Genomic DNA, 57,671 nt, shown 5'->3' with positions numbered 1-57,671 from the left:
GTTCGTTGTCGGCCTTTTGACGGTCGACTTGACTTTTTCTTAAGTTGCATGAACCACCCACTGCATGGTTGCCATAACAACTTGGTCAACCAGCGAGTCAACTGCAATAAACTATGCTTGATTTTCATGTCCAATCCTTCTGCAGCGAATAGCGGTCAAATGCAGCGAAATCGATGTAACCACGATTAAAGACGCAGGTAACACCAGGTACATGAACGAGTTCATTCATTTGGGTACGATCATTTTTCTTGGCCACCGTTATCGTAGTCTGATTTATGGACAGGTCTACCACTCCTATCTATTGTAAAGGATTTTTTCATGCTTGAATCCTGATATAAATTAAAAGTTTGTATATTCAGATAAAATTATTGCAACGCAAGTAACTCTCAAGCAAAATGGTATTCTACTAATGTGAACAATGAAGAGAAACAATAAAGAACAATCAGGTGGTGTGAACGTGGATATTCAGATCGAAGCGTTAAATAAAGTCTACAGTGGGGAAAAACAGGCCCTATGTGAAGTGAATTTAAAGATAGGTGTAGGTATGTTTGGATTGCTAGGACCAAACGGAGCAGGAAAGAGCACACTGATGCAAATCTTGGCAACGATTATTCCACCGACAAACGGGAGAGTTCAGATGGGTTCCTTAATACTAGGTAGAGACGATCATCAAATTCGACAGTGCTTAGGGTACCTGCCACAAACTTCACGATTCTTTGATAAATTAACCGGTGAGGAATTTCTTCATTACATCGCCCTTTTAAAAGGAATAAAATCGGCGAAGGACCGCCGTGCGACAGTCTGCAGCCTTTTAGAAAAAGTGAATTTACAGCAACAAGCCAAACAAAGATTAAAAACATACTCTGGGGGAATGAAACAACGAATTGGTATTGCACAAGCTCTTCTTGGCAATCCCCAAATCATTATTGTTGACGAACCTACTGCTGGTCTTGACCCCGAAGAACGTATAAGGTTTCGAGAATTGTTGGAGGATTTAGGTCAAGACCGGACTATCATTTTATCCACTCATATCGTAGCCGATATTGAAGCTAGTTGTCAGTCGCTTGCTATATTGGATCGAGGAAAAATTGTATTTTATGGATCAATAAAAAACCTTCTTTCCAAAGTAGAAGACCAAGTTTGGACAGCAATAATCCCCGAGAGTGACTATCTGTGGAGTAGGAATCGAACTTCTCTCGTTAGCCGCCGGAAAATGGTTTCTGGGGATTTCGAAGTACGAATGATTGCTGAGCGATGTCCGTATCCGGGGGCACAACTTGCTATGCCAAACCTTGAGGATGCCTATTTATACTTTACAAGAGGTGAGGCTGGTGAATGAGTGGCTTGGGCATTTCAAAACGGAATGGAAGCAACTAACACGAGGTGCTTTCTTTTGGATATTATTATTGGTTGGAGGACTCCATGCTTGGCTTGTACATTCAATCAATCAATGGACTACTCATGTCGGCTATTATTTGCAGCAATTTGAATTTATGTACCTGGGTGCTCTCGCCATATTAGCTGTTTTATCAGGTGTTTATGGTGCAAGAAACGATCAAACAGTTGGCGAAGCACAGCTCATGGCAAGCATCCCTTACCATTCCATTAAAAGATGGTCTGCCCAAATCACTGTCTACCTCATTCCGTTTACAATTTTTACATGTATTCCGGTATGCATCTACCTTTGGAAAAGAGCCATGCTATTTCCCGATACCAGTTTATATCCTCTTTGGTTCTTATTATCTTCACTCATTCCGATGTTTTACAGCCTAGCATTAGGATGGATTCTTGGCGGTCTCCTAAAAAAAAGAATAGGATATTTTCTTGGTTTCCTATTATTTTTTCTACACATTTATGGTGGCCTATTGTTGCTTACTCCACTTTTACCCTTGTCTGCTCGTTTGATTCCGAATTTCTTGCTCTTTGATTATCAATCGATGGGCTATTTTAATGACATGTTCGGATTTTCAAGGGAATTTTCCTTTTGGATGCATCGTGGTTTTTATTTGACTGTTGCATGTGCTCTCTTCCTATTTATTGTACAAACGATAGCGAGGAAAAGACGCGAACCAGGGACTCGTGCCCAACAGGCAGCGTTACTGATACTTTGCATTCTTGCAGTTGGTTTCGTGACAGGGCATCTGTTGTTGAAGAAATCTCAAGATTCTAATGGAGCAGTTGTAGAACGTTATATTAACCCTAATCAGAAACAGGAAATGGAGGAGCAGAATGCAAAACCGACCTTGATTTACGACTTGGATATGAAGCCCTTGCTCAGTGGTAATATCCTTGTTCGGGCTCGCATTCAGTTTCCTGAAGAAAATTCAATCGCTTCCTTTGCTTTCAAACTTAATGAGGCTTATAACGTTACTGAAGTTCTAGCAAACGAGAATCCTGTGCCTTTTACCAGAAGTGGAAATGAAATTCGACTGGATTTAAAGAATCAACGTTTCTCTACAATTTTGATTAATTATGAGGGGAATCCGGCTGATTATAAATTAACGAACAACAGCACAATGACTCCAATGCACTTTGCGGATAAGCGGAACGTGAATTTACCAACGAGTCAAGAATGGTTTCCGTTACCTTTATCTGTTAAGGCCATGCCAAAGAGAGTAACCGTCCATTTCCCAGATACGATACATCTATACAGCAACTATCGTACTATCGAGCGGACAAAGACCAATCATGTCCAGACTATAGAATTTGAACCCGTTAATGCTTATGAATCAGGGTTTAATTTATGGGGAGGACCATTAAGGGAAACGATTGTAGAGTCGGAAAAGACGAGTACAAAAGTGATAGCGAATGAATTAGTTGATCCTCAGTATGCCTATGAGATCACCTCACTTTTTCAAGCTGGGAAAAATTTATTATTACAATTGCTCCCTCAACAGAAAATGAACAAGTTGGATACAATCATTCCTGTCGATTGGATTCATACGTCATCGCATGACATAAAGATGACTGGCGAAGGCTTTATTGAAGTTCCATCTTACTTACTGGATGGATTGTATCCAGATAGCGAAGTCACTCAAAAGATCATTACATTCTGGAGCGACACATATGGTTTACTGGATGGACCAATCGACCCTCAAGATAAAAAACGTTTCATCATCGTACTGTCTGCGTATCTCTTAAAACAAGCGAATAAGCCTATGCCAATAGATTCGGGTGAAAAAACGCTTATTAATCAGATTCAATCCAATAATGAACAACAGAATCTGAATTTCCTAAAAACCATGTATACGCAGCTATTGAGTTAAGGTAATTATTGAAGACGAAATTGGAAAAGGAGGAGGAGGTATTCATGGGCCGAATCATGCTGGAAGTGAAGTTATTTTGGTCTTCATTAATAAACGCCTCGATTTTTCTAATTTTTTGCCAAGTTTTCGCCGTTATCATCCTGCAACCTTGGCATTTTGTACCGTTCATTCAACCGATCCATGTTCAACTCATTTATGAATATGTTTTCCCTCTTGTTGTTGTTTTCTTGATGTCGCCGTTATTTACCGCAGAGACCAGCAAGGAAACAAGCGGATGGTTTATGTCACTTCCATACCGCAGCATTGCCTATTTCGTTGCCAGATGGTTGCTCAGTTTATGTATGATCTTTGCACTTTTTTTAGGCAGTATTTTGGTTATTCATGTATGGGTGCTTCCAATCCCCTTTCTGTCGTTTTCATTTCATGTACTTCCTCCAGCATTATGGCTTGGCCATTTAGCCCTTTTAGTCAGTTTGATCGGCAGATCATATGTTGCCGGACTTGGAGCCGCCTTATTTTACTGGGTAACAGAGTCTCTGACCAGTGGAGCAATAACCAACACGTTTTATTTATTTTCAAAATATACTTCTTCGGATCCTGAGTTTGCTTTGAGTCGATATCTATTCATTTTCTGCAGTATTGGAGCTGTTATCTTTGCTCTCTTGCTCTTCTGTCAACGCCATTATTATTCTAGTCGAACATGATGCGTTCGATGCGGCTACCGGCGAGGTGCTGTTCGGGGGCTTCGTGACCGAGGATGTCGGACGCGGGATGACGGAACAGGTTGACCCCGATTATAGAGGAATGCAGGTATGGCCCAGCGAAGATGTAAAAGGCCCGGTATCCTTCGGCTTAATGACGGCCAGGGGCGAGCTTATTGATGCTAAGGCGCCGAGCACCAATATGAACATCAAGTGGGCGGCGAATATGACGACACAGATCATTAGCGGCACCTTCGATTCGCCCGTGGCAATTACCTCGGGCTGATCAAAAATAGAGGAGGTATTTTCAAATGAAAGAAGTATTGCTCTGTTACCCCGAAGGCCGGTTCAAGGCCTTGACGATGAGCTACGACGACGGTCGCATGGCGGACAAACGCTTGATTGAAATTTGGAACAAACACGGTTTGAAAGGCACCTGTCATATCAACTCTGGACTGCTCGGGACGAAGGATCGCATTCCCGCAGAGGAGATCGCCTCGGTCTACGAGGGGCATGAAGTGTCGGCGCATACGGTGCGTCATCCGACGATCGCCCGATGTCCGAACGAGCTGATGGTGCATGAGGTTATCGAGGATCGCAAGGCGCTCGAGCGCCTGACCGGCTATACCGTGCGCGGCATGTCCTATCCGAATGGCTCTTACAACGCGCGGCTAAAGGAGATGCTCCCGGGTCTTGGCATTGAATACGCCAGGGTCGTATCGACGACAGGCGGCTTCGACTTGCCGAGGGACTATCTGGAGTGGCAAGCAACCTGCCATCACAATCAGAAGCTGATGGAGCATGCGGAACGATTCGTCGATCTGCATAAGTCGCAATATCTGTACCTCATGTACGTCTGGGGCCACAGCTATGAATTCGATAACGACAACAACTGGGTGCTGATGGAGCGCTTCAGCGCCTTCGTCGGCGGACGCGACGACATTTGGTACGCAACCAATATTCAGATCGTCGACTATCTCAAAGCGTACGAGCAGTTAAAGTTTTCGGCAAGCCTGGATTTCGTCTACAACGCCTCCGCGCTTGACGTATGGCTCAGCGTGGATAAGGCTATAGTGAAAATCGAAAGCGGTTGTACGGTGAAGCTTTAGCGGCCGAGCTTGCGATGATTGATGCACGCTTCCAACGGATAGAACAAATTACTTCGTCTCGAAACAGGAGAAGCGCTTGTGCAGCCAGCGAACACTCAAGCGAAGCCACTGCGCTGCATCATCGTCGACGAATCGACGAAAGCCGCTGGCAGTGTGCGGCTTGGCGAGGGAGAGGCCGTGAGCCCCCGACTCGAACAGATGACTCTCGAAGGGAATATCATGAGCTTCAAGCGCCGACAATAGGCGGAGCGAATGCACAATTGGCACAAGCTTGTCATTCCTGGTCGAAAACAGGAACACCGGCGGCGTCGCCGAAGTAACCCTTTCGTCCAGACTCGGAATCCTTGTTGCGTAATTTTCGCCGGATTTATCCAGAATAACGGGATATGCAAGAATTAGCGCATCGGGCTTGCAAGCGCCAATTGTACCAAGCGCCGCTGCCAAATGTCCACCTGCAGAGAAGCCGACAACTGCAATCTGGTTCGAAATCAGCTTCCATCGTTCACCGTTATCTCGCAGAAGGGAGAGCGCCTGCTGGGCGTCCTCCAATGGATGCGGCCATGCAGCATGCTCCGCAACCGAGTAGCGCAGCACGAACGCGTTGAAGCCTTCAGCCAGATAAGCAACAGCAATCGGCTCCGCCTCACGATCGGAGCAGCCGTAATAGCCGCCGCCGGGAAAGATGAGGACAGACGGGCGTGCATCGGCATTTGCGAGTTCGTGCGAGCTGTCCAATCCGTAGCGCGTCAATGCAACATTTCGTTGCTCATTTAAGATAATCGTTTCGATAATCATTACGTTTTGAGGCTCCTTCGTCAATAATTTTATGGACAACCGCTTACATCGCAAACCACTTGAAATTCGCCGCCTGCAGGAAAATGTAGCGAATCACCGTTCGGAAGCTCTATCTCGATAGGAATGCCGTGTGGACCTTCCCCATCCAAATGGAATATTCCATCATCCAAATGCCAATCGACCGAAACCAATCCGTGCTTGGTGGCAACCTTGCCTCTCGCCCACCTCAAATTCAACATTTTTGGAGCAATCCGAATAACCGCAAAGCCAGGCGCTCTCGGCTGCACGCCGAGAATTTCGCCGGGATACTCGGACAAGGGCAACGCACTCCAAGCGTGGCAATCACTGCGCGGACTGCCATGAGCAATTTCCGGCAGAGTGGTCAAATTCAATTTCAATAAGGATCTCCAGCGGTCCCATAATAGAATCGAACGCTCATACATACGGATTTTGGCTAACACGCGAAACAACGCGTACGACATAGGCAATGAGACAATGGCTAACGATGCATCCCCGAGCATACGATCAATCAAGCTTTTCGCCGCTTCTCCTTGAACGGCTCCGCAAGCGACTCCCCATATTTGGGCATGCTGGCTAAACTCGTCTATATTCGGTCCATCGGCGAACATTCCTCGTTCTTCGTGCCAGCAATGTCGAATCAATGCGGCATTCACTTGCTTGGCAAGCGTGTCAGCCTCCGAAGCCGCATCTCTCCAACCTGTCGCCTCGAACAATTCAGCCGCTTGCTGCAGGGCAGCCGAATAAAGCTGACTGAGCAAGGTAACCGGGCCGTGTTCACGCGCTTGCGGGGCTCCGCCAGGCCATTGCTCTACCCAATCGAAATAGCTCCAGTACGCGCGCGGCGTTGGCCCGACCAACTTCTCCGGAGTCAGCCGCTGTTCGAACCAATTCAGCAAGCCTGCCATAGTATGACGATAGCGTCGGAGCAATGCCAAATCTCCAAAATGCATATAATGATCATGCAGCATATCAATCCAGAACAAAGAGAAAGAAGGAATGACTTGCGGGTATTCCGACGGATAACGGCACTGCAGCATTCCCGAAGGCAACGCCGAACTGTGGTAGTCATGCAATGCCCGACGAGCCAGCCGATCATCCGCGCTCAACCCGTAGGTAAACAGCATCTGCAAACGAGTGTCCATTGTATATTGAAGCTGCTCGTAGTAAGGGCAATCCTCGTACGTCTCGTGCATACAATTCCGCAATGTTCGAACGGATAACGCCCATAATTGGTTGGCGCCGGTATCCGAGCATTGGAATTCTGCTTGCACGTCCAGCGGATAGCCGGTGTCCCGGAATCGTATACAAACAAGCTCCAATGGCTCGTCATTCGTCTCAATTTCCAATCGGACAAACCGAAAGGTGCGGAACCAGAACGGTTCATACACCTCTTCGACTTGCCTTTTCCTTCCGATGCCTGCGACCCGATAATAGTCGTTATCGCCGACTAGCTTCCCATCGACAGCTTTGTCACGCACTTCTTTTAACCGCTTATCGGGTTGGGATTCCAAGGGTTCATAGCATTCTGAAGCGAGCAAGCGAACTTCGCTGCCTCCTCCAGCCCGCATGTCTATACGCAGATAACCGGTTGATAATTCCCCAGCATCCAGCTCTACCCAAAATTTTGTTCGAGGCACGATCGTCAATGTACCGTTATTGTCCGGATCCAACAAGGAGGAAAGCGAGCTGGCTGAATAGCCTTCTTCGCATCGGGATACAGCAGTGAATCCTTTATCCTTTTCAAAAAGCATCGGAATAGGACGGGCAGTCAGCTGCCAGGGAGTCAATTCTCCGAAGCGATTGCTCGTTGCGCATATTACGACGGCTGGCTTCCAGGAATGATCGTCATAGTCCAGAGATGTCCAGCCGTGCGACATCCTCGTTCCGTCGACCGTTTCGCAGCCGCCCAGCCATTGAATCAATGGGTTAGCCTGCATGCTGTAGCCCGCTTCAAACCTGCACCTCCAGTGTTCATCCGTATCTAAACGTTGTTCGAGCCTGCCCGGTTCCTGCACGGCGCCTTCCAGCAAGAACGCTCCTGTATTGGAGCGGTGGACCGAGATCGGTCCACTCCTCCCAATGCGATGCGGGTTGCTTGCCGCATAATGCAATACCTTGGCCGCAAGCACATTGTCACCGCTGCGCAGCTTTCCGCTAAGATCAATCGATTCGTAATAATGGCTGAACGAATCGCCCTTGCATGGCCCCACGGAGACTGATTCTCCGTTTAAGTACAAACGATAGCGACTGTCTGCCGATACATTCACATGCAGCTTCGCCTCGGCGGGATCCCCGACCCCAAAGGAACGGCGAAACAAAACCATCTCATGCGCTCCTGGGTCGGATGTCCAAGGGTAATCCGATTGCCAGATCCATTGGGCGCGCCAATCTTTGTTTTCCTCCATACAGCCTACTCTCCTTAAACCTCCGAAGCATTATTGCTGTGCTTCGCTTTCGATTTCAATATAGTCCATGTGTATCCACCCGTAATCCCCATAGTCATGCAGCAATTCAATCGTGTTTGAACCGGCATTCAGCGCTATAGTTCCGACGTCAAGCGTCGTCCACGCCCAGTCGGTATTCGAGAACGTTATTTTTTGCTTATCGCCATTAACAACTACACTATTCGGCTTATCGTTCCCAGCAGCGTATCGGATCAACAATTGATAGGTGCCGGCATCCTGTGTATAGACGGAGAATGTGACACTGTCGCCGGCAACATTAAACGAGGAAGCATCCACATATCCGCTGCCGGAATAAGCTGCTGCCGACGAAGCAACAGATACACCGGTTAGTGCCCCATCCTCTGCTTCATAATGTCCGTTCGTCGTTACGCTGATTTCATTGCTTGCATCGGATAGATTGCCTGCTCCGTTCACCGCTTTAACCGTATACGTATAGGTCGTACCGGAAGCAAGCCCTGTGTCCTCGTACGCCAATACATTTCCTTCCACCTGTCCAACCCATTCGTTGTTCCTGTATACGCTATAGCTTACGGTACTGCCATTATCCAAGCCTGCATCCCATGACAAGACCACCGATGAAGCCGTCGTTTCAGTGACCTCCAAATGACTGGGAGTCGGAGGCTTGGGTTGAATCGGCGCTCTGACCAGCACAACATCATCCAGATAGGATGGATTTCCCGTATCCGTCCCTTTCCAGAAAAACACGCTTGTTGTTCCAGGCTTCATATAGCTCGGCGTGGTGAACACAGCCTGCCTCCATGCAAACGCATCTGAATTGAAAAAATTCACAGTATGCTGCTCATTTGTCCCGATCTCATCCGTGTTATACTGGATGCCGAATGAATAGCTTTCTCCTGTGACGGAGTTAAAGCCATTAGCCGACACGATATAAGTGGTATTCGGATCGAGCTCGAAAAATTGTCCGCCCCCTTGACTATTCACTTCGAGTGCGTAGGCGCCGTTATGATAAACAGCGTTTGTGACTGTAGACGCGCCTGAGCCGCCCCAAATTTGCCAGGAGCTTGTTGTCCCGTTTTCAAAACCAGCGTTAAGAGCCAGATTCGCTTCTTTCTTAAGTCTTATATCATCCAGATAAAACTTGCCTGTTCCTGTTCCTTTCCACACAAAAACATTTGCGGTGCCTGCTTTAATGTAAGCTGGCGTGGTAAAGACCACTTGACCGGATGTATAGTCGGTAGACGAGAAATTGACTATGCTCTTTTCCGTCGTTCCGGCATCATCCCTATCGTACTGAATGCCGAACGAGTACGTATCCCCGGCAGTCTCATTTTTACCGAAAGCCGATAACACGTAAGTTGTGTTGGGTTGAAGACTCACGTAGTACCCCCCGCCGCTATGGCTGATCTCCAGAGCATTCGAACCGTTGTGCACATCCGCGGCTGTCGATGTAACGGCTCCCACATCGGTTCCTCCCCAAAACTGCCACTTTGCGGTTGTGCCGCTCTCAAATCCCGGATCGAGCACCAGGTTCGACTCTTTCTTGAGTGTGATATCGTCAAGATAAAATTCATCCGCGCCTGTGCCTTTGAACACAAAGACATTGGCAGAACCAGCTTCTATGTTGTCCGGTGTCGTGAAGATAAACTCCCCTAATGTGTAATCGGTTGAAGTGAAATTAATCGTATGCTTTTCCTGAGTGCCCGCACTGTCAATGGCATACTGAACACCGAAGGAGAACAAATCTCCCGCTGTGGCAGTTTTGCCGTAGGCGGACAAGACGTAAGTTGTATTCGGTTCCAGATCGAGATAATAGCCCCCGCCATTGTAAGCAACCTCCAACGCATAAGATCCGCTGTGCACATCTGCAGTGTTCGAAGTGATTGTTGCCGTATCGGGTCCTCCCCAGAACTGCCAGTTCGCCGCTGTACCGCTTTCAAATCCCGAATTCAAGACAAGATTCACATTCTCTGCGTTCGATTCCAATTGGATGAGCTTAAATGTTTTGTCATTCTCATGGTTTAAATCATCGTTTTTATAATCTACGCTGACTGCAAGCGCGAAATCTTTCGTTTGGGTTATCAAATAGTCCTGCAAGGTAAAGGTATGACTTCCTCCTGCCGGAATGGAGACCGTATCCCCAACATATTTCGCTCGTACGCCATTCACATAAAAGTTTATGGTCGTCCAGTTGTACGGACTTGCCGTATCGCCCTGATTCATCACACTGACATCGATATTCACGCGATCTCCGTAGTTCACTTGACTCTGACTTAGGGAAATCGATACAGGAACCAAATCAAAGCCGGAGATTCCCGGGCTTCCGCCTATCAGTTCAAGCGTTCGTTCGTTATTGCCGCTATCGTCGTCACTGCCGTACGTACTTCCCGCTGAATCGATTTCAGCCGTAACCGTCAGATTGGAAGACGGGGCTTCAATGCCATCAGATACAATAGAAGCTGCTCCAAACCTCGGGATAGTTCCGCTAAATTCACCCGATGCAACGATCTGACCTCCCAATAGAAAATTCACTTTAACCGTTCCGTTAATTTCGAAATCACCCGTGTTCAATAAGGTTGCAGCAAACCGAATTTCATCTCCCTGGGCTACCCTGGCTTCATCCGGCACGACTTCCGTAATGGACAAATCATTTTTATCGAAGTCCGGAACTTGTCCATGCGCGTAGTCCCATACCTTGTCCCCGAACCATGTCAGGTTTGTTGGCTTGTCGCCGTTTATTTTGTCGACGCCATAACCCCCGCCGTCATCCGTCGCGGTGAGATGTCCGTCTCCATTAACCCAGCACCATGTCAACCAACCGATTCCTTTGTTTGCGCTTACAAGTATAGCGGCTTTGACGGCAGAATAAAGCTTGTTCGTCGTCGCGTTGCTGCTGAATTCTCCAATTATAATGGCAAGACCTTTCGCATGCACCTGGTCGATATAATCCCCGAATCTCTCAACTGTGCCGTTCCAGTACCCATACATATGCACGCTGAAGATGACATTCGTATTGCCCTGAATGATACCTTGACCATAGGTCAGGATGCTGCTCCCCGCTTCTGTCACGTTGGCTGTTCCGCCAGAATTGTCTTGCCCCGAGTAGCCGCCGTCAACCACGATGACGTTATCCGGAGCCTCCGTCCTTATTGCGGATATTAAATCCCTTGCAATAGATTCATATTGCGAACTGGGAGCTCCGCCCGGTTCATTGTACAGATTGAACCAGACATAAGGATTGTCATGATACTCCGCGGCAATATCCACCCACCAATCCTCCAACTCCGTCAAGGTAGCCGCGTTCGGATCACTCGGATTATCGGACGGTATTCCGTTCGTAAAATCGTGAATCTCTAACATCACAACAATATGCCGACTCGTAAATTCGTCAATGATCTGATCCAGGTCATTATTCGTCGTAAACGCAGGTAAGCCTGGCAAAGGCTTCAAGTAGTTATTAACCCGAACCATATTGAAATTCCAGACATCATCTATCAAATCCGCGTCTTGTGTATCTTCCCTTGACCAAACCCAATTCATGCCGTTAATATTCGTTCCTCTGGCGATATATTCATTGCCGTCAGGATCATAAATCTTCGTGCCGATAACCTGAAACTGTCCGTTAGGTGTGACGTCTGCCGCCTCCACCGTCCAGGATGACGGAATAACGGCACTCATCGCCATTGCCGTCATGATCATCATGCATAATAGCTTCATGCCCTTTTGAATCTTCATCTTTAGCCCCTCCCGGAATATGTCCAGCAAGATGTTTTGCTGGACATGATACGTTGCCAAATCGTTCGATGTCGCCTTAGCTCTTTTACTCTTTCACACTGCCGAGAACGATGCCTTTAATGAAAAAACGTTGAAGAAATGGATAAACTAGCAGAATCGGAAGCGTACCGATGAAGATTTGCGCAGCCTTGGCAGTCCGATCCGATACCTCTTGCAAGCTCGCCAAATCATTCGCATCAACCTCCGTCAGTTGACTCTGAACCACGATGGTCTGCAGATAGGTCGACAATGGATAATGCTCCGTCCTGTTCATGTAGATCAGCCCGTCAAACCAGGAATTCCAGTTAAATACGATCGTAAACAATGTCACGGTCGCCAGCACCGGCAGAGATAGAGGAACGATGATGCGCCAACAGATTGTAAAGTGGCCTGCCCCATCCATCATCGCTGATTCTTCCAATTCCTTGGGCAATCCGCGAAAAAAATTCAGCATCAATACGATATTGAAAATATTCGATCCCGTTCCCCATGTCGGGAAGATAAGCGCCCAAATCGAATCCAATAAGCCGGTATTGCGCACAGTCATATACAATGGAATAAGTCCGCCGCTGAACAGCATGGTGAATACGAAAAACCAGGCAAGCACTGTCCGCATACGAAATGCTCTAACTTCCTTGGACAAGGGATACGCGACCATAATAATCAAAATCAGATTGAGCGTAACGCCAACAACGACGCGCTGTAAGGTGACGCCCATCGAGGTTAGAAATTGCGGCTTGCTTAAGACGAAGTTATAGGATGAGAATGTCATATCTACCGGCCAGAAGCTGACCATGCCTGTTGTGGCTGCACTGCTTGAGCTGAAGGATAAGGCCAGGACGTGAACGAGCGGCAACAAACATAAAATCGACAAAAGCGTTAAAAAAGTGTAGTTAAAGGAAACGAATAACTTCCGACTGGTTGACATCTTATACACGATTATTCGTCCCTCTCTTTAAAAAATTCGGTAATTGGCAAGGCGATATGCCAGTAAATACGATACGGAAATAAAGCAAAATGAAATGACGGATTTAAACAATCCGACCGCGGTGGAAACCGAGTATTGCGCCTCCACCAAGCCAATTCGATATATCATCGTATCAATGATATCTCCGCTCTCATAGACAACAGGGCTGTATAGATTGAACACTTGATCAAAGCCGGCATTCAAGATTTGCCCCAAGCTAAGCGTCGTCATCAGAACAATAATCGGCGTCAAGCCCGGCAGCGTCACAAACAAGGTCTGTTTCCACCGATTGGCTCCGTCTATTACCGCAGCCTCGTACAAGGAAGGATTAATATTGGTTAACGCGGCCAGATAGACAATCGTGCTAAATCCAAATTCCTTCCATTCATTCGATATGACAAGGGTGTAAGGAAACCAATCGTTGTTGCCAAGGAAATAAATAGGTTCTCCGCCGAACTGCTTGATGATCTGATTGATCAGACCTTGCGATGGCGACATCATATCTATCAAGATCCCGCCGAGAATAACCCATGACATAAAATGCGGCAAATAAACAAGCGTTTGGATCCCGCGCTTAAACCCGTTTTTGCCAACTTCGTTCAATAACAATGCAATGAAAATCGGCACAATCAATCCAACAATCATCTTCATAGCCGAGATGAACACAGTGTTCCAGACAACCTGTCCGATATTCGGCATGACAGCAATATACCTGAAATTGTCCAACCCGACCCACTCCGAGCCGAACCATCCCCGAGCAGGCATAAAATCCTGGAAAGCCATCGCAATGCCGGCCATGGGGACATAAGCAAATATCAATACAAGGACAACCCCAGGCAAGATCATCAAGTATAACGGCATTTCACGCTTCCATCTGCCCAGTCTCATTCAGTATTCCTCCAGTTCTTGTTGCAAATGGAAAGGCGGCAATCCGCCTTCCCAACCCTACATACATCATTCAGCCATTATTGAGCTGCGTACCACTCGTTAACTTCCTTCGTTATATCCGACCCGCCCAGTTTATTCCAATTTTCGGTAAAATTATCGAATTCTTCTACAGATGCATCACCCATAATAATCTTTGTGAGAACTTCAAGCGTCATCTTATCCAGACTGGATTGCTTGGACCCCATCGTTTCTGTCGGCGCTCCGAAAAACTCATTATTTTGAAGCAGATTCTGATCCACGAATTGATTCAATACGTTTTGCGAGCTGACTGGGCCAAACACTCTTTCCCATTGCCACTGGCTGTTGTCGCCGTTTCGGAATTTGAGAATACTGTCATAGGTTGCTTTTAGGCCCTCGTCAAGGTTTGACGGATCTCCGTTCTCCAGAGCCGCAGTAATTTTCACTTGAGATTCTTGGTTTCCGCCCAAAGCCGGCCTGATTTGAGCCAAGGCCGGTTTAAACACTTCAATACCGTCCGGTGTTGTTAAGTACTTGGTCGTTTCTTTATTCGGTCCATATATTTTTTCTGCAAAGAAGCTAGCCAATTTTGCCAATGCTTCTGGATGCTCGTAGCCTTTTCGCACGACGGTATATTTAATAATCGGGAATTTAATTTGAGCGTTTGTCAGTTGTCCCTCCATATCCATAATCGGGAAGGCCTTCCAGTCCATCTCCGGATCCTGGGTTTTAGCCGCTTGCAAGGGGGAGATCGGCGCCCACTGCGCTCCGAAAAACATGCCGATTTTATCCGCCAGTTCTCCTTCCTTGTTTGGATCCTTAACGCCGAATTCCGGATCGATCACCCCCATCTTATAGAGCTTTTGCAATTCGACGAGCGCTGTTTTCATAGCCGGTTGAACGGTGCCGAAGACAAGTTGTCCCGTTGTCTGATCCTTCACCCAAATATTCGGATAAGCGTGAAACGCATTGAAAAAGCCTTGAAGACCAGCCCAACCATCCCATAAATTTTTATGAATTGCCATCCCGTACGTATCTTTCTTGCCATTCTCATCCGGATCCTGGGTTGTGAATGCTTCCGCGATAGCCAGCACATCTTCCATCGATTGCGGCTCGGACAAGCCGAGCTTTGTTAACCAATCGGTTCGAATCCACAAGACATGAGCAGTATCAACCGCTCCAGTCGTTTGCGGAATCGCATACAGCTTTCCGTCAAAGGTGGCGGACTGCATCGCGTGTCCTCCGTCCTCGAGCACCATATTTTGGGCGAATTCCGTTGCATTGGTTTCCCATGCTGAAGTAAGATCCGCAAGCTGTCCCGCATCCACCAGTTTTTTCAATTGAGTGGCATTAACGTCGAATACATCAGGCAGATCGCCAGAAGCGATGGCCACATTCAATTTCTCATCATACTGAGAGGATGCAACCGACCAATCATTGGTGAGGTTGATTCCCAATTCTTCCAGATAGCCTTTGGTCCAGACATTGTTGTCCAGATTCTCTCCATCCACATATTTCCACGTGTTATCAACCGATCTTGACGTGGACAGATTGATCGGAGGATCGTACTTGGCCATTGGCTCTGCTGATGCAGTCCCTCCATTGGCATCTGATCCGTTATTGTCGGAAGCGGAGTTGTCCTCCCCCTTGCCGGCAGTTTCAACAGGATTTTGCCCGCCCGTGTTAGTCGAGTTATTGTTGTTGCTTGCACAAGCGGACAAAATCAATAAACTGACTAGACCAAACGTCAATATCGTTATGCTTAATTTTCGCAATTTCATGGTGTTGCCCCCTTCATATGGTTCGGGATCCCTTGGTTCTCATTATAGAAGAGCCCTGTCCTGCCAATCTACTGTACGTCTTTTACATTCTCTATCCTTTGTTTACTAGATGGAGGCAATAAAAATAGTCCGGTGCACCGCTGCACGGGACTATTATCACGCAAAGTGAGTGAACCTATCCTTATTTTTCGATAACGCCGTCCCGATATTCCTGAGGTGTCAAGCCCGTCTGTTTTTTGAAAAAGCGATACAAATAGGGCTCAGATAAAAAACCGAGTGCCGGGGCAATCGCGCTGATCTTGACGTGTTTGTCTCCCAGCATCTCCTTTGCCTTCTTCAAACGGACTTCCACGATATAATCGGATAAACCTTGTCCTGTATATTGCTTGTAATACCGAGATAGATAAGACGGATTATAACCGACTACCTCGCCGAGACGGGTGAGCGACAAATCATCCGCCAAATGCGATTCGACATATCTCTGCAGCACAGAAATCGTTTTTTCCGTTTCATCTCGCTCCCCTTCCCGCTTGATTTCAAAAAGTCGCTCGCCAAACGTTTGAAAGCAGCGACATACCTCTGCCCAATCGCTTAAAGGATTCAATGTCTGCAATCGGGACCATTCCGTTTCAAGTCCACTCTGCCTCTGGACGCCCCATTGATTCATGCAGGACGTGAATAAAGCGCTAAACCGATAATAAGCCTCGAGGCGATAATGACCGATGCCGTCGGAATAATAGGAAATCGTCGACATGAGCAACTGATACTGCCCAAAAAAATCCTCTTTTCTGCCTGCCTCAAGCATCATCCGCAAATCGTCGATTCGATTGACCGCGACACGAACCGTATGCTCGTCCTGACTATTTTTGCGCTTGGCGGCATCCGTCTCCTTCTTTAGAACCAGCAGCCGTTTGTCATCCTCAAGCACTCCCCTGCTCATCTGCAACGTCAACGCTTCGAACTGTTCCGGTACCCCGCTCCATTCCACTCCTTCACTTGCAGCCGCCAGAGAAATGGACAGCTTCAGCAGACGTTCGCAGTTGTCCTGCAATTGTTCCAACGTACCGAGCACGAAACGGGCAGTGCGATCCCATTTCAATTCATCCGACTGAATCAAACAGATCAGATGATGGCGATCATGTACAAAGCAATGACACTTGGCCGATTCTGACAGCAATTCGTTTGCAATATTGCCAACAGCATACATAAGCAAGGAACGATCGGCCGGCCGATAGCTCTGGTTCCATTGCGTCACAGCTCCAATTACCAGCATGACCGGCATCTCTGCATCCAGATCAAGATCCAGTTCACTGAATTGATTGTTAAGATGATCCAGCGAGCCAGCCTCGCCCTGCATGACTTCCCACAGTAGCTCCTTTTGCAGTACAGGAGCAGCCAGACGTAGTTGTTGCTTCGCCTGCGCAATGACTGAATCCACGTCCCATTCCTTTTGAATTTCAGTAACGGCCTTTTCTACAGCCCGAACAATACTCTCGTCGCCATCCGTTTTGAGTAGATAATCCACGCTGTTATTGCGGATGGCTTCTTGAATATAAGTAAAGTCGTCGAATCCGGTCAGAAAAATGATTTTGCAGCGCGGCCACTGCTTTATCATTTCACGTTGAAGCTCCAGACCGTTCATGCCGGGCATTCGAATGTCCAACAATGCAATATCCATCTTGGTTCTATTCATCCAATCCAGTGCTTCTGCAGCGGAGAACGCTCGGTATATTTCAAGCGCCAGTGAAGGGGCGTCCTCCATTAAATGAGCCAACCCCTCCACGATAAGAGGTTCATTATCTACAATCAACAGTCTGTACATCGGTTATTCCTCCTGCTGCTTCAATGGAATGATCAAATCGACCAGCATACCCCCAAGATCAGCGCTTCTGCCCAACTCCACGCCGCCTTCTTCTCCAAATTTCAATTTCAATCTACGATGAACGTTAACCAAACCTGTAACTTCCTCGTTTTGACCCGAATACGACAATTGATTGTTAAGACGCTTAATCGTTTCATCGCTTAAAGCATCTCCGTTGTCCTCGATTCTAATCACCAACAATTCGGAATTGTGTTTATACTGAATGCGGAGATGGCCTTGCCCGACCCTGTCCTCAAGCGAATGCTGATAAGCGTTCTCCAGAATCGGCTGCAGGATTAGCCTTGGAACGTTGATTCCGGAAAATTTTTCGGGTAATTCCTCAAATTCCACCTCGATCTTTGAACCAAAACGCATGGATTGAATATCCGCGTAAATGCGTGAATGCCCTACTTCTTGCGTCAGCTTAACCTCATCCAAAGCCGTTCGCGTCATGAAACGGAAATATTCTCCTAAGTAAGCTGTCATTCGTTTGACGCTCTCCAAGTCGGGAATTTGTGCCATTCGACGAAGAATGAAGAAGCTGTTGTACAAGAAGTGCGGATTAATCTGCGATTGCAATTGCTTTAGTTCGGATTGCTGCGATCGCAGCTGCTGCTCGTAGACCTCCTGAATTAAATGCTGAAGACGGCTGGTCATCTGATTGAACTGACGATACAAGAACTTGAATTCATCCTTTGTATATCCGGTTATTCGAATATCCAATTTGCCTCGCTCCACTTGACGGAATGCCTTGAGCAGTCCCCTTAAGGGACGATGAATAATTCGGTAGATCCAATATGAACAAAATAGAATAACGACAATGGTGAGCAGAACTTGATACAAATACCAGACTCTGTATTTCTCCAGTTGACTCAGGGCTTCCCGTTTCGGCAGACCGATCACGACTGCAGCGTTTAACAATTCGGACCGCTGAAGGGTAACAAAGTAGCTCTCACCGTCAGCATCGCGAATAATTCCTTGACTGCTCTTCATTCCCTGACGCTCCGGTTGCCACATAAATTCGTTTAGATTCCCGGCAAGCTGTTCTCCACCGCTGCTCACAACTTTCCATTTGCCGCCCCCATCCATAAGCATCGCTCCTCCTCCGCTGGAAGGCAATGTCCGTTTTAATTGTTCTTTGATCTTCTCAACTGAAAGCTCGATTTCCATTGCAAATCCAACAGAGTATGGAGGTTGATCCAGATCGGGATAGACCTGGGCCATTACTAGCTTGTCCTGCATAAGGAACAAGGTGTCCCGATTATTCTGTGCCTGAATCATTGCTGTCACTTCGCTTTCATCCATCATTCCATAAACATTATCGGTGGAAATCGTGCGGTTGAGCATGGGGAAATAGACTTTCACTTCTTCAACATAAAGGCTGGACGTCTTCACTAAATCCAGACGATCCTGCACGCGAAGTATGGATTGCGTTTGTTCAAACGGACTCATTGAAGTAGCCAGGTCGGAAAGCTTCTGAAAGTCAAAATCTTCAATATAGGATTGTTTGAGATCGATGATTTTTTGCAATTCGGCTTCGAGCGATCCCAAATAATACTGCACATTGGAATCCATGGATTGAGAGATATTGGTTTGCACTGTATGAGAACTGGAATTCAGTATGCCAAGGCTTAATCCAAAAAGCGGGAGGAGTCCTAACAAAAAAATGAGAACCAGCTTGGGCCAAATCCCAAATGTCATATTTGCTGGAAATCGAACCATCCCTCTCGCACCTCCATATATACGCATTCATAATTAGCCCCCGCCCGAGAACGAGGGCTTGCGGGTCCAATATTCGTTTCTTCCGCCAGCTTCAATTGAGGAAGCGGCTGGACTCGGTGGCTTCAAGCGCCATACGAATAACAACCGCGGTCAACGGCTCAAGCGTGATGCTATCGCCCGCGAGCCGGAAGCCGCTCGTAGCTGCAATGGCGCTAGTTCCTGACTGACCACCGTCGGCCACAACCTCGCCGCCGCTCAGATCGACGGGCAGCGTCAGCCTTCTCTCCCGCGAATCCGCGTTAACGAACACATAGTAGGCGCCCGAGCCGTCCGTCGACTGGCAGCGATACGCGATAACAAGATCGAAGCTGCCGATCTCCGGCACATCCAGCAGCGTCACGTTGCGGTCGATCGTCTCCTTGTCGCCCAGCCGGAAGGCGTTGGTCGACTTCCGGAGCGCAATCAAGCCTGCAGTATAAGCCCGGGTGCGCGCGCACTCGGGATGCGCAGCCGCATCCGTCGCCTTGCCCCAGTCAAATTTATTGACGGCATCCGATGACGCGTAGGAGTTATGCACGAAGTGACCAATTGTCTCTCCATGCTGGTTATGCAGCGGATGCGTATGAGGAGCAGAGACATCCCTCCACGGCTTCGTGCGTCCGTATTCCTGGCCAGCCTGCATAAATATCGTTCCCTGCGCCGTGAAGAGCAGCACATGGCCGAGTCTCATGCGCCGGTGAATTTGCCGCTGTGCTTCGTCATCTTCGGGGTTCACCCTCAGCGTTACGGCAATCACGTCATGCAGCGTCAAATTGTCATGCGCCTCGAGGTACTGCACCATATCCCCCGGCGCGTCGGCGGGCGTATTGCCCGGCTGCGCCTTCAGATTGCGGAATAGCGTCGCGATCTCCCGCGCCCCGCCCGTCAAGAAACGCGGCTGTCCCTCGCTGCCAAAGCCGCTCTTCAGCTCGTTGCGGAATTCGTCGGAGAAGACTCCCACATCGTCGGTCTCACTCATCCAATCCTGATCCGCGCCTTGTCCGGCCAGAGCCGGCTCTCCGAGATGCCCGCCGAAGGTGCGCCAGCCCTCGCCAATGAACAGCGGATTCGGATGAATCGCGGCAGCCGCATCGTAAGCGCGCTGCACAGCCCCGCGCGTCGCGTCTCCCATCATGTCCCAGCGCATGCCGTCGATCCGGTATTCCTCGAACCAATATTTGACCGAATCGATCATCAGCTTCTCCGCCATGGCATGATTCGTCGCCAGATTGCAGCCGAAGCCTCCCAGCAGTTCCCCGCTTGCGTCCCGATAAAAGTAATAGCCGGGCACAATATCCTCGAGCAGCCACGGCTTCGCCATATGCGTATAGACGACATCGAGAATGACACCCATGCCCGCGGCGTGAATGGCAGCGATCAGCTCCTTCAGCTCTCTCACGCGAAGCTCCGGATCCCGCGCATTCTCGGAATACGCCCCGTCAGGCGAGAAGTAGCCATGCGGATCATAGCCCCAGTTATATTGATTATTTTCGGTGGAGGGCTGCAGCTCCCTCGCATCCATCGACGCTTCGTCGCCGTAATACCAGGCCATGACGGGCAGCAGTTGAACATGAGTCACGCCCAGAGAGCAAATATAGTCCAGCTTGTCGATGAACGCCTTGAACGTGCCCCATCTTGCCCGCAAATCCCCTTCTATAGCGGGATCGGATGTGAAATCACGGACATGCGTCTCATAGATGATTGCGTCATCACGGCGCGCATACCCATTAATGCGGGCATCGGGCCAGCCGCCCTCCGGCTCCGTCCGCCCCGGGTCGATAATCGCCGCTTTGCCGACGGCGTCGCGGCCCGCGCCAAGCGGGAAGCCCGCAGGGCTCATGCGGAACTCCGCCATCGACTTCGCATAGGGGTCCAGCACTTTGCGCGTTGTTTGCCCGTGCGTCACTTCATATTGATAATAGTAGCCTCTCATATCGTCGACATTCAGATGCTCAGGCTCGATTTCCACATGCCACACACCCTGCTCGCCACGCGTCAAAGTCATGCTTCCGACTTCTCGCTCCGCGTGATCCTTGTCGTACAGAAAGACCGCAACCTCGTCCGCGATCGGCGCCCACAGCTTCAACGTCGCCCTGCCGTTGTCATACACACAGCCCAGGTCATCTCCGTCGTAGAAGCTCTCCGCATCCAATTGCTCCCATGAGACTCCTTTGATCGTCGGTCCCAGCATGCTTTCATGACGCTCTATTACACGCTTGCCTGAAGCATGATCATAGAAAATAAACGTAACCTCCTTGGGTTCGGCCAGCTTGAACCGCTTGTTGCCGCCCCCTCGTTCCCCGTCCGCGCCGTAATTCTCGTCCCAGCTGCCGTTTATTGTAATCTTATATTCGTATTGTCCGGGGGTCAGCTTTACTTTCAGCATATGCATGCCGTCCCCGATGTTGATCATTCGGAAGGGTTCCGCGTCCGGAGACCAGTTGCTTGCGAGTCCGGCCTGCGTGCGAAAATTGCCGCTGACGTAGGCGGTTCTGTCCGTATGGGAATTGAAATGCCGATGTTTGTCCATTTGCATGATCGACTGCATGAACCTCACAACCTTTTTAAGTAGAATAGTAGTCTAGGTGATTTTGCTAGTACTATACCATACAGTATGCCGCCTTTTCAGAGGTTCTATAACCGTATGACCAGCAAGAGAGCATCCTCTCTCTATCATTGCGAAACAGTATATTTTGCTATCTATTAAATAGAATCGTCATTTCGTCATGCTTAGTTTAGCCAGTCCATTTTCTGAAAAATACCCCAAACCCCGCTCGTTCAAGCTCCAATCTGTGCTAATGAGCATTCGGAGCCCAGATGATTATCGCTCCTCGCGCCCGCGCTTCCGTATTCCGCCGCTATTGCTGTGGCAATGATTATTGAGGCACCTCCATCAGCCCGTCTATACTGAAACTGGAAATGAAGCGTTTTCAAAAAACTGTTTGCGGAGGTGTATTCATCTAGATGAACAAGAAACGATGGCTGCCAAAGGCGCTGACCTTGACGCTGTCCCTGCAGCTGCTGACCGGACTATTCGGAGGGGCAGGCACGGCGATAGCCGCGACGGATTCGATCTCGGCGGTTGGACTGCCCGAAGGCTGGAGCGCGAGCAAGCTGTATGCATCGGATAGCCTCAATCCGGGGGATGCAACGGTGATGTATGTGAACAACCGGCTCAGCATGGATGCGCCAGGGGGCAAAATGGATTCAGGCGGCGACAGCGTCGCCTACGCCTACATGCCGATTGAAGGAGACAAGGACTTTGTTTTCACGGCGCGCATCAGTGATTTCGATCTTACTGGTTCAAACTCATGGGCTTCGTTAATGGTGAAGAGCGGCATTGATTCCGATGCCAAGATGGTGTCTCTGGGACTTAATGCTAAAAGCGGCATTGAAGTTAAAGATTACAGGAGGCTTGACAGCACCGGCGGCGGCAAGGTCGCTCTAGACCCGCCGGAAGGACCCGTCTATGTGAGAATCGCTCGAACGGACAATAATCTTGCCTTTACTTATTCGACGGATGGAACAAACTATGTATCCCGCACGAATTTCGATAATAATCTAAACGGTCACTACACGCATCTCAATCTGCCATCGTTCTACGTCGGTCTCGCCGTATCGACCGGCTCTGCCGTGTTCGACCATATTACATTCGAGGTTGACGGCGAAGAGGTGTTCGATTCAGCCTCCCTCCCCATCGACGACAATCCGCCCGGCATAACGGACGGATTGACGGCAGTCGCCCGCGACCAGGCGGTGGATCTATCGTGGAACACAGTCACCGGCGCGACCTATTATCAGGTGTCGGGAGGAACAACGGACGGCGGGCCTTACGATCTGCTGCTGAATCATGTTGACGTCACCTCCGCCACGATAGACGGACTGACGAATGATACGCCGTATCACTTTGTGGTGACGGCCGGCAATTTCAACGGCCTTGGCGAAGCGTCGGCTCAAGTGACGGCAACACCAACGGGCCTTACCGTGCCCGGCCTGTACGAACTGGGCGGCTTCTCCGCCTACAATACGGGGGGCGGCGTGCTTGAGGAAAATGATCCCGCATACCGCAAGGTGTATAACGCCACGGATCTAAGTGCTGCGCTGCAGCCCGACTCCGGCGCCAAGGTCATCGAGATTATGAACGACCTCGATCTCGGCTGGAACGAGATTCCGGAGGCCGCGCGGACAGCGCCGTTCGGCAAGCATAATGAACCGCTTATGCACCCGGTGCTGCTGCAGACCAGCGCCACCAAGATCACCGTGAGCGACGCGAACGGGCTGACGATTTTCTCCCGCAACGGCTCGGAGATCCGACACGCCTCGCTCGTCTTCAAAGCGAGCTCGAATATCATCATTCGCAATCTCTCCTTCGACGAGCTCTGGGAGTGGGATGAAGCGACAAAGGGCGACTACGACCGCAACGACTGGGATTACATCTCGCTTGAGAATGCCACCAGCAAGGTATGGATCGATCATTGCACCTTCGGCAAGGCGTATGACGGCGTTGTCGACGCCAAGGGCGGCAGCAACGGCATTACGATTTCCTGGAGCCGCTTCCTCGGCGACGATGGCAGCGAAGGCAGCTGGGTCAGTCAGCAGATCGAAGCGATGAACCGACTGCCGGACAAATACCCCATGTACCAGCATCTTCTGGATGCCGGCCTCGACAAGTCCGCGATTATCGCCATCGCTTCCGGGCAGAAGAAGGGTCATCTCATCGGCTCGTCGGAATTCGCCTCCGACAACAGCCAGCTGGAGCTGACGCTTCATCATAATTACTACAAGGATATGATGAATCGCATCCCGAGATTGCGCGGAGGCAACGCGCATGTCTACAATCTCGTGGTGGACAATGCCGGAGCGCATGCGGCCAGCAAGCTGATTACGCCTGAGATGGCTCTCGGCATCGCGGATGCCGGATATCATTTTGGCGTAACGAGCAATGGCGCAATCTCTACGGAGGGCGGCGCGCTGCTGATCGAGGACAGTATTATTAATGATGTGCTGTACCCGCTGCGCAACAATCAGAAGGCGGATCTGGACCCGACGTTTACCGGCAAAATAAAAGCGATCAATGTCCGTTATTCGCTGGACGAGGCCGAATACACGGGCGACAGCGACACACCGGACACGATCGATTGGACGAATCCGCTCCGACCCGGACCAGCCGAGCCCATCGCATTCAACTGGAATACGGAATCCGGCGAGCTTCCTTATCTCTATCAGCCGGATGACCTGAGCGGATTAGAAGCTGCTCTGCTAGGGAATGCATCTTCTGGGGCCGGGGCTGGAGAGCTGTATTGGGATGCTGCCAATTGGCTGCGGACGAGCGACTATACGGGCAGCTTCGCAAGCGAACCGGATAGCGCGCCAACCGTCGTCTCCGGCCTGCAGGCCAATCCGGCAGACGGCTCGGTCGCGCTTCGCTGGGGCAATGTGGCCGCGGCATCCAGCTATACGCTCTATCGCAGCGAGTCCGAAGAAGGCTCTTACGCGGCGATTGCATCCGAGCTGACGGCTGCTCATTACACGGATGCCGGGCTTGCGAACGGAACGACATATTACTATAAAGTCTCGGCTGTGAATGCGATTGGGGAAGGAGCGATATCGGGCGCCGTCAGCGCGGTTCCATTCGAGCTAGCGGCTCCGAATGCGCCTTCCGGCCTCGTCTCGACAAGCGCCTCCACGAAGATTATTCTCGACTGGGATGATGGAGGCGCGGATTATTACAGCGTACAGCGCCGAATCGCGGGTTCAAGCGAATTCAGCGTGATCGCTCCTCGCGTGTTCGAATCAACCTACGAGGATAAATCAGCAGCAGCGGGAACGACCTATGAATATCGTGTGACTGCGGCGAATGACGCTGGAGCGAGCGAGCCGACGGCGGCGGTATCCGCCAAGCTGGTCGATCTCGTCTCGATCGACGATCTAAAGCTGCTCGCCGAGGATACGTTCGATAGCGAAGAGACTGGCGGCAAGCCTGAGGAGTACACGATCAGCGAGGAGAGCGGCACGCTTCAGATTGCGGATGTGCCAGGCGACGGCAACAAGAGCCTGCAATTCTTCGACGATCGTTCGGGTGTCGTGCTGGCCGACCGGAGCTTCGAGAGCCAGACGGAGCTTGCGGCCGTCACGTTCGACTTCATGCAGGAGGAGAAAGCCAACTCCGTCAAGGTGTTCCGCTTGAGCTCGGAGGATGCCGGCGGATCCACGAGCAACAGCTACGCGGCTGTCGCGATCGAGACCAATGGCGGCAACCTGGCCTTCCGCACAAGCAACGGTTATACGCCGTTCCTGACAGACTACAGCGCGGGTACATGGTACAACATCGCTGTCGTCGCCAATCTGGCATCCGGCAAAGCGGATGTCTATGTCGACGGCGAGCTTGCTCTGGAGCAGATCGGACTGTTCAACGCGGTTCCGAACATTGGACTGATTCAATCCTTCACCGCTAATAACAATTCAGCGAATACGTATTATCTTGATAATATCCGCATTTATGGCAAGCCGGACACCGATCCCGACACGGGCTCGGGCTCAGGCTCAGGCTCAGGCTCGAATGGTTCGACCGTGATACAGCCTCCTTCGTTCAATACCACGACTGAGGGTGCAGAGATCCCATTAACAACGGCGTCGCGTACAGACTCGAGCGGACGCATCAGCAAGAGCGCCACACTCGATGAGAATGTGTTGAGCAACGCTGCGGCCGCCTTGAAAGGCAATCAAAGAGTGCTGACGCTCGCCATAGAAGGCGATGCTTCGGACGCTGAAGTGAAGCTTCCGCTGCCGAAGCTTGCCGATATCCTGAGCAGCCGTGAGACGGCAGGCCTGGAGCCGCTTACCCTTCGGTTCAAAACATCGCTTGGGCGCTACGAGCTTCCGCTTGGGTCGATTGATCTCGACGCGCTTGTTGCGGAATTGGGAGATGAATCAGATGCGAGCGGAGCTGGCACGACTGGAGCAGGTGCGACCGCGGCAGGTACAAGCGCCGAGGATACGCCATACCTGACCATTCGCATGGCGCAGGCAGACGAAGCTCAGGCGAGCATGATGGAGGAAGCCGCGCAGCAAGCTAATGTGAAGCTGCTCGCTCCTCCCGTAGAATTCGCGCTTCTTCTGACCATTGGCGGGCAGGAGCATGCGTTGAACAACTTGAACGGCTATGCATCGCGATTCATTCCGCTCCCTGACGGCGCGGCGCCAGGCGCTGGAACGACAGGAGCTTACTTCGACGAAGCGTCCGGCACATTCGTCGGCGTGCCGACGATCTGGGCGGAAGCTTCGAATGGGGATGACGCTGCCCACGGCTTGGTCGCTTACCTGCTTCGCACCGGCAACAGCAGCTATGCTCTGATCGAAGCAGACGCGTCATTCGCCGACATGACCGGACATTGGGCGCGCGCCGATGTTGAAGAACTGGCCTCCATGCTGCTCGTGAACGGAGTCGCGGACGAACAGTTTGCCCCGCAGCAACCGGTTACCCGCGCAGAATTCGCCGCAATGCTGACGCGCAGCCTTGGGCTAGCGGGCGGCGAGGCCTCCTTCCTCGATGTCGCTGAAGAGGATTGGTTCTCAGCGACGGTTGGCTCGGCAGCGAAGTTCGGTCTCGTGCAAGGCTTCGAGGACGGCTCCTTCCGACCCCATGACAGCATTACCCGCGAGCAGATGGCGGTCATGATCGACCGAGCGCTGCAATGGATCGCAGACCAGGCTGAGCAGCTGCCGATTCTGTCGCAAGCGAGTGTCGTTTCACCTGTCTCGACAGCGAATCTCCTATCGAGGTTCGCCGACGCGGATCAAATCAGCGGCTGGGCTTCAGTCGCAATGGCTTCAATTGTTGACGCCGGCATTCTGCAAGGCACGCCGGACGGCATGCTTGCTCCATCCGCGCAAGCGACAAGAGCCGAGGCAGCGGCCATGCTCGCCCGCATGCTGAGATGCATAGGCTTCATGCCGCCGCAAGGATAAGTCCACAAAGCCGGCTCCCCAAGGCAATGCCTCTGGGAGCCGGCTCTTCGCGTTTATTCTTTCTTACTCGTCTGCAATGAGCGCAAAACCGTATATATGAACGCCACGGCCTTGATCATTGTACAGACGCAACGTATTGTTGCCTGCTTGCATCCAGATGCGAATTTCTCGCTGGTCCCTGATATCCCAAGTCGGGAAGCCCCAACCGGCGGTATTGTGCAGATTTGTTCTGTACGCGCGCTCGCCTCCGTTAAGCTCAATGCTAAGGTCTCTGCTTTCCCCTGCGCAGTAGTCAAAACGCATTAAATAGTAGCCAGCCTTAGGCACCGTAATCGAGTCAAACGTAAGCTCGCCTCCATTGCCAAGGCCCGTCACCTTCTCCGCGCCTGTGGCATCTGCAACAAATTCCGCCCCGCCGCTCAGGCTGCCTTTTCCAACAGGAATATACCATTCCTTCTGCGGATTGTTATCAATAATATGGATCTTTTCCAAAGCAGGCACAGCTCCCGCAATACGCTCGAGGAACAAAGCGCTCTCGCCGCCGGCGAAAGGAAATACGACATCCTTGGCAAGGAATATTTTGTTGGAGCCGCTTTGCGGCATCTCCATTTCCACGTTGTTGCTGCCGTCGCTTGCGCGCAGTGTCCAAGGTTCTGTCGCTGCATAGAACAGTCTTATCGTCTGAGGCGCGTCCGTTGTTTTCACTGCAAACCCGATACTGCCATTCAGCAAGGCGGCTTCCTGACCATTGTCATAAACGACAGGCTCGCTGCCTTGCCGCGTTTGTCCCGCTGTTGCCAAGTATTCCGTTCTTGCGTCACTCATGTAACCGGAACAAATGCCTGTTGGCAGGTCCGGAATTTGTTTGGCGATATAAATGCCGGCGCCTCCGCTTTTCAGAAGCGGAAGCTCGATTACATCAGCGGAAGTCACTTTGATACGCTTAACCATCATCAATTCGCCGCTGTAGTCGTCCTCATAGATATCAGCCTCAAACTCGCCTTCAGGCAAGAAATCCATCTTCAGCCGCAGAATCATCGCTTCGTCTGTAATGCAGCCGATCAACCATTCTTCATTCGAACGACGCATAAGGGCTGCATGATGACCCGGAAAACCGGACAGCACCTTTACCTCATCGTAAACGGGCTTCATGCGGCGTAAAAAATCGGTTCCTTTCCATGCTTCCAAATAATAAATGGAAGCCGCCACATGCGAAGCGCCTGATTCATACACGACGGAAAGCGCCATTTGATGCCCTAATGTTGTATTGCGGTTTTTGTTCGAAAACCCGGTCGGTGTATAATCCATCGGACCAATCACATTCCGTGTAAACGGAACGGTACAATTATGCCGAGCGTTCGGCATGTCGCTCCACATATAATGTTCGATGCCCATAATCCCTTCAGCCGTCATGAAGTTCGGCCAGGTGCGTCCTTCGCCCATGCATTTGGTTGCCCCGTGGAAATTAATCATCAACCGATGTTCCGTCATGATAGCGGCAATCAATTCGTATTGACCCATCGTGTGCTGAGAATCGTTCTGGAAGAAATCGACCTTGAGTCCGTCTACCCCGCAGCTTGCCCATAACGGAATTTTCTCTTGCGCTTTTTCAGGGGTGTCGATATACTGCATAGCGCTCCACAGCCATACGACAATTCCTTTCGAATGGGCATAGTCGCACAACTCTTTGAGCCATGTTATATCCCAGTCGGCATCCACCGTGAGCCCTTCGAATCCGATCCCCGCCGCAAAATCCACATAACGTTTTTGCTCGGTGTACAGCTGAGCGCTGTTCATATATTCCCACCAACCCCATAAACAACGCCCCGGCTTGATCCAGCTTGTATCTTCCATTACGGAAGGCGGATTCAAGTTATAGTTGATGGTCGTATTCACCAATTCGTTCAAATCGTCCGTCGCTACAATGACGCGCCAGGGAGAGGCGAACGGCAGTTTGCAGGAGAGCGGTCTCCCCATTTCCTCCGGAGCGAATTCCAGGGACATGGTTCGCCCTCCGGCTCCGCGCAAATGGCAAGAGCAATAGCTGCCGTCCGTATTGTATACCTCCGCCTCCGTCAGCATAACCCAACCGCCATTTTCGGCGTGGAACAAGCTTGGCATTCCGTAATCTCTGCCTTGTTTGTCTTCCCAGCCGGTACGGTCATAGGTGCCCTCATAGCTGCTGACCCAATGCTGCAGCCACAATTCGTCGTAGGTCTCTGCCAGGTTGAAGTTGGTTGCTTCACGCAATACCTTCATCGGTTTTTCTGCATCAGACAGCACTCGATAGCGGAAAGCCGCCCCATCGTCATAAGCGCGCGCGCACAAGACAAACGTATACGCTCCACACTCGAACTCCAAGGTCATCTCATTCGCATGATTCTCGTAAACCGCTTTTTTGCCCGCCGGTATCGAATAGTTCTCGTCAACAATTGCACGGGTTTCCTTGACGAAACGGAAAGCTCTTGTGAAGTTTTCCAAATCGCTCTCAAAGCCAAGCTTGCTCTGCTCGATAACCGCTTGGCCGTTGCGCTCGACGGCGTACTCTAATTCCTTCTCGGCACTCTCAAAAACCGTTAGACAGACAGTATGATTTGGCGAGTATAGTTTCCACATAGCTGCGTTTCTCCTATCCATTTGTATTTCACTTCTTGGACGACTTTCTGTTTATTTGTTTTCGGCCGTATTGTACAAATCCATGCGAGCCTTGTAGTTGGCCGTGTAAATATCTTCAATCTTCACGGCTTGATTGGCGTCTAACTCCGCAATCATTTTTTTGTACATGTCGTCAATTTCATCTTGCGAATTGGCATACACCATACTAGAGAAGCTATTGTCGATAATATCCTTGATTTTTTGCTCGCTCAATGCATCAGGCGTGCCGCCCTTTGGACCGAGATCATCATAAAGCGCGGTATCCCAAGTGGAGCCTGCCATCGATTTCAGCGCATGCTGATTCACGTTGTCTCTGTTGTAACGGAACATTAAGTCATACGGCGTGCCGTCTTCGCCGAGTCCATTGCGAATCATCCATGTCCATTTGCGCGCGCCTGTCGTTTTCGAGAATTCCGCCCAATCGGCGCTGATGGCATCCAGAGCTTCTTGCGTTGGCACATGAACGCCGTTCTCCATATTCCAGTTCATGCCTTCTTTGCCCCACATCAGCAAATACTGGCCTTCTTCGCTTGCCAGGAAGTCCAAAAACTTGATCGTTTCGACCGGATGCTCATTCGCGACCGTTATACCAACGCCGTCCCAGCCCAAGGAGCTCCGGGGGCCAAAGGTTGTGTCTGCAGGATCGACGCCAGGGGCCGTTACTTTAAACCCGTAGAACAGTTTATCGGTATCCTCGCCGTATTGAGCGCGGAACGCGCTGTTGGCTTCGTTCACGATACCGCCCGCCGTTGCGAACACGCGACCACTGGACGTTTTTTGCTCATAATTTTGCGCTTTATTGATTCCCCATTCACGGTCAAGCAAACCTTCTGTATAAAGCGTGTTGATGAATTTGATCATTTCCAGATAACGCGGATCTCTTACGATAAACTCCAGACGTCCATCATGCTCATAGTACGTTTTCATGCCATACATCGCCTTGAATGAACCAACGATAGTAGGCATATGATCGGCGTTCACTGTCATCGGTATCGAAGGATTTCCGTCTACCGATGGATATTTCTCTTTGAATTTGCGCAGCAAATCCAGAAATTCATCCTGAGTGAAGGAATCTCCGGCCATAGCGCGCTCGCCGTATCCGAACTCCTCCAAAATATCCATGCGCATATTAATGGCCCAGTTCGGATCCGGGTCCAGGCCGTACCAGTTGTTCAAATAATAATTTTTGCCATCCTCATATACGCTCTTGGAAAGCACGTCGCCGTACCGCTCTTTAATATTCGGAGCGTACTCATCAATCAAATCATTCAGCGGGATCAAAGCGCCGCCGGCAATATATTTGTTCAAGGTCGCTTCTCGTCTGTCAATTAGCGCAATATCAGGCAAGTCTCCGCTGACGAGCATTAAATTCAGCTTCTCGTCCGGATTGCCGGTAGGCTGCTGAATCTCGATAAACACACCTGTGCGTTCTGTAATCTCCTTCGCAACAGGGTTCGTAAACGGATCGCCCACATTTTTGTCAAACAACGTTAAGGTAATGGGCTTCTTCGTTGTACCGTTTGCCCCTTCCCCTTTGGATGCGTTCTCATTCGCATTGTTGTTTCCGGTGCTGCATGCGCCGAGCAGCATCATGCATGCAAGCAACGCCATAACGATTCTTTTTCTCATTCTGAAACCCTCCTATGAATGAACTTGCTCTCCTCCTGCTTTTGCAGGGAGGATTATATTTCAACCACATCCCGAACTGAACTGGATATCAGAATTCGGGATATTGGGCGAAATCTCGATTTTTATCGAAAATTCGTTTAGCCTTTTACCGCCCCAATAAGCATCCCTTTCAGAAAGTACTTCTGCAGTAAGGGATACACAAGAATGATCGGCAGGGTGGCTACCATCGTAACGGCCATACGGATACTCTCGCTCGATACCGGCAGCTTGCGCTGTTCATTGGCAAGCTGCTGCGCCGCGCTTAACATGTCATTGGTCTGGAACTGATTCAGAATTTTCACCAAAACGGCCGACAAGGTTTTCAAATCGGGATTATAGGTGTAAATGTACGAATCATACCAAGCGTTCCAATGACCAATGGCTGAGAACAAAGTGATTGTAGCCAGTACCGGAGTGCATACGGGTATAATGACCTTCAGAAAAATCCGAATGTCATTGGCGCCTTCGATCTGCGCCGCTTCCTCCATTTCTTTGGGCAAACCTTCCATGTAGGTGCGAACCAATATCATCCAAAAGACGCTCAAAATTCCGGGAAAGATAAAAACCCAGAAATTGTCGATCAAATTCAAGCTGCGCACCACCATGTAAGTGGGAATCAAGCCGCCGCTGAAATACATCGTAAATACAAAAAACAAGTTAATGCCGCGCCAGCCCACAAGCTCTCTCTTGCTAAGCGCATAAGCCAGCATGGAAACGCAAGCCAGTGTTAAAGGCACTCCAATCACCGTTCGACCGACCGTCACTACGATGGAATTCAGAATTTCCGCATCATTCAATACGGTTGCGTAACTCTCCAGGCTGAAATCGCTTGGCCACAGCATAAATTGTCCATAAGTCGGGTCAGACGCATTATTCAGGGATAAAATGAAAATATGCCAGAACGGAAAAAAGGTAACGATAAACAGTATCAATAAAAATCCGTAAACGATCATATTCCCCGTAATGGCTGCCGGCGTATAGCGTTGCGACAATGCCCTTCCCGATGCCGTCTTTTTATACTGTGCAGCTTCATGATCCATTTTGATATTCCTCCTCCAGCCGCATGCGCACGATTTAGAACAAATGCGTTTGGCCCATTTTTTTGGAAATTTGATTGACTGTTATGACCAGAACAAACGCGATTACGGATTTAAACATGCTTACAGCGGCAGCGTAGGAAAACATGCCATTCTGAATGCCGTAACGGAATGCATAGGTATCAATGACATCGGAATAGGTTCTGTTCAGGGAATTACCCAGCAAAAAATATTGATCAAACCCGGTATTCATCAAGTTGCCGATGTTCAAAATTAACAAAATAATAATCGTAGGCCTCAGCATCGGCAGTAAAACATGCCAGATTTGCTTCAAACGATTGGCGCCGTCCACTTTCGCGGCTTCGAACAGCTCCGCTGGAATGGCAGCGATGGCAGCCAGATACATAATGGAGTTGTACCCCATATCCTTCCATGCATTCGAAAGGGCTATAATGATCCAGAACATCTTGCCTTCCTGCATAAACAAAACGCCTTGTTCGACGACTCCGATTTTCATGAGCAGTTGATTGACAGGTCCTTCCGCGGACAACAATGTAATCACAATGCTTGCGGCAACAACCCATGAAATAAAAAACGGCAAATAGGAGGCTGTTTGCACCGTCCGCTTAAACCAGTTTATTCTTACTTCATTCAGCGTTATTGCGATAAAAATGGGAAGCAAAAACCCAATCGACAGGGTTAATACGCTCGAAACCAACGTATTGCGCAGCACTCTCCAAAAATCCTGTCCAGAGAAGAAGTACTCAAACCACTGAAAGCCCACAAAGTCCGATTTGAAAAGCGAGCCCCAAAAATCCCCTAAAGTAGGCTGGTAATCAACAAATGACATATACAAACCAACCATAGGAGCGTAAGCAAACAAGACAGCCCACATCACTCCCGGAATTAGAAATAAGTAAAAATATCGCTGTCGAACCATTTTTTTAATGATTGGCTGCTTAAGAAACGGTATTTTCTCGTTGCTTCTATCCACCTCAACTTCCATTCTCCCGCCTCCTTATGTCCAATTTACGTCTATGCATTCATCATAGGAAATCTTGTCTGGCAAGGCTATATCACAATCCTCAGAATTCTCTCTGTAAAAAACGAACTTTGGCAAAATCAATGATTTTGCCCGCCATCCGGCCCTGAATCTGTTACATTGACATTGCCTGCATTCGAACTTATACTCTGTTCTAAACAAGGGGATTATCAATTTCACCTATTAGCGGAGGTTCTATGTATACAGTTATTTTGGTCGATGACGAACGGCTCACCTTGAACGCTCTTGCCCATTATGTCGATTGGGAGCAACTGTCCTGCCGTGTCGTCGCCACTGCCGGCAACGGACGAGAAGCTCTGCAAAAAATAGAAGCCCTGCAGCCGGATATTCTCATAACCGACGTTAAAATGCCTGTCATGGACGGCATTGAACTATGCAAACAAGTTCATGCCCGCTTCCCTGAAATTCAAATTGTTTTTCTAAGCGGCTACAATGAATTTGATTATGCTTGCGCTGCTCTGCAGCACGGCGCCTGCGGTTACTTGCTGAAGCCGATTGACCATGAAGAGCTGGCAACCACGATGAGGACGGTTCGTCAACGTTGCGAGGAGCAAAAAAATCGACTTCATTCCACCTTATTAACAGCGGGAGAATACCTGCGCGAATTGCTTCAAATCGGGGGGAGTTTGCTATCCGGCCTGGCGGACGAAGTGACTGCCATATACAACCATCATTTGCATCTTTCTGCAGATAACAAAACCTTTTATTATGTATTGATTACGATAGACGAATACACATTATTGGCAGAAAACCCGCTCGCATTCGACGCGCCTCCCGGTGATTTTTCCACGGTGGAAAGATTGGAGTTTTTTATCGCCGGATTGCCGAGCTTTTCACCCGGCATATTGACCAAACTGCGCGACGGCCAATGGATTTTCGCCACAAAGGAATCAGACAGCGGCGTGTTTGCGCAATGGCGAAACCAGTCTGCGAATGCGGAACGCTCGATGTCTCTGTTCCTGACAGACCATCCTCAAACCCTGCTCGCCTTTACAGCACAATGGCCCAAGATGCTGCAAATGCGCAATCATTTGGTTGCCATTCACGGCACAGGGCTTATCCATAACAAATGGGAAAATATACAATTGGAATGGCGCGAGAAGCCCCTGCCCAAAACAGAGCACTTGATTGCTGCCGTCCAGCAAAATCGAAGAGAGCAAGTCGAAGATTGGCTTCATGACTATTACGATGGCGGCCTTCCGCCCGGAAATATCAGTCAAGTTTTTGTAGACAGCGCTTCCGTTTTTGATGCGGTATTGTCCGCAGTTGCGGCTAATAACCGTCATTTGCAAGCTATCATCGAGAAGGATTCCCAATTTTTCGGACGCCTTTCCCTAATGGAAAGCATGCAATCGATGAAGACGCTCATGCGGCAAATATTGAGCATGATGATGGACGAGCTCGAAGCATCTCCGGTCGACCGACATATCGAGATTGTGGACGAAGTATGCGCGATTATCAAAAAGAAGTATGGACAGGTGATTTCGGTGGATATGCTGGCTGAGCTCATCTTTCTTTCACCCAACTATCTTCGAACGATATTCAAGGAGGTTACCGGAAAAACATTAATTGAATACCTGACTCAGATCCGCATGGACCATGCTTGCATCATGCTGCGGGATACCAATATAAGAATTCATGAGATTGCCAAACGAGTCGGCTATGAGAGCCCCTCTTATTTCGGCTCTGTCTTTTTCAAACGAACCGGACTCACCCCTAACCAATACCGCACCCATGCGAAAAAGGGACAACACAGATCATGAAAATATTGAAAAAGCTGTTCAACAATTCGTCTTTGCTGCAGAAGCTGCTGCTCATGTTTCTTACCGTCACGATTACCCCGCTCATATTCATTACCGTCTTCTTCTATGATCGCACAGAGCAAAGACTGCTCGAGCTGACCTATGAAAATATGTACAGCAGCAACCAACAAATCAGCAGCAACGTCAACGCGCATTTGGATAATCTCCGCCAAATTTCATCTATGATTTATACCGATGAAACCTTGCAAGCTTATCTTACGAAAACCTACACGGATGACTATTCGATCTTCGAAGCCTACCGATATATCGACGGCCTCTTGTACAGCTTGCTGACCGCGAACAATAATCTGGCCAGCATCAATCTTTATGTAGACAACCAGTCGCTTCCGGAGGATGGTCTGTTTCTCAAACATATCACACTTGAAAATTTGCCGATGGATTACCTCAATCAATTACAACAAACCTACGGCAACAATATATTCAGCAACGTGATCCAGGACAAGAACGAGAAAAACGTGATTTATCTTGGGCGTATTCTCAACTTTAACGCACAAAGCCAATTTTACGGCATGGTGACGATCGGCCTCTCTGAAGAATTGCTCTACAAGCTGATCGAAAAGGAAGAGCAAAACAAAAGCGTCTACTTGCTTAATGAAAACAATCAAATTATTTCTGCATCGGATAAATCGCTTTTGAACCTGTCATTCAGCGAAGCCATCGGTCCCGAGTTGTCAACCAATCAAGAGGTCGTCGCCATCGACGGACATCCCAACTTGCTGGTATATAACACCATGCCAAATGGCTGGAAAACCGTTTCTCTTACGCCCATTGACGAAATTATGCGTTCCTCTCGTCAAACAGCCATGCAAATTGTTGTCATTGCGCTCTTCAGTCTTGTCTTGTCCATCTTCATGATCTTTGTTATCGCCAAATATCTGTCGCGCCGCCTCCGTAAATTAAATCGTCAAGCCGCGCAAGTCGAGCAAGGAAATTTCAGTCTCCTGCTTACTGATTCCAGCAAGGATGAAATTGGTCAATTAAACGCGGCCTTCAACAAGATGAGCACGCGTCTCAAGGATTTGATTGACAAGCTGTATGTGAAGGAGCTTGCGAAGCGCGATGCGGAGCTTTATGCCTTGCAAAGCCAGATCAATCCCCATTTTCTTTATAATACGCTGTCGGGCATTTCATCTCTGGCCATCCAAAACGAGGATCTTGAAGTTAGCAAAATCGTCAACCATCTCGCAAGATTCTATCAAACATCGCTCAATATGGGGCATCAATATATTACGCTGGAAAAAGAAATCGCCCTTACCAAACACTATCTTGCCATCCAGCATATGCGCTTTGATGACAGCTTCATGGAACGTTGGGAGGTTGACGATAGCCTGTCTACCTGTGAAACATTAAAATTGGTACTGCAGCCCTTTGTCGAAAATGCCATTAATCACGCCATCTATGATGATCAACAATGTCTGGAAATCACCATCCGTATTTACCAAACCATGCACGTTGATGCTCCAGCGCTCTGCCTGGAAGTCGAAGATGATGGTTGCGGAATGTCTTCCGACAAAGTGGAAGCCCTGTTATCTTCCCAATCGAAAGCAGGGTATGGAATTAAGAACGTTCATGAACGCATACAGCTTGCTTACGGACAAACCTACGGCGTAACCATTCAAAGTCAGGCGGGCTTGGGCACAAAAATATCCATCATGCTGCCCTTGCAGCAGCATGATGGAGCATAGAAGGGGCTCAAGGAGCAAATAGCTCCCTATAATCTATCCTCGACTTGTCCGCGGCTCCCCATGCTGTCCATGATACCGTCCAGATCATCGAATACAAGCTTAATGACCATAACCTGAGAGACGAATTCGTTCACCGGAATGTCGGATAAATGCAAGTAATCCTTCTCATTGGCCAATGTGGGCATCTTCTCTACGACTGCCTTCACCTCAGTTCCATTATTCAACAAGAGCGTGCTTTGGGGCATGACCGAGACAGGATTTAGAATGATGCCAGAGCTCTCGGGTGTCGGCACCAGATGCACGTAAAGCGCGTTTCCATTGCGAGTGAACATCAAATCTTTTCTGCCGAATACGGCCGAGATCGGCTCCGCGTCCTCATATGCCTCTTTCACCGACTGATACCACAGTCCGACTTCCCGGATCATGCGAGCTCCTATATCCGGAATTGTGCCGTCGGCTTTCGGGCCGACGTTGAGCACGTAATTGCCGCCCATCGCCATAATCTTGGCGATGCTCTGCGTCAGGAACTGCTGCGAATAATAATCCTCGTTCATCCGGTATCCCCAGCTTTGCCTGCCGATCGATTGGACGGCCTCCGTCGGCTTGTCGAACTTCCACCCTTCCGGAACATGTCGCTCCGGCGTGGAATAGTCGCCTTCGTCAAAGCCTCTGTCGTTAATCAGGATGCCGGGCTGCAAACGACGGATAATGGCGTTGAGGGATGGATCGTAGATTCTCGGCGGGATGTCCCAGAAGAAGCTGAAGATTTTACCATAGTTTGTGCATAGCTCCGCGATTTGATTTTTGACAAAAGCAATATACCGGTCCATATCGGGCTCGTCTTCCGGCACGGGCGGCACTTGGTGGGTGCTTAGCGGATTGTAGCCGTTAGGATGATGCCAATCCGGATTCGAATAGTATAAGCTAAGTCCCATCCCTCTCCGCTCGCAAGCTTCTGCCAACATGGCCAGTGTGTCTCGCCCGTATGGGGTTTGGGTAATCTTGAAATCCGTGTACTGCGTATCCCACAAGCAGAAGCCGTCATGATGCTTGACTGTGAAGCAGATGTACGTCATGCCGGCTTGCTCCGCCAAGTCGATCCACTCGTCCGGATCGAAGCGCTGCGGATCGAACTGCGCTTGCAGCGCTTGATATTGCGGCTTATCCATCCCTTGCCGCATCTGAATCTGTTCATGCCAGGCGGGAATTGCGTAGAGTCCCCAGTGAATGAACATACCGAATCTTCGTTCGCCGAATCCCTGATTAACATCGTTTGCTTGCGCTTGTCGCTCCATCCTTTCGTACCTCCTGCAGATTATGAATTGCACATTGGTTTTTAATCCACCAACACGGCTCCGATTCTGATCCAATTGCCTTCGGACTGCGGCTGCTTCTCCTGCAGCACTTTTATCGTAAGCACATGCTCGCCAGGATCAAGATTATGGTCAAGTATGCAATAACCGGCTCTGGTAAATTTCAAAGCATGTTTATCCCAGCTTGATTGTCTTCGCGCCTTGCTTCCGTCCACACTCCACTCGATGTCGCCCGAGTCCGGCGCAATTAACCAATATAATCCGATAAAGCTGCCTTGAAACGTATAGTGGAGCTCCGCGCCCGGAGTTCCGCTTACAAGCATATGCGGATATCTTCTTGCCAGTGAACTGCTGTCCTTCTCCCATGGTTCCTGCAGCAGCTCCCATGCATCAACAAGTCGTCCTCTGTCACAAGCGCTTGAGGTTACATAACCATCCAGCTTCCTCTCCACAGGCCCCGGCGCTATGCATGCTGACAGAAATTTCTGCATTTCATCCGCATATATTTGATACCCCTTATCCGAAGGATGCACCGCGTCGGGCAGAAGCTCCTCCCATGTACTCGAACCACTTCCGACGTATTGCCATAATTTTTTTCCCAAATTAACAGACGGGATTGCATAAAAGTCGGCAATTTTCTGATGTAATACGACAGTATCCGGGGCACTGTCAAACTCATAGGTCTCAGCCATCACCTTTGTTATTGTATATACAAATACGATATCTGCATCGGCATTATGATTCCATATCTGCCGCACAATGCCTTCCATGGAGCGCAATATCAAATCTTCATCCTTCTTATAATCATTAACGGCGAATTCAATGAATACCAAATCGGGCTCTCCGCTCAGGAGGTCGGTTCGGCATCTGCAAACCCCAAGATCCGAGCCGGTACCTCCTATAGCAGCCTGTATTTCACTAATTTCACATTCCGGATAACTTCGCCTGAACCAGGATGTAGTCAAGGCCCTCCAACTGCTCTTGGCTGGATCGGAAGCGCCGCTTCCTTCCGTAATCGACCCTCCGAAATAGCCTACGGTCAATTTTCTTCTTTCATGAAGAACACGGAAGGTGTTGTACAAAGGTTTCGCCATTTTCACTTAACACTCCATTCACCACACATGCATCCCTTGGAAGCCTTAGACTTCTATCCGCATTATGCGATTTTAATCTTGATAACAACCTTCTTCACATGGCTGGAACTCTCTACATAACATTTCACCTTATGACCATCCGCTGGAAAAAAGAAAATGCACAGCCCCGATGTCGCTTTCAATAGCTGTCTGTATTCTCCTTGATAAAACTCACAGTCATTGTCAGGATTGTAATCCACGACGCTGGCGAGCTCTTCGACCGGCGCCCAAAAAATGCATTCTTCACCCGTCAACGGTACATGCAGATCAATATATTCCCGATGACTCTCAAATTTCATCTCTTGAGGCGAAACAGTGTCATATTCAATTACACTCGCATAAATGCGATCCCCGTCAATTTCATAACGACCTTTTTCCATCTGATCGGTGCAGCTCGATAAAAACGCTGATATTTTCGCCATTCCCGGGATCAGACCTTCATAGCTTTTCAGTTGCTTGATACTCTCCACTATCATGTTGTTGCTCCTTCATTTATAGTAAGCGAGATATCAGGCAGTCCCGACGATTTCATCGTAATGGTCGCGCCTGTCTGACCGCCGGGAATGACTACTGGCGCACTCAGCCCGCCAAGCGAGATAACGTCGCCCGCAAACAGGGTTGAACCATAACCGATCATCTCCATCACATCCTCCGCCTTGCAGATATAATCGTCGTACCTGGCATCCAGCACCTGTTCTCCGTCCATTTCAAGAAGTACAGTCATCCGTGCCAGCTCGTCCCTCGAAAGAGGCGTAACGACATCGGAGGTCCGATTACATCCGTCAGCCCATTTTGCGTAAATTTCCGGCATTGCGCTCTCCCTTGGAAGCGCCGGGTGTATGACCTGCTTCGGAAGTCGCTTGTCTGTCACGCTAATCAGAGGAAGATAGCCAAGTATACAGTCAGACATATGCTCCTTGTCCGCCCATTTGATTGTCTTGCCGATCACCACCGCTATTTCGGCGGTTACGTACAGCTCTTCCTTCTCATCATAAGGCGAATAGGTCGCGCTGCTGGAAAGGGCGGAAGCGACACTCCATAGATAACGCGGTATTGGCGATGGCTGGCAGCCCTGATCCAGAGCGCTTGCCTGCGTGTTCGCGTAAGTGATAACGAAGTTTCGCGCTTTCCCCAAGTTCCATTCTTCAACCTTCATGGGCGCGGCAGCATTTAACGTTTCGCGTTTCTCCTCGATTTCCTCATCATCCAGATAAATGACTCTGTTCCGCAGAACGCCCAGTTTTTCAATCTCGCATTCCACTTCAATTTCGCGGCCAATATGATGATCCATATCAACCCCAATGCCATCCTTGCCGTTGGCTCCCATATGAATGACATCGCCGGGCAGCAGTTCCATGAATGAGCTCAAATAAGCGATTGTCCGCTCAACGCCTACCAGCGTAGAACACGTATTGGCTCGATCCCGAAGCATACCGTTCGTTCTTGAATACAACATGAGATCGTAAGGATGCCCAACTTCGTCCTTGGTCACAAGATACGGTCCCACTGCGCAGCTGATGTCGGTGTTTTTGTGCGTCCATCCATACGTCATAATGGAGATCGGATCGTTATGACCTCCCATCCCGCCGTAGTCCACATTGTAATAACCGTGCGCAGTATCCGTGACCACTGTATATCCCGCAACATAAGACATTGCTTCCTCCACGGGTATGTCCTTGCCGGCTTTGCCGATAATGACGCCCAATTCTGCATTGAAGGACATGCTCGTACTCTTCCCCTTAGGTCTTCTGATGACAAATGGCTCGCCATTGCCAATCACGCTCCCCATATGTCGCTGATGCGCCTGCGGGATAAGGTTGATGTGTCTGATATTGACGTGATTGCGACTAAATCCGGGGCAGTTGCCCACAATCCCTAGCAGAAGTCTCGGATCTGGAACGGGCGGCAAGAGCTTCACATCCTTCAGCAGATGACCCGCTCTGGCCAATACTGAAAAACCGTCCGATTGCTGGACAAATCTTTCTGTGAAGCGAACCAGCTTTTCAAGCGTATCCATCCCTTCTTCGCCAAGCTCCAGAAACGCCTTCATCGTCAAAGGCCATTGCCCAGGGGAGAGAAAGCGCGGCACGCTGAACTGATAACCTGACGTTTTGGCGACCGAGAAATGGAGGATATCGGCTTCAGCCTTGCCGGGCTCTACTAATAGTTCATCGCCTGTTACCGGATGAAGCATTGAAAAGCCGAATCGTTCCTGACCGTCAACCAAAAAACTTGCGAGCTTCATAGAAGCACCTCCAATTGCGCGGGTGTTCCATGTTTCATCTGAGATGATTTCATAGGTTTCTCCTTCCAAGTTCAACAATTGTATCTGACAGACATGATGCTGCGAGAACAGATCATTCCTCCGATCGCTGTTGTTCCCAAGTTTCTTTCATTTAACCGGCGCAGCGGTTGAAACTTGGGAACAAAGGCGAACGCTATCGCTTCTCCGGAATGATCTGTTATCTCCGCTGGGTGTCGTTACCTTATTTCGTTCAACTTATGCTAAGCGCCGGCGCTAACTGTCACGGTCACCGGGTCGCAAACCGTCGTGCCGGCGGCATTCGTCAGCTCGCAGCGGTACACCTAGACGCCGGGCGCCCGCCCCCATACAACGGTCACGACTCCTCCAAAGCCGATTTCTCAAATCGGACCACTTGCAATCTCTGTGCATTATGCGCATTTGGAGCATATTGCACGGAGCGTCCATACATCACATAGATATAATCTTCATTGATGAATATGCTCGCATCAAGAATCTGATAAATTTGATGAGCGTGACCGCCTCCAGAGCCATCTTGCGTTACTCCGCCTGTCGAAATATTCCGGTCAACATCCAGTACCAACTCCCAATCTTTGCCGTTCGTGCTTTTGGCCATGGAAAGCCGTGTGCGCGGCACGCCCGCTCCCCTTGATTCCGGTGTATTGTTGATCCACACCATATACCATGTTCCCGGATTGGACGGGTCCTCATACACATTAAAGGAGCTGGCCACCGTCGGCAAATAAGAAATCGTATGAAGCCCGCTCCATGTGACTCCGTAATCGGTCGATTCTGTATAGCCCATGTACCCTTCAGAATTAAGCTTGGAGAAGTACAAGCGCAAGGATCCATCCGAGCAGCTGACGATCTTCCCTTCCATCTGCATGAATTTATCCGTCGCTACATTGTAGTCGCCCGCTATCAGGTCCTTCGTACTCGTCTGAGACGCCGTCCAGGTATTTCCTTCATCATCGCTATAGTAGACGACCGTATAGCCGGATCCCGTAACACTGGTCGTCGGCGAAATGAAATTCCGAAACCCGACCGGAAGCAGAATTCTCATCGTTCCATCCGGCAGCTCCACTTCAGATATTCCATTCACATGCACAATGGGAATCAATTTCCCGGCGGACGTCCACATATCCTCTTCATCCACCACTTGCCCGCGATTTGTCCATGTCTTCAGATCCGAAGAAGCTTTTGCGATAAAATCATTCCCCACCTGCAGATAGGTTCCGTTCTGCAGTTGAATGATGACCCTGTAGCTTCCCGTGTTGTCCAGATCGCTGTATTCATTGCTTATCTGCCAGGTTTCGCCATCATCAATGGACGTGTATTGCCCGCTATTGCCGGCCGCAAGAATAAGCGTGCTGCCAGATTGCTCGATATCGCCGTAAGTTGTAAAGGTATTCTCATCAACTGTATATTCGATAACCCCATCCGTAACCTCTCCGCCGCCGGGAAGCGCCATCTCGATTTCATCCACAAGCATAATCGCGTTGTCGGCGTACAGACCGCTTCTGCCATACCAATCGCCATCGCCGTCAATCTCATTCTCCAGCGAAAGAACCGTATTACCATCAACACTCAGCTCTGCGCTATGATCAAGCAAAGTCAATTCCATGTCATAATACTCATTTGCAGTAAATGGATAGGTTGCGCTGTAGAACCTTTTTGTTTCGTAATCTGCTCCTCGGCTATATTCGACATACCACTTGGACGCATCAACATCATAGCCCGCCTTCAGGTACGCTCCGCCAATCACATATCTGGCAAGCAGTCCAAAATTGGATCCCGATCCGAAATCCTTTGCCAGGATTTTCGCGCTGATCGTTGGATTCATCTCAAAGCCGTGCAGCCAGGTATAGCTATAGCCGGATGCGGTCGTGTTGCCGTAAACCTTCGCATCGTTCTCATCCTTCACGATCCATTGATCGGTAGCGGGGGGCTCGATCCAATGACTTGGGCTTTCTCCCACCGTTTCATCCTCAAAGGTATCGTCATACTCAGCAGCATTCGTTTGTTCGGGTTCAGCCTCAACGCCTCTTAGCATGACATTGTCGAAATACCCGTCGCCGGTCGTCCGCAGCGCCGCATAGCCGTAATCGGCTATCGCATCAAACTCCGTTTCCGTATACGTAAGAATTTCAACATCATCGAAATAAACGGTCAGTGAATCGGACGCTCTGTCGATATTTACTCTTAAATTATGCCATTGATCCAATATTTCGCTTTCGCTTAAGTCCAATGCCGCAATTTCAGTCACCGGCAAGCTTTGAGCGACGATATAGGAGCCTTTTGTGCTGTTTCTCTCCGTATATTTGTTAATAATGACCTCATACGCATCATGATTCGATTGCTGCCTGGTCGTGAACCGTACCAAATACGTTGTTTCCGCATATAGTCCAACAAAAAAGCCGGCGTACGCATTTTCGCTTAATTTGATGTCGCTTTGTATGCTTGCGATTCCAGACATCTCTGCAGCGATTGCCGCGGTGTTATTTTTATTCGATCCGTCCGCTCTCTTATTATCGGAATAGAACGCACCGTCCCTCAGTATCCAGGGACTGTTGAACTCATCCATATCATAACGATAGGTATAGTTGTCGATATCGATATAATCGTCATAGAGAAGGACGTCATACTGGGACAAATAGGGGTATTGCAGCTCTTCCATTTTCTTAAGAATCAAGTACATTTTGTCCCGAAGCGCCGCCGAATCATAACCGGCCGCATCATACAATGACATATCCGTTGCAGTAAAATCCATAAATTCGGCTTTTAGCTCACGGACCATTTGGCTGTCTGCAACTGTCAGATTGTCTATCGTCACGGCAAGCACTTCATCCGCAATCGCCTTTACCTCCGGGCGGCGGTCTGTCACGAATACAGGCAGTTCAGTAGTCACACCGCCGTACGACACCGTGACGGTCTGATTTCCCGGTTGATCCGGATCATAACCCGATAACATATTATCGGTAAGCGGCACTGTTTCTTCCGGCTTCTGGGAGCCATACGATACAGATAGAGATAAATCCTGTATATTCAGGAGTTCTCCCAGCTTCGCTTGCAATACACCATCAGCGGGCAAGCCCAGAACTTCTAATGATGAAACGACATAGCTGCCCCAATCCTCGCATGGCTCTACGACAAAATCGTCAGCCGTGCCGGAGACGCTGATTGCCAGAATGCCGGCCTTGCCAGGATCCTTCGTCATGTCGTCAATCGTGTACACGACCTCGCCGTCAACAAAGAAACGCGCGCGCGTACCGTAAAAGTCCATTCGCAGCGTGACCTCGTCGCCAAACTGATACCGCGCGTCATCCGGACCATTTAACGTAATAAGCGTCGTATTATTCCGAAGCCGGATGACATGCTCCGTGCCTACCACGGCCAGAAACAAATCATAACCGCTCAGCGCTCCAGTAGCTTCGGCAGGGTTATACGCCGTGATTCCGATCCGGCTGGATGTGGTGCCGCTGGTCATCGCTACTTTGGCGGAAACCGAATAATTGCTCCATGAATCCGAGCCTGCCACGAAATTCGCGAAGCCGCCGGTTGTGGCAAACGTATACTTTCCGTCTTCCACTTCATGCGTGGTGCTGCTCGGAGCAGTTGTCCAGCCGCTTAAGGTGTCAGATGAAAAATCATCGGAGAAAGAAGCTGGCGGTTCTCCCCAATCCTCGCATGGCTCTACGACAAAATCATCAGCCGTGCCGGAGACGTTAAATGCCATAATGCCAGTCTTGCCCGGAGCCTTCGTCATTTCGTCAATGGTGTACACAACCTGGCCGTCAACAAGGAAACGCGCGCGCGTACCGTAAAAGTCCATCCGCAGCGTGACCTCGTCGCCAAATTGATACCGAGTGTCATTCGGACCGTTCAAGGTAATGAGCGTCGTATTATTCCGAAGCCGGACGACATTCTCAGTACCTCCTCCAGGTGCGGATACGACGGCCAGAAACAAATCATAACCATTCAGCGCTCCAGTAGCTTCGGCAGGATTATATGCTGTGATTCCGATTCGGCTGGCTGTGGTTCCGCTAGTCATCGCTACTTTGGCCGAAACCGAATAATTGCTCCATGTCTCCGAACCATCCACAAAATTCACGAAGCTGTTCGTTGTGGCAAAGGTGTATTTTCCGTTCTCCACCTTATGCGTCGTGCTATTCGGCGCAGTTGTCCAGCCGCTTAAGGTGCTAGAGGAAAAATCATCGGAGAAAGAAGTCAATGATTCCGGGATCTCTTCTGCATGAACGGGATATGAAAATGAAAAAAATAAAGATAGCGCTAAAACCAACTTGTGTATTCTCACTACTAGAACACGCCCTTCTGGTTTGATTTCACAAATAGATTTCGGCAAAAACAGATAGCGCAAGCTCTATCTGCCTTTGCCTTCTATTCATTCAAATCTTAATGCGACATGAAGTTATCATAGGTTTTCTGCATAATGGCGACTAAGTCGTCTACTTTCATAGACTTTAAGGAATTCAAATAACTGTCCCATTCTTTGTCGATATCGGATTGGCCTGTTACCCACGCGGCTCTATACTTGCTCACGGTATTGAAAATATCCGTTCTCATTTCGTTCAGCTTTGCAGCGTCATCCGGGTCCAGATAAGGACGCGGCCATACTTCCGTATTAATTACGCCGGCTTTATCATATAACTCATAGGTCTCGCCCTTCACTTTATCAGCCGCGCTCATCTCAACTCTTCCATTTTTATAATCCGATTCCAGCACGGATCCCGGAAGGTTGTTTTGAAAATAGTTTCTAAACGTGTTTTTTGCATATTTGGACAATTCTTCAGCCGGTATAGAATTAACTTTATAAACGTCATTGTTCAAAGTCAGCCTCGGATCTTCATTGGCGATTCCGTTATAAGCTTCCAGCGTGGTTTCCATAAGATAAAACTGATCAATGAAAGCCATCAGGATCTCCGGGTTTTTACTATGGCTTGTCAGCTCGAAATGACCTTTGCTTCCGGATAAATAGGCCGGATTCAAATAAAATTTCGGCTGATATCCCTCCACAACCGGGGGCAAAATGGCAACATACTGATCGGTGAACTTTCCGGGAGGATTCTTCGCCGTGATTATGCCGTATTTTGCTGCGCCGGCATCATTGGCTATCGCGCTAAAGGTCTGCGAGGAGCCTGTGAAATACTCATTCCACAGCCATTTGTTTTCATACCATTTTTGCATCGTTTGGATATAAGCCTTGTATTCTTCCGTCGTAGGAGCGAAAATAACTTTTCCATCCTTCACGTATACAAAATTCTCAAATGTGCTGTCTTTTGTAGGCATGCCCCATAGGGAAAGCCAGGCTTCCAGATGCTCATACCCTGCTCCTGTGCGGGCCAGGAGCGGAATTTCATCCGACGGATCTCCGTTTCCATTTGCGTCTTTCGTGGCAAAAGCATCCATCACATTTTCGAGCTCCGCAAGTGTCGTTGGCACAGACAGTCCGAGATGATCCAGCCAACCTTTATTGATCCATATCGGACTTTCCAGATACGTGCCGGGAACCTGGTTGACATAGGGCAGAGAGTAGATATTGCCGTCAGGCGATGTGATTCCCGTTAGAATATCAGGTTTTTCTCCGAGAATTCTGCTATTGAATACAGGCATAACCTTTGGATCTTTCAGATACTGATTCATTGGAACGAGAAACCCTTCCTTCGCGTACAAGGCCATGAAGGTTTCATTCATGGCATTTCCGCCCATAATCGCATCTGGAGCGTCTTCCGTACCCAATAGTACATTCAGCTTTTCAGTGGCGCCCTTCGCATCCGCTCCCAAGCTGATATACTTGATATTGACGTTTGTCTTCTCCGCCAGTTTTTTAAGGAAATCGGTTTGCTCCGGATTTTCGCCCTCCGTGCCGTTCACGCCTGCAATGGTAAACGTGACGGGTTCCGCAAGAGGAAAGGTAACCCCCGACGCCTCTGTTGCCGTGTCTCCGGTTGCGGTTGGCGCTGCCGTCGAACTGTTCTCTGTCTCATTGGCATTTTTGGAGCAGGCCGCCACCGACAACGCAATGACCGGAACCATGATCAGAGATAACCATCTTTGCTTTTGTTTCATACCCATAAAATAAACCCTCCTGTAAAATATGATTCATATTGTGACGTTTAATCGCGCCCTTGCTGAGCACACGATCAAACCTAATCACCATTAGCCTTTTACTGCGCCTAACATAACGCCTTGTATCAAATATTTCTGCAGAAATGGATATAACAGGATCATTGGAATGGCGCCCACAAACACGACGGCGTATTTCATCAATGATCTCTCCATGAGCAAATGATAAGCTTCTTCGCTCGGCATCGTTTCCAGCAGTGTTGTATCCACGGTTGCGACCAGCTGCGATATGATGATCGTAAGCGGCTGTTTGTCAGGCGTTCTAATGTAAATTAATGCGGTGAAGTAATCATTCCAATGACTTAACGCATAGTAGAGAAAAATGACCGCTATCATCGCTTTGGACAAAGGCAGAGCAAACCGGAAAAAAAACTGAAATTTGCTGGCTCCGTCTATAATGGCCGCTTCATAAATGCTCTCTGGTATGCCTCCCTCAAAAAAGCTTTTGGCGATAAGCATATTGAATGCGGACAAGGCGCCGGGAATGACCAGAGCCCATATACTGTCCACCATGTGCAGCGATCTGACCAACATAAAGGTCGGAATAAGCCCCCCGCTGAATATCATGGTGAAAATAAAGAACATGCTGATAATCCCGCGACCTGGAAGCGCTTTCCTGGATAAGGCAAAAGCGGCTGGCAAGGTCACCGTAAGATTAATAAGTGTCCCCACTGCGGTATAAAGAATACTGTTCCTGTACCCCGTCCATATTTTGGGCGTATTCCAAAGCTTCTCGTAGGCTTCCAAATTCAGCCCGCTTGGAATGACAAATACACGACCCAGAAAAATATCCGAAGGATTGCTTACGGACGCGATCAAAACAAACCAAAGCGGATACAGCGCCATTACCCCTAAAAGGAGTAGAAATATCTTTACTGCAAGATCAAAAATACGATCATCTAACCCTGAACCAGGCTTGAAGCTTCTGTCTAGAGACGTATCTTCCATAACATCACCCCCTTAAAAAATCGACGTTTCGCTGAAGCGCTTGGATAACCAATTGATAAGAAGCAGCATAACCATATTAATGCAGTTGTTGAATAATCCCACCGCCGAAGCAAAACCATACTGCGCGCCCTGAATCCCCGCCTTATAGACATAAGTAGCGATGACTTCAGAAGCGGAAATATTCAAATCGGTCTGCATGAGGAGCACCTTATCCACAGCGACACTTAAAATATGACCCATATGCAGGATCAACATCGTAATGATCACAGGCAGAATCCAAGGAATTTGAATCTTCATCATCACTTTGAATTTATTCGCGCCATCTATCCGCGCCGACTCTACAATGGAATTGTCGATGGAATTAAGCGCTGCCAAATATACAATTGCCGAAAATCCGACATGCTGCCATAGATTCGTGATGGTGTACATCGGGAGCACCAAATCGTTCCTTCCAAAAAAACTGATTGCATCCTGTCCCATTAACCTTAGTCCAATATTGATCAGCCCGGTTTCCCCGTTGCAAAACAGGTTCAGTATACCGATGACCAGAACACTGGAAAGCAAGTGGGGCAAATAGGTAAAGGTCTGTGTAAATTTGGCCAATCGTTTGTTCACAGAGTTGAAAATCATAAGCGCCAGCAAGATCGTAAACGGAAAAGTGATTAAATAGCTGACTACACTTAACAGAATCGTATTTTTCATAATGATGCCAAACCAGCCGGCGTGAAAAAAACGGATAAAGTTATCAAAGCCGATCCAATCGCCTTTCAGATAATTAGCGCCGAGACGCGTCGTTTTAAATGCGATCTGCAATCCATACATCGGCATATACGAGAATACAAAAGTGATCGCTATTGCAGGAAGCAGCATGACATAAAACTCCCAATTGGATAAAAAACCTTTTTTGACTTTTCTTGAAATGGGTATCCTTGTTGTTCCTGTCATGAATCATCGTTTCCTTTCTTTTGTGAATGACGAATGTTATAGGCCGATCTTAAGCCGCCGAGAAAACGTTTTCAATCTTCAAAAAGGAAACCTTGGCCGCAGCAGCTTTAGTTTTAGGCACATGCGAAATCGAAACAGCTCCAAATGAATACGCGCGAAACAGCCTATTGCATCTATGGGGGAGCCGCGCTTAATGACTAAAGCCGCTTCGCTTCGCCGTAATACCAATTTTTCCTCTTACCCGAGTAACTGGCATAAGATTGGGAGTAGCTCAGGGAAGGCCAGCCTCTTTCCACGCCCAGCCTGTCGAGACGGTATTGATAATCCTCCAGCATGGTTTGAGTATTGCGTACAGCCCGGGGAGATTCGCCCGTTATAAGGCAATATGCAGCCAAAGCGCCGGCAGCCTCTCCAATATTCCATTCGGTGGAATGCACGCGGAAGGAGCCATTGGTAACATGGGTCGTACCGATGTTTTTGCAAGCAGGAATCAGGTTTTGAAGTCTCACGGGGATTAGCGCTCCGAGGGGAAGTTGCTGCACCCAATGCTGGCCATGGACAGCTGATGTGATATTTGGCGTACCGTCCTTTGCCTTCTCATGAATGTCAATCCGGTAACCGGATACGCCTACGCTGTCGGCATAATCAACCGGTCCGTCAGGGTGCATGTCGATGCGAAAATCCTGTTCGCATATGGTAAACTCGGCTTTGATCCTGCGGCTTTCACGGATATAGGGATGAGCGGCCAGACCATCGCTTGTGTCGAATACGTCGGGCCTTGGCTTAAGTCCTTTGAACCCAAGCTCGGTCTGCAGATAATAGACCAGGGAGAGGGAAAGCGCTTTGGCCTCCTCAAGCGCGGTTTGTTTTTCTGCCTGAGAGACACCGGTCAGTACGCGGTTACGATATTCATTCCCGTTCATCAGAACGGTAAGATCGCTGTCAAAGAAGGTCCGGTCAAAATTGTCACGGCAAAAATGCCTGCGGAAATTCCACATGCTTTGCCGGTACGCTTCCGCGTCATTAGTTGCAAAAAGCCCGGCCATCGCGCCGCTGCGTTCCGTCGTTGCCGTAATGTGAGCGAAATTGGGATGGAATTTCTCATAGGAAGCAGGTCTTGGAATCGTGAAATCGCTCTCAGGATGGTACGAAAGTGCGATTAGATGCGTGAACGGCTGCTGTCTGAGAGGATCGGCCTCTCCTTCCAAGGCCAGAGGCTCACCTGTCTGGCTCATGCTCTCGGCACCTGTGACATACTCCGCTCCGCACATAGGCAGAAGATCGCCCAGCTCTGTAGCGTCCACTATATAGTTGGCCGTTATGGTAATCTGTTTTCCATCACGGGCTTGAAATTCCACCGCATCGATGAAATCACCAGTAGTCGCGGCTTTGACTGGAGTAAGCCCTTTCAAGATGGTCAATAAGCCTGCCGTCCGGTATGGGGCGAGCATCTCCTCTAATACCGCCTCGCCTACCCGCGGTTCAAAGCCAAGGGCGCTTACCCAGCACGCTCCCGGATTCAAGGTTAGATCCTGCCGGGCCTTTTCATTCATGGGATAATTTCTGCGGTAATACTCCCTGACCTTGCTTCGGAAGGTCATGTAGCTGCTGGTATGACCGTACTTCTCTATCCAGGGATGCTCGTCGATCGGTACGCCCTGCCCTGTTGCCTGACCGCCAATCCAGCCCGTCTCTTCTGTCATGATCACTCGTTTTCCCAGCTTGACGGCGGACAGTGCCGCGGATACCCCTCCAAAGCTTGCGCCTACAACCAGTATGTCTGTTTTCATTTCCATCATCTTGTTCTGCCTCCTGTCGTCGTTCTGTCGTCATTATAGGACCGACAGTACGGTGGAACAATTGGCGATATCGAAACTGGCTGTTTTCACTTACTATCCATTTCGCATAGGCGGACAATTCACTCATTCCTGGATTTGAGTTCGATATTGCCGATTGCGGACATCGCTGAGGCGTGTACACAAACACGCCCTAATCCACAATCCAGAAACCTTCCGCTTTTCTTGCCGGCGCAGCTTTTCCGTCTAATTCCAGTACAATACATGGGATCAGATACCGGCTAAAGTCCAGCTTCAAGTCACGAAGGAAAATTCTGTTGCCATGCTGTTCAAAACTCACCGCGTCCCCGGTATCCAAATAATAGGCTTGTTCCACTTTGTTGCTGATCTCCGCCAAACAAAACTCGTTGCCCGGATCATTATGGAAATAAATAAACAGCCGATTATCCTTTATTGTAAGCTGGCTCATATTGTTCCACATCAGCTCGGAACGCTCTGTGCCATAGATGCCTTCACCGAATGTTGTTAGCCATCGGCCAACCTGCTCCAGTATCTCAACGGATTGCGCCGGAATATCTCCGCTTGGCAATGGGCCAACATTCAGCAGCAAATTCCCGCTTCTGGAGGCGATTTGAATGAGCATGCCCAGTACATCTTTGGCTGACTTGTAATTGTGATCGCCGCTATGATAACCCCAATTATCGTTTAAGGTCATACACGCTTCCCATGCAATGCCCGGTTCCGCAGGTTTGATCGTTTGCTCGCACACGACAAAATCGTAAGGATCGCCGTTTCGATTATTGATGAGAATGTCCGGTTGAACGGTATAAATCCATTCGTTGATTTCCCGTCCTTCTGTAGGCTTCGGCAAGCAGCCATCGTACCACAATAGATCAATCTTCCCATACTGCGTCATCAACTCTTTGAGCTGAGCGGTATAATGGGCGAAAAATCGGTGCTTGGACGCTTCATCGCTCCAGCCCTCCGGCCAATCCCGGCAATACGCATACGGATAATCCGCATGATGCCAATCCGCCACGGAATAATACAAACCTACCTTTAAGCCCTCGGCGCGAATCGCCTCAACAAACTCCTTGACCAGATCCTTCCGGGGTCCTAGCAGCACCGCGTTGAAATCGGTGGTTTGCGTATTCCATAATGCGAATCCGTCATGATGCCTTGTTGTCAGAACTACGTATTTCATGCCTGTTCTTTTGGCGAGCCTTGCCCATTCGCGTGGATTATAATTTTCAGCTTTGAAAGGCTCCACGTATTTGGCCGTATATTCCTCGTATGGTATGTTCTCACGATTCAACACCCACTCCCCTCTTCCGGCCACCGCATAAGCGCCATAATGCACGAACATTCCGAATCTTGCGTTGCTGAACCAGTCCCGTTTATGACTTGACATGCCATCCTACCTCTCTCTACCTCATTTTTGACAAAAAAACACCGAAATGCCATCTCTATGATGATGTAAACTCATCCATAGCATTTCAGTGTTCTGTCGTTATTATAGGACCGACAATAAGGCGTAACAATTGGCGAATCAGAAACAAGCTGCTTTTCCCTGCGATCCATTTCGCATAGGCTGAGAATTCAGCAGGTCCTGGATTAGAGCTCGATATTGCCGATTGCGGGCATCGCTTTTACATGTATCCTTACACGCATTCTAATTGTTCTACTCGTCCGCTTTATTCCTTTCTTGGTGAGCGACGCGATAAGCGCCTGGCGTCGAGCCCGTTTCTTTTTTAAACGCCCTTGTAAAGTTTGTTACATCCACCTTTCCGATTTTTTGAACGATCACGGCCAGGCTGTCATTTGTTGTGATGAGCAGCTCCTTCGCCTTTTCGATTTTAAGAGCATTGACATACTCCGATAGCGTTTGCCCTGTATGCGTCTTGAAGATACTCCGCAAGTATTGAACGGACATCGAAAATTGTTCTGCCAACGAACTGATTTGAAATTCATATTTCAAGCCATTTTCATTGATGTATTGCATGATCTCCTCGATGAGCTGATCGGATTGTTGCTTCTTGTGCGTATTGAGAAAATCCGTAATCTTCTGAAAAACCTGTTCGATTAACTCAATCAAATCATCTACCGTCTGGAAGTGTTCAATTTCCAAAATATCAAAGCCATAATCCAGCGTGTTGGAATAAGCGGTATCCAGTACAACGGAGAGTCGTTTAAAATATTGAATAATATCAAAGCAAATGTATCTGCATGTGTACAGCGTGCATTTATTCGTTTGAATATAGTCCATCATTTCATAGAAGCTCGTTTGCGCCTTCTCGATTTTCAGCTCAGAGATATGCTTGCCGAATGCCTCCAGCATTTCCGGAAGAGGCGTTTCCGCATCCGTTATATTGGATATCTGACTATACTCGATGATGCTTCCGATGCTGTACAGCATTTTATATTCCAGCGCTTCGCAGCTTTGCATGTAGAGTTTTCCAATTAAGGACGGCTTGTCGTTCATGTCGCTTACGCCTATCGTTGCCAGAACGCCTAATTCCAGAAGCTGTTGAAGGATCGCTTCAAAGGCTTGTATCAAATCACTGTAATCTTCCCTTTCCAGGCAAAGGATACAGACAATCTGCTGATTAAAAAGCAAATTTTTGAATTGGCATTCAATCGATTTTGGGATATTCACGGCAATCGCATTTACCACAACCGAATACCCAATCTCATTCAGATTGTCGATATCTTCAATATAAAGGGATGCCATGCAAAATTCACTTTTTGTATACACAACGCCAATACTTTTTCCGGCTGAATTTAAGCTTTGCAGGTTATTAAACGAACTATTGAGCACATATAACAGAAAATTTTCATAAAGCGCGTCTTCAGAGTGTTCCGTGAAATTGTGATAGTCCACTTGAAGCTGGTTCAAATCGCCTATCGCTCTTTCTATCGTGCCAAGCTCATCATTCCTGGTAGTCGAATAGGCATTCAATTGCGAGACAATTTTTCGAATAGGAAAATAATTGAACCTGAGTCCCAGCATAATGATAACAGCGCCTATGACAAACATGAGGGATGTAACAACGATAACCCAATCTTTGATTTGAATCAGACTTTTCATGGCATCTTGCATATCTGTAATCTTGACATAATAATAACCGGTCTCATTGGAATGCAAGCCAATAATATAAAGCTGTCGTCCGTCTGTATCTATGGTAGCTGAGAAATCTCCCTTATGCTGCTTCAGAAGAGGAGTAATATGGCTTGAGACAATCCCCTTTGAGTCGGGCACAAAGCTGCTCAGCAATTGGAGATCATTATCGAATACAAGCACATTTTCATTCACATCTTCTTCGACTGAGAAATTGAAAAGCTTTTTCAAGTTTTCATTGTCTATGACAAACACAACGGTTCTTGAGGGATTCGAAAAATTGGGGGAAAGCGGTGAAAAATAAAAAATATACGAATGGTTGTTTTGACTGATTACCTGACGAACATGTACAGATTCTGAATGGTTTAATAGCTCATAGAAGTCATCCATACTTAAATCGCTGGAGTCTATATAATTCGGCAATATCTTTGAAAAAAAGAAGGTACCCGACGAGGAAAAAAGCTTATCGGAGCCTCTTTCGCACAAAAATATATCGCTCAGCGGGTCCAGCAGCCGCGTTAAAAATGACAGCGTGGAAACGACGTCGGCTGGATTGTTTTTGATTTGAAACAGGGTCATGGAAGGGGAGCTGTCGACTTTTCTCGTTAATGTATTTAATTCGGAAATTTTCACATCGTATACGTTCTTAACCGTGTTTAATTTGTTGATATTGGAGGTGTAAATCTCTTTTTCGAATGAATGATAAACCGTAGAATAACAGAATAAAAAGAAAACTAAAATGGGTATAAACACGGCAAAGCTGTATAGAAGCATGGTTCTCCTGAATAAAGTGCTTTTAGCCGAAAGAAAAAGTGATTTCAAGACCCTCACCTCTGAATTTTTATGTTGGCTGAAGCATCGCAAGCGAATGTTTTGTCTTTTTTTGTAAACGCTTGCAATAAATCTTTCACTTCTGCTTCGCTGCAATAGAGGGAAAGCGAGCATTACGCCCGGTAAAATTCCGGAAGCCTAATGCCCGCAGGACAAACCTTGCTGTACATACTTGAAAATCTGTATTACAACCATTGTTGACTATAGCATGAAATTTATAATCATTCAATACTTTCAAGTCAGATCTGTACTTAAGACCGATTCGAGCTTTGCCGAATGACAAGCTCGGGCTGCAGCACGACGAAGCTGCTGCTGCGCACCGTTTCTCCGTTCATCATGTCGAGCAGCAACCCTGCGGCGCTTGCGCCGATGTCGTAGGTCTGGAACTGGACCGAAGTCAGCTTCACCGGCATGCTTTCGCAAATCCCCGTATTGTCGTAACCAACGACGAGGACATCTTTGCCAACGATGAGCCCTTTCTCGCCCAGCGCTTCGCAAGCACCTTTGGCAATGCCGTCGTTAAAGCAAAATATACCGTCCGGCGTGACGCCCCTCTTCAGCAGCTCACTGACGCTGTCGTAGCCTTGGCGCGCCGTATCGAACGTTGGCTCGAACAGAACCAGCCTGTCATCCACATCCAGCCCCGCCTCGGCCAGCGCACTCGTGTAGCCCTGATACCGCTCGTATGAGGTGGAATAAGCAGGACGCGAAATATAGGCGATATCTCGGCAGCCGTTGCCGATCAAATGCTTTACCGCCGCGTAAGCGCCGTAAAAATTGTTCGACACCACCTTCGGCGCTTCCACACCGTCGATTCCGCGATTGCAGAAGACAATCGGAATGCCGGCTTCCTGCAGCTTGCTGAACAGACTTAAATCAGTATGTCCGATTATGGCCGGAACAATAATGAGCCCATGAATGCCCAAATCGATTAATTTGTTCAGATAACCAGCCTGTTTCTCGGTCTGATTGTCCGTATTGCAGATGACGAGATTAATGTCATGCCGATTCGTTGTATCTTCGACTCCGCGCAAGATACCCGGGTATGTATCATGCCGGATATCCGGAATAATGAGCCCAACGGATCGAAACGTACTTCCCGGTGTATGCTTCGCCGTCGCCCTCTTTTCGGATACGTACGTACCGCTGCCGTCTTTGGCGTATAGGTAGCCCTCGCCAATCAACTCGGAAATCGACCGCTCGATCGTCGTGCGGGCAGCGTTGTATTGCTTGGCCAAAGCGTTGCGCGAAGGCAGGCGGACATGAGGCTTGAGCAGCTTAATCTGCTCGATCAGCTTATGCTTCACTTCCATGTAGCGAAATCCATATTCCCCCAAACAATCCCCACCAATCTGTATGCATTCTGTTGGTTTGATTGTAATAGATTAGGGAATGGTATTCAACAGCCAATCGAAACCTGTATTAAAATATTGCCGCCCGTCTCTTAAAATGCAGAAAGAGGCAAGGAGAAAATCTCCTTGCCTCTGCCGGGCAATCGGCCACTTGAAGTATTCGCTCTTCTCTCGGCCCACCACGTTCTTCCAGTTACATAAACCGGTCTTTACTTGCCTTTTACGGTATCAGAATGCCGATATTGTCGATTTCAGCCCCCCAATTCGGGTAGGTAAACTTAATCGTGTTGCTTCCGGCATTCAAATTCATCGTAGTCACATAGCTTCGAACCACATTCCAGCTTCCTGAATCCAGCCTTATTTTAAGCTGTGTATCAGGGCCGCCATTCAGACTGTAGTTCGGCCATCTCTCGTCGGCTGCCAAATAATTGACCTTCACTTTGTAAGCACCCGCTGTCGGTACGGTCACATTAAATTCCACACTGCCTGAATGACTGCCCATGTTGCCAACTTTGCTGCCGTTCGAGCAGTTGACGCAGCTTACTACATTGGCAGAGCCGGCAA

34 protein-coding genes (1 of these 34 cut by a window edge) are annotated in these 57,671 nt (G+C 48.9%); 8 read left to right on the top strand and 26 right to left on the bottom strand.

The window, feature by feature from the left end:
* Positions 1 to 457 precede the first annotated feature (457 nt).
* Genes HFP08_RS12490 through HFP08_RS12470 form a run of 5 tightly spaced genes read left to right on the top strand, consistent with a single transcriptional unit; the run spans position 458 to position 5,076 of the window.
* The gene (locus HFP08_RS12490; protein ID WP_168120927.1) at positions 458 to 1,339 is read left to right on the top strand and encodes an ABC transporter ATP-binding protein; all 882 of its coding nucleotides are present in this window, start codon (positions 458 to 460) and stop codon (positions 1,337 to 1,339) included.
* Positions 1,332 to 3,266, top strand: coding sequence for a hypothetical protein (locus HFP08_RS12485; RefSeq protein ID WP_168120926.1), 1,935 nt, complete (start codon positions 1,332 to 1,334; stop codon positions 3,264 to 3,266). The genes HFP08_RS12490 and HFP08_RS12485 overlap by 8 nt, the downstream gene beginning before the upstream one ends.
* Before the next feature lie 44 nt (positions 3,267 to 3,310).
* Entirely contained in the window at positions 3,311 to 3,970 is a 660-nt protein-coding gene (locus tag HFP08_RS12480) for a hypothetical protein (RefSeq protein ID WP_168120925.1), read from the top strand.
* Positions 3,921 to 4,253, top strand: a complete 333-nt coding sequence (locus HFP08_RS12475) for a rhamnogalacturonan lyase family protein (protein WP_168120924.1) — start codon at positions 3,921 to 3,923, stop codon at positions 4,251 to 4,253. Before HFP08_RS12480 ends, HFP08_RS12475 begins: the two co-directional genes overlap by 50 nt.
* A 25-nt stretch (positions 4,254 to 4,278) precedes the next feature.
* Entirely contained in the window at positions 4,279 to 5,076 is a 798-nt protein-coding gene (locus tag HFP08_RS12470) for a polysaccharide deacetylase family protein (RefSeq protein WP_168120923.1), read from the top strand.
* Positions 5,077 to 5,124: 48 nt separating this feature from the next.
* Here the strand turns inward: HFP08_RS12470 and HFP08_RS12465 are convergent, their stop codons facing one another.
* The 9 genes from HFP08_RS12465 to HFP08_RS12425 form a co-directional block, all read right to left on the bottom strand.
* A complete protein-coding gene (locus HFP08_RS12465) occupies positions 5,125 to 5,871 on the bottom strand; it encodes an alpha/beta hydrolase (protein ID WP_168120922.1) in 747 nt (248 codons plus the stop codon).
* Positions 5,872 to 5,900: 29 nt separating this feature from the next.
* On the bottom strand, positions 5,901 to 8,297 hold the full coding sequence (locus HFP08_RS12460) for an alpha-L-rhamnosidase-related protein (protein WP_168120921.1): 2,397 nt from the start codon (positions 8,295 to 8,297) through the stop codon (positions 5,901 to 5,903).
* Positions 8,298 to 8,327: 30 nt separating this feature from the next.
* Positions 8,328 to 12,050, bottom strand: a complete 3,723-nt coding sequence (locus tag HFP08_RS12455) for a cellulase family glycosylhydrolase (RefSeq protein ID WP_168120920.1) — start codon at positions 12,048 to 12,050, stop codon at positions 8,328 to 8,330.
* An 85-nt stretch (positions 12,051 to 12,135) separates the two neighbouring features.
* Positions 12,136 to 13,029: a carbohydrate ABC transporter permease gene (locus HFP08_RS12450; RefSeq protein ID WP_481856567.1), complete on the bottom strand. Its 894-nt coding sequence runs from the start codon at positions 13,027 to 13,029 to the stop codon at positions 12,136 to 12,138.
* A 15-nt stretch (positions 13,030 to 13,044) separates the two neighbouring features.
* Positions 13,045 to 13,944, bottom strand: coding sequence for an ABC transporter permease (locus HFP08_RS12445; protein ID WP_168120919.1), 900 nt, complete (start codon positions 13,942 to 13,944; stop codon positions 13,045 to 13,047).
* A 77-nt stretch (positions 13,945 to 14,021) separates the two neighbouring features.
* Positions 14,022 to 15,743, bottom strand: a complete 1,722-nt coding sequence (locus tag HFP08_RS12440; protein WP_168120918.1) for an extracellular solute-binding protein — start codon at positions 15,741 to 15,743, stop codon at positions 14,022 to 14,024.
* A gap of 181 nt (positions 15,744 to 15,924) precedes the next feature.
* Positions 15,925 to 17,565 (bottom strand): response regulator transcription factor, encoded by a 1,641-nt coding sequence (locus HFP08_RS12435; protein ID WP_168120917.1) that lies wholly within the window; start codon positions 17,563 to 17,565, stop codon positions 15,925 to 15,927.
* Between the two features lie 3 nt (positions 17,566 to 17,568).
* Positions 17,569 to 19,203, bottom strand: coding sequence for a sensor histidine kinase (locus HFP08_RS12430; protein WP_168120916.1), 1,635 nt, complete (start codon positions 19,201 to 19,203; stop codon positions 17,569 to 17,571).
* 214 nt (positions 19,204 to 19,417) lie between these two features.
* Entirely contained in the window at positions 19,418 to 21,913 is a 2,496-nt protein-coding gene (locus HFP08_RS12425) for a pullulanase X25 domain-containing protein (protein WP_168120915.1), read from the bottom strand.
* Positions 21,914 to 22,329: 416 nt separating this feature from the next.
* On the opposite strand from HFP08_RS12425, the gene HFP08_RS12420 reads away from it, so the two are divergent.
* Positions 22,330 to 27,333 (top strand): S-layer homology domain-containing protein, encoded by a 5,004-nt coding sequence (locus HFP08_RS12420; protein WP_168120914.1) that lies wholly within the window; start codon positions 22,330 to 22,332, stop codon positions 27,331 to 27,333.
* 63 nt (positions 27,334 to 27,396) lie between these two features.
* Here HFP08_RS12420 and HFP08_RS12415 read toward each other — a convergent pair whose 3' ends face one another.
* The 4 genes from HFP08_RS12415 to HFP08_RS12400 all read right to left on the bottom strand — a co-directional run bounded on the left by HFP08_RS12415 (position 27,397) and on the right by HFP08_RS12400 (position 33,699).
* Positions 27,397 to 29,949, bottom strand: coding sequence for a glycoside hydrolase family 97 N-terminal domain-containing protein (locus HFP08_RS12415; protein ID WP_168120913.1), 2,553 nt, complete (start codon positions 29,947 to 29,949; stop codon positions 27,397 to 27,399).
* A gap of 51 nt (positions 29,950 to 30,000) precedes the next feature.
* Complete coding sequence (locus HFP08_RS12410; protein WP_168120912.1) at positions 30,001 to 31,617, bottom strand: extracellular solute-binding protein; 1,617 nt, start codon at positions 31,615 to 31,617, stop codon at positions 30,001 to 30,003.
* A 137-nt stretch (positions 31,618 to 31,754) separates the two neighbouring features.
* Positions 31,755 to 32,696 carry a carbohydrate ABC transporter permease gene (locus HFP08_RS12405; RefSeq protein WP_168120911.1) on the bottom strand — a complete coding sequence of 314 codons (942 nt, stop codon included), beginning with the start codon at positions 32,694 to 32,696 and terminating at the stop codon, positions 31,755 to 31,757.
* A gap of 34 nt (positions 32,697 to 32,730) precedes the next feature.
* Complete coding sequence (locus HFP08_RS12400; protein ID WP_168120910.1) at positions 32,731 to 33,699, bottom strand: ABC transporter permease; 969 nt, start codon at positions 33,697 to 33,699, stop codon at positions 32,731 to 32,733.
* A gap of 233 nt (positions 33,700 to 33,932) precedes the next feature.
* Here HFP08_RS12400 and HFP08_RS12395 point away from each other — a divergent pair, with 233 nt between their 5' ends.
* Entirely contained in the window at positions 33,933 to 35,519 is a 1,587-nt protein-coding gene (locus HFP08_RS12395) for a response regulator (RefSeq protein ID WP_168120909.1), read from the top strand.
* Positions 35,516 to 37,264: a cache domain-containing sensor histidine kinase gene (locus HFP08_RS12390; protein WP_168120908.1), complete on the top strand. Its 1,749-nt coding sequence runs from the start codon at positions 35,516 to 35,518 to the stop codon at positions 37,262 to 37,264. The genes HFP08_RS12395 and HFP08_RS12390 overlap by 4 nt, the downstream gene beginning before the upstream one ends.
* Positions 37,265 to 37,290: 26 nt before the next feature.
* Here HFP08_RS12390 and HFP08_RS12385 read toward each other — a convergent pair whose 3' ends face one another.
* The 13 genes from HFP08_RS12385 to HFP08_RS12325 all read right to left on the bottom strand — a co-directional run.
* The gene (locus HFP08_RS12385) at positions 37,291 to 38,592 is read right to left on the bottom strand and encodes an alpha-L-fucosidase (protein WP_277345854.1); all 1,302 of its coding nucleotides are present in this window, start codon (positions 38,590 to 38,592) and stop codon (positions 37,291 to 37,293) included.
* 8 nt (positions 38,593 to 38,600) lie between these two features.
* The gene (locus HFP08_RS12380) at positions 38,601 to 39,671 is read right to left on the bottom strand and encodes an SGNH/GDSL hydrolase family protein (protein ID WP_168120906.1); all 1,071 of its coding nucleotides are present in this window, start codon (positions 39,669 to 39,671) and stop codon (positions 38,601 to 38,603) included.
* A 62-nt stretch (positions 39,672 to 39,733) separates the two neighbouring features.
* Positions 39,734 to 40,186: a NanQ anomerase/TabA/YiaL family protein gene (locus HFP08_RS12375; RefSeq protein ID WP_168120905.1), complete on the bottom strand. Its 453-nt coding sequence runs from the start codon at positions 40,184 to 40,186 to the stop codon at positions 39,734 to 39,736.
* On the bottom strand, positions 40,183 to 41,955 hold the full coding sequence (locus HFP08_RS12370) for a fumarylacetoacetate hydrolase family protein (RefSeq protein ID WP_168120904.1): 1,773 nt from the start codon (positions 41,953 to 41,955) through the stop codon (positions 40,183 to 40,185). The genes HFP08_RS12375 and HFP08_RS12370 overlap by 4 nt, the downstream gene beginning before the upstream one ends.
* 373 nt (positions 41,956 to 42,328) lie before the next feature.
* Positions 42,329 to 46,204: a sialidase family protein gene (locus tag HFP08_RS12365; protein WP_168120903.1), complete on the bottom strand. Its 3,876-nt coding sequence runs from the start codon at positions 46,202 to 46,204 to the stop codon at positions 42,329 to 42,331.
* A 182-nt stretch (positions 46,205 to 46,386) separates the two neighbouring features.
* Positions 46,387 to 48,066 (bottom strand): type 2 periplasmic-binding domain-containing protein, encoded by a 1,680-nt coding sequence (locus HFP08_RS12360; protein ID WP_168120902.1) that lies wholly within the window; start codon positions 48,064 to 48,066, stop codon positions 46,387 to 46,389.
* Positions 48,067 to 48,150: 84 nt separating this feature from the next.
* Positions 48,151 to 48,963 (bottom strand): carbohydrate ABC transporter permease, encoded by an 813-nt coding sequence (locus tag HFP08_RS12355; RefSeq protein ID WP_168120901.1) that lies wholly within the window; start codon positions 48,961 to 48,963, stop codon positions 48,151 to 48,153.
* Between the two features lie 114 nt (positions 48,964 to 49,077).
* Positions 49,078 to 49,935: an ABC transporter permease subunit gene (locus tag HFP08_RS12350; RefSeq protein WP_168120900.1), complete on the bottom strand. Its 858-nt coding sequence runs from the start codon at positions 49,933 to 49,935 to the stop codon at positions 49,078 to 49,080.
* A 272-nt stretch (positions 49,936 to 50,207) separates the two neighbouring features.
* Positions 50,208 to 51,809, bottom strand: a complete 1,602-nt coding sequence (locus HFP08_RS12345) for an FAD-dependent oxidoreductase (RefSeq protein ID WP_168120899.1) — start codon at positions 51,807 to 51,809, stop codon at positions 50,208 to 50,210.
* A 190-nt stretch (positions 51,810 to 51,999) separates the two neighbouring features.
* Positions 52,000 to 53,217, bottom strand: a complete 1,218-nt coding sequence (locus tag HFP08_RS12340) for an alpha-L-fucosidase (RefSeq protein ID WP_168120898.1) — start codon at positions 53,215 to 53,217, stop codon at positions 52,000 to 52,002.
* 270 nt (positions 53,218 to 53,487) lie between these two features.
* Positions 53,488 to 55,746: a helix-turn-helix domain-containing protein gene (locus HFP08_RS12335; RefSeq protein WP_168120897.1), complete on the bottom strand. Its 2,259-nt coding sequence runs from the start codon at positions 55,744 to 55,746 to the stop codon at positions 53,488 to 53,490.
* Between the two features lie 260 nt (positions 55,747 to 56,006).
* Complete coding sequence (locus HFP08_RS12330) at positions 56,007 to 57,068, bottom strand: GntR family transcriptional regulator (protein WP_168120896.1); 1,062 nt, start codon at positions 57,066 to 57,068, stop codon at positions 56,007 to 56,009.
* A gap of 259 nt (positions 57,069 to 57,327) precedes the next feature.
* Positions 57,328 to 57,671: the final stretch of a glycoside hydrolase family 97 N-terminal domain-containing protein gene (locus tag HFP08_RS12325; RefSeq protein WP_168120895.1), read on the bottom strand. The gene runs 1,957 nt beyond the window's last position; only the last 344 of its 2,301 coding nucleotides appear in the window; the start codon falls outside the window, past its right edge; its stop codon occupies positions 57,328 to 57,330.

Origin of the sequence: Paenibacillus sp. HB172176, from assembly GCF_011947265.1 — a bacterium.
Lineage (GTDB): Bacteria > Bacillota > Bacilli > Paenibacillales > Paenibacillaceae > Pristimantibacillus.
This window is presented reverse-complemented; position numbering and strand designations above follow the sequence as displayed.

What these genes read in the sequence shown, in the direction of transcription:
- HFP08_RS12355 (WP_168120901.1), bottom strand. Translation starts at nt 48,963, where the DNA reads ATGGCGCTGTATCCGCTTTGGTTTGTTTTGATCGCGTCCGTAAGCAAT.
- HFP08_RS12375 (WP_168120905.1), bottom strand. Translation starts at nt 40,186, where the DNA reads ATGATAGTGGAGAGTATCAAGCAACTGAAAAGCTATGAAGGTCTGATC.
- HFP08_RS12460 (WP_168120921.1), bottom strand. Translation starts at nt 8,297, where the DNA reads ATGGAGGAAAACAAAGATTGGCGCGCCCAATGGATCTGGCAATCGGAT.
- HFP08_RS12380 (WP_168120906.1), bottom strand. Translation starts at nt 39,671, where the DNA reads ATGGCGAAACCTTTGTACAACACCTTCCGTGTTCTTCATGAAAGAAGA.
- HFP08_RS12420 (WP_168120914.1), top strand. Translation starts at nt 22,330, where the DNA reads ATGAACAAGAAACGATGGCTGCCAAAGGCGCTGACCTTGACGCTGTCC.
- HFP08_RS12340 (WP_168120898.1), bottom strand. Translation starts at nt 53,217, where the DNA reads ATGTCAAGTCATAAACGGGACTGGTTCAGCAACGCAAGATTCGGAATG.
- HFP08_RS12445 (WP_168120919.1), bottom strand. Translation starts at nt 13,944, where the DNA reads ATGAGACTGGGCAGATGGAAGCGTGAAATGCCGTTATACTTGATGATC.
- HFP08_RS12455 (WP_168120920.1), bottom strand. Translation starts at nt 12,050, where the DNA reads ATGAAGATTCAAAAGGGCATGAAGCTATTATGCATGATGATCATGACG.
- HFP08_RS12395 (WP_168120909.1), top strand. Translation starts at nt 33,933, where the DNA reads ATGTATACAGTTATTTTGGTCGATGACGAACGGCTCACCTTGAACGCT.
- HFP08_RS12360 (WP_168120902.1), bottom strand. Translation starts at nt 48,066, where the DNA reads ATGGGTATGAAACAAAAGCAAAGATGGTTATCTCTGATCATGGTTCCG.
- HFP08_RS12435 (WP_168120917.1), bottom strand. Translation starts at nt 17,565, where the DNA reads ATGTACAGACTGTTGATTGTAGATAATGAACCTCTTATCGTGGAGGGG.
- HFP08_RS12425 (WP_168120915.1), bottom strand. Translation starts at nt 21,913, where the DNA reads ATGCAGTCGATCATGCAAATGGACAAACATCGGCATTTCAATTCCCAT.
- HFP08_RS12440 (WP_168120918.1), bottom strand. Translation starts at nt 15,743, where the DNA reads ATGAAATTGCGAAAATTAAGCATAACGATATTGACGTTTGGTCTAGTC.
- HFP08_RS12400 (WP_168120910.1), bottom strand. Translation starts at nt 33,699, where the DNA reads ATGGAAGTTGAGGTGGATAGAAGCAACGAGAAAATACCGTTTCTTAAG.
- HFP08_RS12470 (WP_168120923.1), top strand. Translation starts at nt 4,279, where the DNA reads ATGAAAGAAGTATTGCTCTGTTACCCCGAAGGCCGGTTCAAGGCCTTG.
- HFP08_RS12410 (WP_168120912.1), bottom strand. Translation starts at nt 31,617, where the DNA reads ATGAGAAAAAGAATCGTTATGGCGTTGCTTGCATGCATGATGCTGCTC.
- HFP08_RS12480 (WP_168120925.1), top strand. Translation starts at nt 3,311, where the DNA reads ATGGGCCGAATCATGCTGGAAGTGAAGTTATTTTGGTCTTCATTAATA.
- HFP08_RS12370 (WP_168120904.1), bottom strand. Translation starts at nt 41,955, where the DNA reads ATGAAGCTCGCAAGTTTTTTGGTTGACGGTCAGGAACGATTCGGCTTT.
- HFP08_RS12405 (WP_168120911.1), bottom strand. Translation starts at nt 32,696, where the DNA reads ATGGATCATGAAGCTGCACAGTATAAAAAGACGGCATCGGGAAGGGCA.
- HFP08_RS12390 (WP_168120908.1), top strand. Translation starts at nt 35,516, where the DNA reads ATGAAAATATTGAAAAAGCTGTTCAACAATTCGTCTTTGCTGCAGAAG.
- HFP08_RS12415 (WP_168120913.1), bottom strand. Translation starts at nt 29,949, where the DNA reads ATGTGGAAACTATACTCGCCAAATCATACTGTCTGTCTAACGGTTTTT.
- HFP08_RS12465 (WP_168120922.1), bottom strand. Translation starts at nt 5,871, where the DNA reads ATGATTATCGAAACGATTATCTTAAATGAGCAACGAAATGTTGCATTG.
- HFP08_RS12345 (WP_168120899.1), bottom strand. Translation starts at nt 51,809, where the DNA reads ATGATGGAAATGAAAACAGACATACTGGTTGTAGGCGCAAGCTTTGGA.
- HFP08_RS12330 (WP_168120896.1), bottom strand. Translation starts at nt 57,068, where the DNA reads ATGGAAGTGAAGCATAAGCTGATCGAGCAGATTAAGCTGCTCAAGCCT.
- HFP08_RS12350 (WP_168120900.1), bottom strand. Translation starts at nt 49,935, where the DNA reads ATGCTGCTTCCTGCAATAGCGATCACTTTTGTATTCTCGTATATGCCG.